Origin of the sequence: Virgibacillus alimentarius (assembly GCF_017874635.1) — a bacterium.
GTDB classification, from domain to species: Bacteria; Bacillota; Bacilli; order Bacillales; family Amphibacillaceae; genus Virgibacillus_B; species Virgibacillus_B alimentarius.
Genome location: NZ_JAGIKX010000016.1, coordinates 1 through 57,671, shown reverse-complemented (window position 1 = coordinate 57,671; position 57,671 = coordinate 1). Strand labels below are relative to the sequence as shown.

The window sequence follows — 57,671 nt, the reverse complement described above, 5'->3', positions numbered from 1 at the left end:
CAATGAAAATCTTCAACTATTTCCCGCATAAAATCTACATCTTGCTTTAGCCCTGCTTCATTGCCATGAAACTCTAAAAATATAGTAGGTACTTCTTGATAATCTGTTTCACTAAACAGGTTTATTTGTTTTATTGATTTTTCGTCAACAAGTTCCACCCTCGCAACTGGTATACCTGCTTGTAAAATCGCAGTAACCGCATCAACTGCATGATTAATACTCTCAAACGAAGCTCTTGCTGCCATAATATACTCTGGAATACCGTATACTTTTAATGTTAGCTCTGTAAAGCATCCAAGCGTTCCTTCGGATCCAACAAATAATCCATTTAAATGATAACCTGAAGATGATTTTGCAGCTAAATTTCCAGTATGAATGATTGAACCATCTGCAAGGACAACTTCTAAATCTCTTACTTGATCCCTCATAACACCATATTTTACCGAAGTAGTGCCACTTGCATTGGTGGCAGTCATTCCTCCGAGTGTTGCATCTGCACCAGGATCAACAGAGAAAAACAATCCATGTTTTTTCAATTCTTTATTTAATTGAAGTCTTGTAACACCTGGCTGTACTCTTACAAGAAAATCTTCCTCCCGTACTTCCAATATTTTATTCATATATGAAAAATCAATGGTAATTCCTTTATGATAAGGAATAATGCTTCCCTCTAGACTCGAACCAAGGCCAAACGGGACAATTACAGTATTATATTTATCCGCTAATTTTACTATTTCACTTACCTCATTCGTATTTATTGGATAGACCACGACATCCGGTACACATGGTTCATGCCATGATTCATCTTTACTGTGCTGTTCTAAAATGGTTTGATTTCTAGTCACGCGGTCTGGTGCTAACAATTGTTGAAGTTCTTCAAAAAGACTCATATAAACATCCCCCCCCTATTTATTGGCTTTTCTTTCCATTATTTTGTTTTCAAGCTTCCCGATACCTTCTACTTCCAAAGAAATGATGTCCCCATCTTGTAGAAATTGCGGAGGCTGCATGGCAACTCCTACACCATCGGGAGTCCCGGTCAATATAATATCTCCAGGGTCTAAAGTAATTAAATGAGAAATGAATTCAATGAGATTTGGTATATCAAAAATAAAATGTCTTGTATTGGAATCTTGACGTTTTTCCCCATTCACAAAAGAGCGAATAGAGAGATTGCATGGATCAACTATATCATCAGAAGTTACTATCCAAGGACCAATTGGTGTACTGCGATCTAATGACTTTCCTTGAAGCCATTGTGGTGTCCTTTTTTGTAAATCGCGGGCTGATATATCATTTGCTATCGTATAACCAGCTATATAATCGTAAACTTCCTCTTTGCAAACGTTAGAAGCCTCTTTTCCAATCACAATAGCTAATTCTGCCTCGTAATCTAATTTATGTGTTAAAGTGGGTTTTTCAATGTAATTTTCAGGACCAATGATGGCATTATTAAATTTTGCAAAAAGTACTGGGAATTCTGGGATATCCCCATCATTCATTTCTGCTACATGTTCCGCATAATTTTTTCCAACACAAATTATTTTTGAAGAAGTTGAAACTGGAACACCGTAACTTACCTCTCCTAAGTCAAGCATATATTTAGATCTGTCTGATTTATTCATTATGTAATGATATCCCATTCTTGCTCGATCTATTGCATTTTCCCCTTGCAGAAAAAAAGAATTTGGATCTGATGGAAAAATACAATCTATTTGTTGTATTAAATCTTTTTTACCTGTGGATACCAAGAATGCACGATAGCTTTCTTGCAGATCGATTATCTTTTGATCTATTCGACACCCAATTCGATATGCACTAGGTTTGTCCTTAAGTTTATAACTAACTAATTTCATCTTGTACACCCCTTCATTGTAGTAATTTAATACTCCTATCGTACCATATTTTCGTTCAATATTCAGAATGTTTCTCCTTGCATCTATTTTTTCATATTTCTATTGACTTTAATATTTTCTGAAATAGCGTCAAGAAGAAGGGGGTGACTATAAATGGAGAAACATTTCTATTCGGAACAGATAAAACATTAAAAGCACATAACCCAGAATACCGGACAAAAGCATAAATAGGAGCAACGATCCCTTATCATAGTGTATCTAAAAATTTAACCGTCACACCTAAAATGGTATGGCGGTTAAATAGATAAAGATCTTTATCTAATATTTTTTATTCTCTAATTTGTCCATTTCCTTGAATAACAAATTTGCTTGAAGTTAATGCCTTTAATCCCATTGGTCCTCTTGCATGCAGCTTTTGTGTGCTGATACCGATCTCTGCACCATATCCAAATTCAAACCCATCGGTAAACCGGGTGGAGGCATTGTGATAAACAGCAGCTGCATCAACTGTTTGCAAGAAAATTGCTGCATTGCGTTCATCCTCTGTAACGATCGACTCCGAATGATGGGTACCGTATGTATTAATATGTTTGATTGCTTCTTCAACGTCTGCTACTAATTTCACGCTGACTGATCGTCCAAGATACTCCTGATGCCAATCTTCTTCTGAGGCATTGTTTGCCTTTGGAAATGATTTACAAATTTTATCATCTGCATAAAGATGCACATTTTTTTGATGAAGTTTGTCGAGTAAATCCACACCATTTTGTTCAAACCATTTTTCATGGACTAAAATTGATTCAATAGCATTACAAACAGATGGCCGCTGCAATTTCGCATTTAGTGCAATTTCTTCTGCCATATTTTTTCCTGCGGATTCATCAATAAAAATATGGCAATTGCCTGCTCCAGTCTCAATTACAGGAACTGTTGATTCACGAATAACCGTTTCAATTAAATTCTTTCCACCTCTTGGAATTAGTACATCCAAATAATCATTCATTTGAAACATCTCTTTTGCTGCGCTTCGGCTTGTATCTTCAATCAGCTGTACTGCATCAACGGAAAGCGCAGTTTGTTCTAAAGCATGATGAATAGAAGCGACAAGTGCCATATTTGAAAATTTGGCAGATGAACTTCCCCTAAGAAGTACTGCATTTCCGGTTTTTAAAGAGAGTGAAGCTGCATCAATGGTTACATTTGGACGTGCTTCATAAATCATACCAATAACACCAATCGGCACCCTTTTCTTCTCGATTTGTAGACCGTTTTCTTTTTCAATTGTTTCTAGTACCTCACCAATTGGATCTTCTAGATCTACTAATTGTTTAACTGCTTGTGCCATACTTGAAATACGATCTTTATTTAACATCATTCGGTCAAGTATAGCGTCAGATAACCCATTTTCCTTTCCTTCTTCAATATCTTTTTTATTCGCTTCCAAAATTTTTCCCTGATCCAACACAATCTGCTCTGCTATTAAACGTAGTGCGTTATTTTTATCCTCTGTTGTAACACCACTTAATAAAAAACTAGCCGCTTTTGCTGCTTTTCCCTTTTGTATTATTTCAGACATTATAAAACCCTCCCCAATAGTTTAAGCTTTAACCCATTTATTTCTATGAATTACTTCAACAGATGAGACAACCGATTGCACTCCTTTCTTTTCATTTCGTTTCTCGATTGCTTGTACTACTTCATCTGAAGAACAGCTAACCTCACCTTTTCCGAGTAAGCCACTTGTTCCGTAAACTTTGACAACCTCTCCTTTTTGGAATGTCCCTTTCACCTTATAGATACCAGCTGACAGCAAACTTCCTCCATGGTACAATATTGCTTCTTCCGCTCCCTGATCAACATATAGCTTTCCCGCAGATTCAGAATGAAGTGCTATCCATTGCCTGCTCGTATTTACTGGCCCGTTGGATCCATTAGAAATATAAGTACCATTTCCTTTTCCATTTAATATATCAATAAATTTTTCTTTTCCTTTTCCATAACCGACAAAGACTGGTACACCAAGAGAAATAGCCCTTTTAGCTGCTAGCAGCTTTGATTTCATCCCGCCAGTTCCGACTTTGGACCCTGCCTCTCCCGCTGATTCGATCATTTCATCTGTTATGTTATCAAGGTAATTGAACTTCTTAGCAAACGGATTTGTCCTTGGATTTTCGTCATATATTCCATTAATATCTGTTAATATAATTAATTGATCCGCATGGATAAAGCCACTTACAAGCGCAGACAACATATCATTGTCACCAAATGTCAATTCATCAATAACAACTGTGTCGTTTTCATTAATGATAGGCAAGATTCCTCGTGATAAAAGCTCCGTAATTGCTGAAAATGCATTTCGATAACGCTCTCTATTAGAAAAGTCATCCCTGGTTAATAAAATTTGAGATGGAATAATCTTAAATTCGTTGAGTTTTTCAAGATAAGACTGAATTAAGAGACTTTGCCCAACAGCTGCAGCCGCTTGCTTTCCTTTAATGGTAACAGGTCTGGAAGAATAACCTAATTTCGTAAAACCTGCAGCTACAGCACCCGAAGATACTAAGATCACTTCATGCTTCGCCCTGTGAAGAGCTACAATAGCATGAATATGATCTATAAATTTTTCTTGATCAATTTCACCCTTGTCATCCGTTAACGAACTGCTTCCTATTTTGACTACAATTCTTTTTTTCCCCATTATGCATTACTCCTACTATCTATTTACAATCATCAATTTCGTACATTAAAAAAACCCTACCATCCCCTTAAAATAAAGGACGAAAGAGCTAGTTTCCGCGGTACCACCATTATTAGATATTAGATATATCCCACTTTTGCTTCCCTAACGCAGAAGTTGACGCCCATGTATTAGCACGGGACTCTGAAGATAGGTTCAGTGGCTGGTTGTGACGAAATCTTTCAGCTCCTAAATCTCGCTCTCTAACACATCCAGAAACACATACTAGTTCTTCGTTTGCGTTCGTTTATTATTTATTATTACTCTTATTATGGGGATAATAAAATGTAAAGTCAATAAAGAAAGCATAAAAGACATAATTTTCAAATGTTACTACACGAACTGTCACCCTTTGTTCAATCCATAGTTATAAATTCGTCATAAAAAATAAGTTCAAGATTGCTTTTTAAGGGTAAAATATATCGTAGAGACTTTTTTTGCCCATCCTTATATCTAAATTCAAAAGGAGGTTATATCCTTGCTAGATGGAGATACAGTTTTTAATAGTCGGTTATTAACCGAGCTTACCCTTTCTTTTCATATTATTTATGCAACCATCGGTGTGGGTGTCCCGCTTATGATCATGATTGCTCAATGGGTAGGAATCAAAAAAAATGATGAACATTATATTTTGCTAGCACGGCGATGGGCCCGCGGTTTTGTTATAACAGTTGCAGTAGGTGTTGTAACAGGAACTGCTATCGGTTTACAGCTTTCATTACTATGGCCAAAGTTTATGGAACTTGCAGGAAATGTAATCGCACTTCCTCTATTTATGGAAGTATTTGCTTTTTTCTTTGAAGCAATTTTCCTTGGAATCTATTTATATACATGGGATCGATTCGAAGATCAGCGTAAGCATTTGGCGCTATTAATTCCTGTAGCGATTGGTGCAGGATTGTCGGCTGTTTTTATTACAATGGTCAACTCATTTATGAATGCACCACAAGGCTTTGACCTTGTAAATGGTGAACTAATTAATGTAAATCCTTTCCTTGCGATGTTTACTCCTGCTATGCCGACAAAAGTATCACATGTTGTTGCAACAGCGTTTATGACTGCAGCATTTCTGCTTGCATCAATAGCAGCGTTTAAGCTAGTAAGGGGTTCGAATCATGCATACCATAAAAAAGCACTCTTTATGACGATGAAAATTGGTCTTATTTTTTCCATAGCAACGGCTTTAATCGGTGATTTTTCCGGTAAATATTTAGCTGAATACCAGCCGGAAAAACTCGCAGCTGCTGAATGGCACTTCGACACAAGCGAACAAGCGCCGCTACTCATGTACGGTATTTTAGATGGTGAAGAAGTTAAATATGCGCTTGAAATCCCATTTGCTCTTAGTATTCTGGCTCATGGTGATCCTTCAGCGGAGGTAATAGGTTTGGATCAATTTCCTGAGGATGAAACCCCTCCAATGGCTGTTCATTATTTATTTGATATCATGGTCACAATTGGCGTATGGATGATTTTGTTATCACTTGTTTATTGGGTTGGAACAAAACGCAAATGGGCATTTATAAATACAAAACCTTTCCTCTGGCTGCTTGCTTTAGGTGGACCTTTATCTATCATCGCAATCGAAGCCGGCTGGTGGATGGCTGAACTAGGACGACAGCCTTGGATACTAAGAGGTATTATGCGAACTTCTGAAGCGGCAACGTCTAGCAGCCATGTTGATACCATGCTGCTGCTTTTTGCAGGAATATATCTTATTTTAGGTATTGGAACTGTTGTTGTGCTCAGACGTATGTTTAAAAAGAATCCGGTAGAAAAAGAACTTATGGAAAAAGGTGGTGAAGAGACATGAGCTTAGAAATTCTGGGGATTATGGTACTCTGGACCTTTCTGTTCGGTTATGTCATCGTCGCATCTATTGATTTTGGTGCCGGATTTTTTAATGCCTACAGTGAATTAACAGGGAAGCAACATATTTTAACCAAAATAATTCAGCGATATTTATCACCTGTCTGGGAAGTTACTAACGTATTTCTCGTTTTCTTTTTCGTTGGGATTGTAGGCTTTTTCCCAAAAACCGCATTTTACTATGGAACTACATTACTTGTCCCAGTTAGTATTGCCATTCTACTTCTCGCTGTTAGGGGATCATACTATGCCTTTGAAACATATGGAACGAAGGGTCATAAAGGATACGCCCTCATGTATGGACTTACTGGGCTGGTCCTGCCTGCATCGCTTTCCATCGTTTTAACCATATCCGAAGGTGGGTTTGTTTCCATGACCGAAGGAAAACCTGTACTGGATTACTGGGCATTGTTCACTAGTCCGTTAACTTGGAGCATTGTTGTACTTAGTATTATTGCTGTACTATATATATCCTCCGTGTTTCTTACATGGTACGCAAGCAAAGCCAAAGATACAAAAGCCACCGATTTAATGCGAAAATATGCTCTAATATGGGCATTGCCTACCATCATTACGGCGTGCGGCATCATCTATGAACTAAGTTTTCATAACCAGGAACATTTTGATCGAATTATCGATTTATGGTGGATGTTCGGTTTATCATTTCTTTTATTTATTGGAACGGTTTGGCTCATTTGGAAACGAAAAAACTATGGTCTTGCCTTTGGTTTATTAGTTGGACAATTTGCTTTTGCTTTTTTCGGATATGGATTATCTCATTATCCTTATTTGTTATATCCGCATCTGACTATCTATGACAGTTTTACGAATGAAGCAATGGCTATCTCTCTCGTTGTTGCATTTGTTTTAGGGCTGGCACTCCTTCTTCCATCACTGTATCTGTTAATGCGACTGTTTTTATTTAATAAGGACTATGTGAAAGGTAGTCAAAAAAATAAAGCTTAAGAGGTGATTCATGTATGCAAGACTTTTTGATCTTTGTCGCACCGTTTATTGTATTATTTGGAGCCATAGCATTAGCATTTTGGGCAGCGTTAAAAGATGGTCCAATGTCGAAAAAAGATTGAATATCAAAAGGCGAGGGATGCAAATCCACTCGCCTTTGTTTTATTCTCATCATGATAAAAATACACTTTGTTCAACTTGTTTCATTCGATAGAAATAACCTTGTTTTTCCATTAATTCATCATATGTTCCTGCCTCAACTACTCTTCCTTTTTCCATGACAATAATTTGATCCATTTTCTCTATTCCTGTTAACCGGTGACTAACAAGAACTACTGTTGCATTTTTTGCCTGCTGAAATAAGTGACGATAGATATGATCCTCTGTCAGCGCATCTACTGAAGAAGTTGGCTCATCTAAAACCCATAGTGGTGCATTTTTTAACATTGCTCTTGCAATGGATAGACGCTGTTTTTCTCCACCAGAGAGATTTTCCCCTTGTTCCAGCACGTGGGTATCTAGAGAAAAGTGATCTAATTTTACCATCTTTAACACCAATTCCATTTCCTCATCACTTAAACCATCTTTAGCTAGCTGAAGATTTTCCCGGATTGTTCCATAGAAAAAATGATTTTTTTGCAAAACAACATTGGATTGCTTCCATATGCTTTCCTGTTCTATACGTTCAATCGGAATCGTGTTTATGTTAATTTCGCCTTGATCTATCGAAGCGACTTTTAATATAAGCTGCAACAGCGTAGATTTTCCGGAACCACTTGGGCCGACGATTGCTGTTTTTGAACCTGGAGGTAAGCACAAGGAAGTGTCTTGTATGGTCATACCCAATTCACCCGGAAATGAGAAAGATACATCACGCATTTCGACCGTAGGCGGCTGGTTCGAAAGATTTTCCATTCCCATTTGCATATCTTCTGTATCCTGCTTATCCACAACTGAAAATAAACGACTTGCTGCTTGCCGACTGTTTTCCAGGTGATTAGGGAAAGCAGCCATTGGTGTAGCGTTTTCGAAAACAGTCAGGGAAATCATTACAAGCATGGCTAGGAAGATCCCATCCAACTCTCCTTCAGTAACGATAAAAGCTCCAACACCTAAAACAAGCCAGGATATAAGTAAGGAGACGAGTAAATTAATGGATTGACTATATATTTGATGTGTACCCTCTTTCCGCTGTTCCTCAATATAAGCATCTGAAACTTTATTTAGATATTCTTCTTTTTCCTGTAGTTGTTGATAAATTTTTAAATCACGAAATCCATAAAGAAATTCAGTAACTTCTGTAGACAGTTTACCACGGTTCTCTCGAAGCCTTTTATCTAATTTCCGCTGTTTCAAAGCAAATAATGCAGGAATGATAAAGGTAGTTAATACAAGTCCTGTAAATAATATTAACGCAATATAAATGGAATAAAAAGATGTAAAAAGAATCGTACTTAAGAAAACCATTATTAATACAATAGGCGGATAAAAAACGCGTAAAAAGAAGTCTTGTAACGTTTCTACATCTCCTACAATTCTTGCCAGAAGATCACCGCTTCGATATTTTTGAAAAATACGAGGAGCTAGTGGTTCTAATTTATTATAAAAAGATACACGTAAATTACTTAGCATCGTAAAGGTGGCTCTATGTGAAAAATAACGTTCTCCATAACGGCTCAAAGCTCTCATAAAACCTAACAGTTTCACTGATGCTGTAAGCAAAATTAAAGCGTATAGAGGCGGGGCTAAAGCAGCTTTGGATATCAAGTAACCACTGGCCGCAAATAAACTAACAGCCGTCAGACCAGTTAAAAACCCGAAAAAGATGGAAAGAAATATGTCTTTTTTCTCTTTTATTGTTAATTTCACGACATATGCTAAATCTTTCATTCTTAACCTCCTCCCTGCTGTATGGTGATCATTTTTTTGTATGAAGCTGAGGACGCCATCAACTCATCATGCGTTCCCTCTGCATGTAGATATCCATCATCAAGGAAATAAATTTTATCAGCAGCTGTGATAGTATGAAGACGATGCGCTACCGTAATAACGGTAGCTACTTTCGATAATTCCTTTAATGAAGACTGCAAAATGTGCTCTGTATGCAAATCAAGTCCAGTGGTTGGTTCATCGAAAAGAATAACAGTAGGTTTTTTCAAAAATGCTCTTGCAATAGCAAGCCGTTGTTTTTCCCCACCAGAGAGCCCGCGCCCTCCTTCGCCAATCAATGTATCATACCCACTCTCAAGAGAGTCAATGAAAGCATCAATTCCAGCTTTTTGTGCTGCTTTCATTATTTCTGTTCTGGATACATCCATATTCGCACCAATAGCAATATTTTCTGCAACTGTTCCGGAAAATAAATACGGATCTTGTGAAATATAGCTTAATTGATCAAACCAATCTTTTTCTTTTATTTTAGAACGTTGACGATCATTGATATAGATATCACCCTCCGAAAACGGAATAAGACCTGCGATGATATGAAGCAGTGTTGTTTTTCCGGCCCCACTCTTTCCAACAATTGCAATTTGTTCGTAAGGTTTAATTTGCATATGAATATTTTTTAATTGGAATCCATCTTCCCCGTAGGAAAAACTGACATCACGCACATCGATAAGAGGGGGAGTTTCTATCGATAAACTGTATCCTCCCCATAAAACATGCTCACTTTCTATTTTAAGTTCATCTTGTATTTTTTGAGCAGCCCCCATGCTCCCCCTTCCCGTATGAAAAGCACTACCTAAATCTTTCAGAGAAATATAAAATTCTGGTACTAAAACTAAAATAAAAAAGGCGGTAAAAAAAGGAATGTTTTCAAAAACGATGAGCCTTAAAGACAACTCAAGTGCAATTAATCCAATGCTAAGCATTGATATTAGCTCGAGCATTAAAGTAGATACGAAAGCTATTTTCAATACTTCCATTGTTGCATCTCGAAAATCAAGACTGCTTTTTTGGATAATCTCTTTTTGTAAATTGGCCCGTCCAAAAAGCTTCAGCGTTGTCAGTCCTTGTAACGTATCAAGAAAGCGTCCGGAAAAAGCAGCCATTTTATCAAGCTGTTTTTCTGATTTTTGCTTCGTTTTCCCGCCAATTATAATCATAAATATAGGAATGAATGGTGCTGTAACAATGATTATAAGACCTGAATAAATATGTTGAGTGAAAACAGTAACAAGAATTACTAGAGGTACAACAGATGCCTGTATTAACTGTGGAATATAACTGCTAAAATAGCTATCAATCTCATCAACAGCATCCAAAATCACACTAACTTTCTTTCCTGATTGCCCTTTTAATGAAGCTTGAACTGGATTAGCGGTATATTTATTTAATAAAGACTTCCTAAGATCTCTTTTTACTTTAGAAGCCATTTTAACTCCTATTTGCCCACTCAAATAATTAAAAACGGATCTGGCAATAAGAACAACCAATAAACCAATCATGGCAGGAACAATTTCATGAAAAGATTGTTTTTGCAAAAAAATGTGATCTACGATTGTAACCAAAAAGTAAGCTTGACCTATTATTGCCAACCCTGATAAAAAAGCAAAAATACAAAGACATATTATTCGTGACTTTTGTTTTATTGCCATGTCCTTTAGTTGAACCATTGTTGAATGCCTCCTAAAAAAGCTACTTTATTTAGTGAGCCTTTCAACTTCAATATACACTATGGCCGGAAATATAGTAAATAATTATGTCCCTTGTTAACATAACTGTCATTTTTAACGATAAACTAATATTTTCAAATCTCACGTCATCCTATATAATAGATACTTAGATTGACAAACGGGAGATGTATGTAAATGGTTGATAAAATAGGAAAAAACAAAGATAATCATGGACGTTTACTAGTAAAATGTCCGGACAGACCAGGGATTGTTGCGGCACTTTCCAATTTTTTATTTGAGCATCATTCAAATATTATTGAATCAAGTCAATATTCAAGTAATCCGGAAAACGGTACATTTTTTATTCGGATTGAATTTCATACCGAAAATTTACAAGAAAATCGCTTAAAAATGGAAGAAGACTTCAAGGAGTTGGCTACTCGTTTTTCAATGAATTATCGCTTTACATACGATAACGATCGAAAACGAACGGCTATTTTTGTTTCCAAAGAACCACATTGTTTAATGGAGCTTTTGTGGGAATGGCAGAATGGAGATTTAGATACAGATATCGTCGTCGTTATAAGTAATCATGAAAATGCGCGTGGCATGGTGGAATCATTTGGAATACCATTTCACTATATTCCGGCAAACAAAGAAATTCGAAAGCAAGTGGAGACAGAGCAAATTCGCTTAATGAAGGAATATCATGTTGATTTGCTCGTACTTGCACGTTATATGCAAATATTAACTCCTGAATTTGTTCGTCATTTTCCAAATCAAATTATTAATATTCACCATTCTTTCCTGCCAGCATTTATCGGGGCACACCCTTACGAACGCGCCTATGACCGAGGCGTCAAACTAATAGGAGCTACTTCCCACTATGTAACGAATGATCTAGATGAAGGTCCCATTATTGAACAGGACATCGAAAGAGTAGATCACCGGGATCATGTTCATGATTTAAAGAAAATTGGCAGAAAAGTAGAGAGACGTGTTCTAACTAAAGCGGTTAGGTGGCATCTAGAAGATCGCATTATTGTAGAAGAAAATAAAACAATCGTTTTTCATTAAAGAAAAGAACAGAGATCATACCAAATGATGTCTGTTCTTTTCTAATTTGTTATTTATTGTCTTGAAGTCAAGATGTACTTTGCAAAGAAAGCATCTAAAATATAGATGCTTTCTTTGCTTTTCTATTATTCATTTTTAAAATTAATCAATAACAGTTACTTTTACAGTTTTTACGCCCCATCCTTGTGCCGCTTCTTTAGATGGCACATGGACATCAATTTTATTACCGTTAATCGCACCACCGGTATCTGCTGCTGTTGCAGTACCATATCCTTCAACATGGACTTTAGATCCTAATGGAATAACATTTGGATCTACCGCAATCACTTTCGCATTCGGGTTTGCATTCAAATCTACCCCAGTTGCAGTATGACCAGAGCAGCCATTACATTTAGCTGTATATGCGGTAGCTGTAACATTGAATGTTTTACCATCTGTATTTTGTTCAGCATCATTTACTTGTTTCACTGTTTTTGTTGCTGCTTCTTTTTCCTTTTTCTCTTCAGCTGCTTTTTGTGCTGCTTCAGCTTCTTCTGCTGCTTGCTCCTCAGCTGCTTTTTGCGCTGCTGCAGCTTCTTCTGCTGCTTGCTCCTCAGCTGCTTTTTGCGCTGCTGCAGCTTCTTCTGCTGCTTGCTCCTCAGCTGCCTTTTGCGCTGCTTCAGCTTCTTCTGCTGCTTGCTCCTCAGCTGCTTTTTGTGCTGCTTCAGCTTCCTCTGCTGCTTGCTCCTCAGCTGCTTTTTGTGCTGCTTCAGCTTCCTCTGCTGCTTGCTCCTCAGCTGCTTTTTGTGCTGCTTCAGCTTCTTCCACAGAAGTATCTTCATATGTAGTTGAAGCAGGTTCTTCTTTTACAACATTTGATTCAGTAGTTGATCCGTTTATAACTAAATTGTCTCCTTCGACAATGAAATCTGATTCTAAATTATTCCAACTTCTTAAATCATCTACTGTAACATCCAATTTTGCAGCAATTTTAGATAAAGTATCTCCTTTTTCTACTATGTATTCTTCAGAAATGACTAGCTTCTGATTTGGGTGAATGATCGTATTCTTCAAATCATTCATTTCCATTAATTTTTCTACTGATATATTATTAGTTTTTGAAATGTCCCACAAAGTTTCTCCTTTATCAATTTGGACCTCTGCTGCTGATACACTCGATACAGTTACCCCAGCTAATAATATTCCTGTAGCGATAGTAGCCGCAATTTTCTTCACTACTAAAAACCCCCTTAGTTTTTCTAAGCTGTGTACATCTTAACATAGTATATTCATTTTTGGATTACAATAATTTTACAAGTCTATTACATTACAGGAACATTTTAACAAAAAAATATAAAAAGCTAGCTCTAGTTAATAAGATAGAGCTAGCTTAAAAGAATCATTTATTTCACAATCAGAACTCGACATTTGGCATTCTGTACAATATGATTACTTACACTGCCAAGTAAAATACTTTTAATATTACCGAGACCACGACTGCCTGCAATAATTAAATCAATACCCTTGTTATCAGCATATTCACAAATTATTTTACCGGGGTTATCTCCTATATCAGCGAACCTGACTTCCGTTACAACTGGTATAGATGCTTCCATAAATTCTTGCTTTATCTTTTCCATTTGTGGAAGCATTTTCTCCGATACCTCTTTCGTAATGTTACGTGAAATAGCGGCATTGGTAGTTGGTCCTGTTGATTCAATAACTGTAAAAATATGAACTTCTGTTTCAGGAAAGAGCGAAGCTTGTTTTTTTGCTTCCTGTATTGCCTCGTTGCTTAATATTGAACCATCATAGGCTGCAAGTACTTTTTTAGTCATCGATGGACCTCCCTGTATACGTTTAAAATACATGATGTTGTTCCTAATTCTATTTTATCATAAATAGTAGATTATTCTATAAAACTGATTATTATCCCCCTATTATTTAAACGTTACTTTTCCATTTGATAGTGATGCAATATTCGCTAATGATTCTACCCGAATCCCTCGTTCACGAAGAAGATTTCCACCATTTTGAAAACCTTTTTCGATAACGATGCCAAACCCTGCCAGAGATGCACCTGCTTGTTCAACAATATCCAAAAGGCCCAGAGCAGCCTGTCCATTTGCTAAGAAGTCATCAATAATTAGGACTGTATCATTACTTGATATATAATCTTTAGAGACCGAGATTTCATTGGTCTCTTTTTTTGTAAAGGAATAAATATTAGCTGAATAAAGGTCGTCAACTAAGGTAAGGGATTTCCGTTTTCTCGCAAAGATTACTGGAACCCTTAGCTTTAAACCTGCCATTGTAGAGGGGGCAATCCCGGAAGACTCTAGGGTTAAAATCTTTGTTATACCTTCACTTGAAAATAAATTTGTAAACGTTTCGCCAATATTCAGCATTAGTTGGGGATCGACTTGATGATTTAAAAAAGAATCAACTTTTAATACAGTATCTGATAAAACTTTTCCTTCATTTAAAATTTTTTGTTTTAATAATTTCATCTACAACTATCTCCTTTTACTTAGCAGAAAGTAATTTTAACAACTCACTAGTATTGAAAACCCCGTTAGATGTACAATCTAACTGCAGTACCTCCATTAAAAATATTGCATAATAGCTTAATATTTTTATAAAACCGATTCATTTAGTAATTAAATGTAGCATAATTCGAATAATATAATTATAAACTAACAACTGATGAGAAGCTACTCAAGCAAATGATTTGTTTGATTTGTAAGCATTAAGAAAATGGCACTATTTATTATTAGTGCCATTTCCATTTTCATTTCAAAACCTTGTTGTAAAATAAGATGCTTTATTTATTTTTATAATATAATCAAGCTGATCCATATCCATAGCTTCTAATGCTTGTTCTCATATTCCTTCAAGTGGGAATTTCATACTTTTTATATGGGTATTTAGAATGTTTTGAAATCATTCAAATATAGGCTTTTCTGCTCTCATATTGTTGGAAACTATATACTCCCATCGTACGTTTAATTTAAAATAATCACAATTGTACATAAATCATTAAAACGAGACTAAAACATGGTTCTCATGGCCTATTGACGCATTTTTAGACCATTGCTAGTATTACTTTATAAAAAGGCGGTTGAATTTTCCTTGGGAAATTATGATTGTAAAGCAAACGGGAAGAAAACGTTAATGAAGATGGCTTTGTAATTCTCCCTATAGAAAACGATAATAATAGTACCGATACTAAAGTTGAATCAGATGAAACTAAATCTGAAAAAGGGCAGAAACATCCAGGTACAGCTACAAATATGTGGACATATGGTTTTGCAGGAGCAGATTAATCCTAATTGGTGCTGCAGCCAAATTAATTGCTCGTTTTAAAGGTACAGTATAATATGTTGTTAAGTCCTTTCTATATTGGAAATAACATTTATCGGGAGGTGAATGGGTTGAAATACATAAGCTATCTTCTTATCATTGTCGGTGTTATATTTTTGTCCGTTTTTGGCTACCAATATTATCAGAACGAACAAAATACAAAAAATTCATTAGCTGAAGCTCAGAATCGGATTGCACAAGGGCAGGAAAATAATGAAAAAGATAAAGGAGCTTCCTCTGATACTTCTGACAATAACAACAACAATTCGGAAAGTCTACAAGTGGATGATGGTGAAGCTTTTGCAACATTAGACATTCCAAAATTGGGTAAAACATTGCCAATTGTTGAAGGAACTGATCCAGACTCCCTTGATAAGGGAATCGGACATTTATCCAATTCCGTACTTCCTGGTGAAAATGAACAAATTGTATTATCCGGTCATCGTGATACAGTATTTCGAAACTTTGATCAAATCGAAGTCGGAGACCAATTTACTGTAAATATGCCCGGGGGCAGTCATACTTATGAAATTAGAGAGACGGAAATTGTACCCGAAGATGATACTAGTGTAATCAGAGAAATGGGTGAAGAAGCTCTGGTTGTTACAACCTGCTATCCATTCTCGTATGTAGGAAGCGCTCCTGACCGTTTTGTTACATACGCCTATCCAGTCGATTAATTATTATATAGTTTCAATATAAGGAGACTAACTATATAAAGTCAATAGTGCTAGCGGCAAAATTTAATACTATTTTTATTGGGAATTTGGACATGGCAAATAAGCTTGATGGTTAATGATTTTAAAATTAATCATCAAGCTGTGTATTTTTGTTAAACTTTAGTATTTTATAACGGTCAAAATATTACGTATAAACAACTTCTTTATATAATTCGCCTGTCCGCATGAAATGGAATATGACTCTAATTAATTTCTTCGCTACATGGCTGAACACCACATTATAATGTTTGCCTTCTAAGAGCTTCTTTTCATAATATGCCTTGAACGTCGGTGAATATATAGAAATCAATCTCGAGGCATGATACATCGCCCATCGGAGGTGTGGTGATCCACGTTTCACCATTTTTCCAGTTCCTTGATATTGGCCGGATTGATAAATGGATGGTTCCATTCCAGCAAAAGCTAATAGCTGACCTAGGTTATTAAAGTTGTGGATGTCACCTATTTCTGCTATGATTTTACTTCCAAGTCGATAGGACATTCCGGGTATAGTTACGATTGGTGAATCGAGTTTATCCATCATTTCCTTCAGCTAGTAATTCTGTAACAGTATTTTTACTAATGCCAGGAATAGAAATAAGGTATTCATAATCTGTTAACCTTTTTTATTACAAGTACCTGAACACTAATCCGACAGGAATGCTCCTGCGGGAACAGCACGAGTCTGAAGACCCCGTAGGAAGTAGTTTTCTTCCGAGGAGGCTGGCGGAAAGCAGCCTCCTGCAGTGCAAGTAGTCAACGGGATTACTAAATAAGTATAAATCGCACAGAAAAGTAAAATAAAGAAGTTCGGGAATTCCATCTAGAGATGGGACTCCCGAACTTCTTTTACATTTACTGGGGTTTTGTCCCAGCTCTTTCGTTTTCTTTATGGACTATTTACATCGAAGGACATCATTTCATCATTATTTTATCAATTTACTAATTTCTTTGAATTTTTCACATTCTGCAGTTTCCATTAATTCAAATAAGATCATCTCAACACTTGTACTTAAGACACCAACCTCTTTCATTTTTTCAAGACCTATTTCCTTGTTCGCTAATGTTCTAGAGGATACTGCGTCTGCAACTACCTGTACATCATATCCTAATTCTTTTAATTCTGCTGACGTTTGATAAACACAAACATGAGCTTCTATTCCTGCAACAACTGCCTGTTTTTTGCCTGAAGCCTTAAGTGCTGTCATAAATTCTTTATTTTTACAAGCACTAAATGTCATTTTTGAGATAGGTTCTAATCCATCTAGATGGTTAGCTACTTCTTTTGTCGTTGGCCCTAAGCCTCTAGGATATTGTTCCAGCCAAAGAATTGGTATATCTAGGGCACGCAATCCATCAATTAAAGTAATAATATTTTCTAATAGTTCTTCACTTTCATGTATGATTTTTGCTAATTTCCCCTGTACATCGACCAACACAAATACCGTTTCATCCTTATTGATCATCCGCCATCCCCTCCTCTTTATTTTTATTATTATTAATTTTTAGATTATACTTAAAATAACACGATATCTTAGAAGGGGCAACTTCATTGTGAAAGCAGTTCATAAAGCAAAAGAAGGAGTTTCTTATGATGAACTCCCTCCTTAACATGGATTGTAGCAGTATATCTGCAGTTTATTTTTTATCACTTACTTTGTAATTATCTTTCTTTCTTCTTATCTTCATGATTATTTTCCGAATGATAGGATAAATAATTGGACCATATTTTATAAGTCTGCGAATTAATCGTCTCATTTTTGTCTCCTTTTATTTTGTTCACTTATTTTTATCGTTCCATTAAGTAGAGAAGTTTAAACAGAAAAAACATTGTTGATATCAATCATCTTTATTTTAATCGAAGGGATCTTAAAACGAAGAAAATCAATGTACCAAAAATGATTATAAGGAATATCGGTAAAAAACAAATTCCTAATGATTCTGCTTGACCTTTTGCTACTTGAATGTCCTTCCAATTTATATAGGAAAAGATCAGCAGTATTTCATTTTTTAGAAAGTTTAACATCAGTCGGGAATTTTTATATTGCTGTTCTGCATTATCTTCCGTTAAATTACTGTAGTTATGAATATGAGGGAATTTTTCAAGGATACTCAACCCTACCCATAACACCAACCCGACAAATGGAACAATCCATAATTCTCCTTTTCTCCCCCAACGATCAACTTCCCCAATAGCATTATAATGCCCTGGAACTTCATTTGGCATCGATGACCATTCAAATAAAATGTAAAGGATACTTCCTAAAAAAATGACAAAGGCAATTATATTTAATATTTTCTCAATAGGTGTTTGTTTAATTTTTAAAACTGGGCGATTTTTCACTGACTTCCCCTTTCCTTTAAGAAGAAATTATATGATTCGGCCACTTGATGCTTACTTTTAAACATCTTTCCATCGAAAAGATAATAAATATAATGATGGGAGGGATTTTTTATGAATAAATACAAAATAATAACATGGATAGCCATATTAGGCGGTATTTTTATTTTAGCCGGTGTAATGTTTAAATGTATAATTTCTTAAAGGTCATAAAATCTTTTCGTATTATTATACAACCTGCCATATACTCCAGAAATCTCCATCTGCTTAATCGCTGCGATTTTTCGAATTGATTCGTGAAGCATTTTAGGATGGGTCATTGTATTCGTGAATGGTCCTTTAAATGGCCAGGGCCCATCTGTCTCTACCATCATTTGCGATAACGGATAAGTTTTAACCAAATATTGAATTTCTTCCTCATACAGGACGTCTGGCGTTATTGAAATATAATACCCGTTTTTTGCCATATGTTGAATTGTTTTTTGATCACCTTTAAACCAGTGAAAATGTGCCTTATGATAAGAATACTTTTCAAGCAGCTCACAAACGATTGGAGCGTCTTCATACACTGCATGTAAAACAATTGGTTTATTTAGCTGAGCTGCTTGTTCAATAAATAGATCTAAAATTTCAATATAAGCTTCAAGTGAAAACGCATGGTTCTTTTTCCTCAGATAATAGGGTAAACCAACTTCCCCAACTGCTATCATTTTGCTTTGATTCTTTTCAATAAATTGTTGCAGTTCAGCAATCTCACTGTCAGCAGGCAATGTTTGTTCCGGATGGAAACCAAATGCGGGTTTAATACTTGTATTCCTCTTAGCCAATGCCAAATTAATTTCTGCAGAGGCCAAGTGCTGCGAAACCGCAATAAGTGCTTCTATTTGATGCTTTTCTAGATCTTGTAAAATATTTTCCTGATCTTTTTCAGGATAAACATCAAGATGGATATGTGAATCAATAATGGTATGGTGCATATGAACACCCCTTCAGTTTTCTCATTCTTCAGGATTTGCTCTCTTTTCTACTATTACTAATAGTAATGTTGCTATTGGACCTAGGAATAGTGACAGCAAAAACCAATTTAAGCCACTCCTATTTTTCCCTTGAGCCAGACCTGCATTAATTAAAGCCAATGTCCCCCATCCAACAACATATTCTTCATTCATCAGACTTGCCCCTCTCTCTTTGATTTCTAACAAAAAAGTTTTTTAAAAAATAAACAGTGCAGCAAAACTCCAATATAAATATTTAAGTTATGGATATGGAACTTTTTATGGACAACTTTAAATCAATCAATTTTCCATTCATCATTCCTTTCCTCACTAATACAAACGCTTACTAGGTGTCCTCCGGCCCGAAATTGCTTTCGTTCCATTTACAAAATCAATTTCTATTCCTCTATCCATTCTTCTTGCACTTACCATAGTAAAAATTATTGCGACTCCAGAAGATATGATGAGCATAACGATAATGCAAAGTATTCCTACTATAAAAGGACTGCTTGCTTTCCACGCTAATAATGTTGCAACAATGCCGATAATTGCTCCGAAAAATCCCGAAATATCATGGCTTACTTCTGCTGCAATAGACGCCGTTTCTGCTGGAATTATTAAGATCACGTATGGAATCAACGCAAAAAATATATAGACATAAGATAACACCATTAAAATAATAGATGTACCAAATTTCAACCGTGCTTGCGGGTTTTCCGGGTTATACTTTGCTCCCGTTGTCCCAAGCCACAATCCTATTGAACTAATACCTATTGAGATAACTGCTTTTATTACAATACCTGTAATAAACTGAAAAAACGTCCAGCCTAAGATAACCCCGACAATTATTTCAAAAAAAGTCAGCAATACAAAGGGCGTAAGCCAGCTAATCCATAATTTTCCAATTGCAATGTATTTTCCCGGCAACGGCAATACACGAAGTATCCAGGCAGAAGACCCTTCACGACCAATGGAGGAAGCTGCGAGTGTTCCGTTTAAAATGGCATGTAAAAATAATATTGCGCCTTGGGCAATTGGCCATGATACCTCATTGAAAACTCGTATATCATTAAGTTTAGCGTCGCCGTTTAAAAAACCAATTAACGGAAATATCATAAAGAAAAGCATTGGCATAAAAGCAAGCCATTCACGCATATCCCGTTTAATTGCATACCATTCTTTTATTCCAACGGCAATTACCGGATGAGAGAGGGGATGTGACGTCTGTCGTTTTTTTATTTTTTTCTTTTGGCTACTTCCTTCATTTAATCGAATCCAGCCAGTACGGAATCCCTTTTCAACCAAAGATGTAGATAAAACCATACAAATTACAGTTAATAGCAGCAGCATTAAAGTTGGCAGAAGTAAGTGAATTGATCCATGGGAAGCATGAATTATTGCCTCACTGCCCCAATTAACAGGAAACCAGTCCGGAAATAATGGCAGTCCAGATAAAAGAAGTTCATTCATTGATTGGTTATTCATCCAATTTGGAAGCATAAGCAATAAATAAACAAATAAACCAGATAAAACACTCATCATTGTCATAAACTCATTTGCTTTACTCGCTGGTATGATTTGAATCAGAATGAGATTAAATAAATAAGCAAGCGACAATCCGATAATCGTAAATGCAAGCAACACAATAAAGGCGACTGGGTAATACAGAAAATGAGCTTCAACGACAATACCGTACATTATTAAAGGGATAAGACAAAACACAAAAGTGAAGAATGGGATACCAATGAAACTTTGAAAATACTTCATCCAAAAAATATACTGCGTTGGGATCGGTAAAGTAAATAACAAGTTTAAATCAGTTGCAGAATACAAATGTTTAAACACTTGAGGTAAACCTAATAACAGTATAAATCCAATAATCATTAAAAAACCATATGATAAAATGCCGGATAAAACTGGTTGTGTAATCGCATCACTAATTTCCCATATACCTCTGCAAATTAAAAATAGAAAGAACGCAACAAATCCAAAGGCTATTACATAACTTATATAATTTTTCAAACTCTGCGTCTGTAATGTATTTGTTATAATTTTCCATTGGTTTTTCAAAAGAGGTTTCATCATTATTTATCACCTTGATCTGTTTTGGAAATTTCACTAATCAAGGCTTGCTGATCCTCGCCTCCGGTCAGTTCAAGAAAAATATCTTCCAAACTCCTATTTGTGCTGCCCTTATGTTCCCTTAACTCACCCATAGTACCTAATGCGATAATTCTTCCTTCTAATATAATCCCTATACGGTCACACATTTGTTCGGCAATTTCCAGTATATGTGTCGAAACAAACGCTGTCATACCATGATCACACAATTCCCTTAATAATTTTTTTAAACTGCGGGCACTATTTGGATCTAATCCTACAGTTGGTTCATCTAAAAATAACACATCTGGTTCATGAATAAGTGCACCGCAAATCGCAATTTTTTGTTTCATCCCATGAGAATAGCTTTCTATTAATTCATCTACTCTATTTGTCAAACTGAATATATGTAATAACTCTTCCGCTTTAACTTGAAATTTCTTATTAGGAATACGAAACACAGACGCGATAAACTGCAGATACTCCCATCCAGTTAATTTCGGATACAAATTCGGCTGATCCGGTACATAGGCAATCCGCTTTTTAGCTTCAAGAGGATCTTGCCATATATTGATACCAGCAACTTTCACCGTCCCCTTCGTTGGCTCAAGCAAACCGGTCATCATTTTAATCGTGCTCGTTTTCCCTGCACCATTGGGTCCTAAAAATCCAAATAATTCTCCCCGCGGTACTTCCAGCTGCAAATTTTTAACTGCTTCGTATTTTCCGTAAACCTTTGATAAATCAGTTAGTTTAATAGATGTTGTGTTCATGGTTTTCCCCCTAGGCAAATTCACTTTATACTTCATTGTAATGGTTTAAAGAGGAAAGGGTCAAAACATGATTAAACAAATGAATCATTTAGCAATGATTACGCAATACTTATTCAGCGCCAACCGCATTACAACTCAGTTAAATAAAAAAGATGTCCAGGAAAATCGGACACCTAAAACCTGTATCACATATTAAGTTTTAGTTTTTGCCATTTTAAGACTTGGTCGGTCAATCTTAAAAAGGGATATATCATGATCTGTTTCCCCTGATATAGCCAATTGTGACAAAATTTCACCTACAACACTTGCAAATTTATATCCATGACCAGCAAATCCAGCTGCGATGGAAATATGTGGGTATTCTGGGTGTTTATCAATAATAAAATGACCATCCGGGGTTCTAGTATACATGCAAATCACCCCTTTTTTCAGGGCTCCTGAAGCTTTTGGCATGAATTCGTCCAAGAATTCTCGCAGATGACCTTCATCGTTTGCATCAGAACCAAATTCCCGATTCATTGTATCTGGATCAACTGCATCTACATACTCATGTCTGCCTATTTTTAGTCCACATCCATTAAAAGTTGGAAAACCATAATAAATTGCTCGCTTATCCCTTCTTGGAACCTCCACCATAAATGTAGGAAATACATTCACATTAAACAATTTTTCATCGGCCTCAAACCAGGCAACTGGTTGACGAGAAGGAATAAGTGCAAGATCAAGATTGAGTTTGGCTGCTATTTTCTTGTTCCAAGCACCACCGCTGATAATTAATTTATCGCCAATAAAAGTTTCCTTTTTCGTAATTACCTTAACAGAACCCTCATAAGCTTCAATGTTTTCAACCGGGTTATTTACAGATAAATCAGCCCCATGGTATTCAGCAAGCTCCCTGTATGCTTTAATATTATTTTCACTAAACAAAAATCCCGAATGAGGCTCAAAAAAGGCACTATAATCATCCGGTACATTCAAACCTGGAAATCGTTCTTTCATTTCCGCACCTGTAAGATAATCCACCTCTAAATGATGTTCTTTTCCGCTAGCTATTGCCTCATCAATGAATGGAGCATCACCTTTAGGGCCAAATCCCATCGCTCCTGATTGTGTAAACATTTTTAGATGACTTTTCTTCTCAAGTTCATTCCATAATTCCTGAGCTCTAAGTGCAAGCGGAACATATTCTCTTCCTTCCCCATAAGCATGCCGAATAATACGTGTTTCACCGAAATGACTTCCCTGATCATGTGGTGGGTCAAAAGCATCTATTAATAGCGTCCTAACTCCTTGACGTGCCAAATAATACCCAGCAGCCATCCCCATAGAACCCGCCCCTACTACAATTACATCATAATGCTTCGTCATTTATGTTCCTCCTTTTAGATGAATTTCCTATAAAACAGTTTTTTTATAATTCTGATTTTATTTATGTTAATTATACAATGCATACTACTTCGCGTATAATGATAGTTAATGATGGTTGGTATCTTACATACTGATAGCTTATCTTCTAACTAAGTTGAATTCTTTGTCGTATTCGCTTTATTTCTCCTATGTTTATCAATCCCTTATATCCAAATATTGCCCGTTATCAAAAAATATATTTGAATCAATTATACGATGTGCGATTAAATATTACTAATATAGATTAGATTACTCGATGATATATATAGTATTAGAATTTTAAATTTTAATACTTTATATATATCAAAATCGAAAGCGATTCTCATACAAACCTTTTAAAGCCGTGACTGTTTTCCCGCTTTTCTTACTTGTTAATATTTTCAATTTATTATAATATAGTGCATAGATGTACCTATTATTTATAAAGATGACAAGAAAAGATAGCTATCGGTATTTAAGAAATTAAAATTGGAGGTGGTGGTTTCAATTGGAAATAAAAGATTTGCTGATCTTTCAAAGCGTTGCTAAAAATGGAAGTATCAGTAAAGCTGCAGATGAACTAAGCTACGTTCAATCACATGTAACTGCCAGAATAAAATCTTTAGAAACAAAATTAAACACACAATTATTTCACAGGCACAGTCGAGGAACAACGCTAAATTCAGAAGGAAAGATGCTTTTAAACTACTCTGAAAAGATCATTCACATGGTAAACGAAATGGAAAAAGCAATTAAAGATCCCGATATCCCCTCAGGAATACTGGAAATTGGTACAGTAGAAACCGTTATTAAATTACCAATTATCTTATCCAACTACCACAGAAACTACCCCAATGTTGATTTATCGCTTATCACTGGCGTGACTAAAGAACTTATCGATCAACTCCTCAAACGGAAATTGGACGGTGCTTTTGTCACTGGGTTCGAATCTCACCCTAATATTGATAAGGTGGACGTCTTCCAGGAAAATTTAGTCCTAATATCCAGCAATGAAAAAACCTCATTTGATGACCTAAAACAGAAACCTCTTCTTGTTTTTAATTTAGGCTGTAATTATCGTGCCCGGTTGGAAGACTGGCTTAAACATGAAGGAGTCATTAATACAAAAGTATTGGAATTCGGTACGTTAGAAACCATTCTGGGAAGTGTCATCTCAGGCCTTGGAATCAGCCTTGTACCCCAGTCTACCGTTCGACAATTAGAATTGGATGGTATTATTCAATGCCATGAAATTCCTGATAAATATAGTCGAATATCCACTTCTTTTATACGGCGTTCTGATGCATATATGACAAACACCATGAATAAGTTTATCGAGACAATCAATAAATTTACAGATGTTGTTTATCCTCCCTTAGTTAAACCAATTTACAGAGCTTACCACGAGCAATGAATAAAATTAATCAATAAAAAATTATGCTATCTGTTCAAGTGATAGCAACTATCAATATTAGCTATTTTACCTGATAACTAAAGCAGCTTATGATAGGGGTAAGTAAATAGCACATCCTAGAATACTTAATCAAATGGAAAAAGGGGGAAATAAATAAATCTGTAAAATGATTGTATTTACTACAAGTTAAAAATGATAGGAGGCAGTTGAATGGCAACTAATAAAGGTGTCGTATACACAAAACCTGGAGAAGTCGAGGTTCGTGAAATTGGCTTTCCCGATCTTGTATTAAAAGATGGTCCTGGAGTTAACCCATTAAACGTTGGAAGAAAATGTGAGCACGGGGTAATCTTGAAGGTTATTGTTACAAACATATGTGGAAGTGACCAGCATATGGTTCGAGGCAGAACAACCGCCCCTTCAGGACTTGTTCTTGGACATGAAATCACTGGTGAAGTGATTGAGGTTGGACGGGATGTCGAATTCATAAAAAAAGGAGATCTTGTATCTGTTCCATTTAATATTGCATGTGGAAGGTGCAGAAATTGTAAGCAGCAAGATACACATATTTGTGAGAATGTTAATCCAGATAGACCTGGATCTGCTTATGGCTACGTAGATATGGGCGGATGGGTCGGTGGCCAATCCGAATATGTGATGGTTCCATACGCAGATTTTCAACTTTTAAAGTTCCCGGATAAAGATCAGGCGATGGAGAAAATACTTGATTTAACAATGTTGTCTGATATTTTCCCTACTGGTTATCATGGTGCTGTTAGTGCAGGTGTAAAACCAGGTTCAACGGTATATGTAGCAGGTGCTGGACCTGTTGGATTAGCTGCTGCTCATGCTGCACAAATCTTGGGTGCCTCCGTAGTTATTGTTGGAGATTTGATTGAAGAAAGACTAGCTCAGGCAAGAAGCTTTGGATGTGAAACGGTAAATTTAAGACAACATGATAAACTGGAAGAACAAATCGAACAAATCCTCGGAATTCCTGAAGTGGATTGTGCTATCGATGCTGTTGGCTTTGAAGCAAGCGAACACGGAGAAGGAGCAGGAGAAGCTCCGGCCACCGTTCTAAATTCTATCATGGGAGCTACTCGAGCTGGCGGACGTTTAGGTATTCCAGGTCTGTACGTAACGGGGGATCCTGGTGCTGAGGATGCAGAGGCCAAAGAAGGAACGTTAAAAATACGCTTCGGATTAGGTTTTGCAAAAGCACACACGTTTGTGACTGGTCAAACGCCTGTAATGAAGTATCATAGAGATTTAATGCAAGCTATTTTAAGCGGAAAAGCTCAAATTGCTAAAGCTGTTAATGCAACAGTTATTTCGCTAGATGATGCACCTGCCGGGTATAAGGAATTTGATGGCGGTGTTGCAAAAAAATTCGTCATTGACCCGCACGGAATGTTAAAGTAGTAAATTTTTATAATGAATTTACCAAATATTTAAAATTAGGAGGTAATTTTTATGAGTAAAATGAATTTAGCGACAGCCAAACAATTAATTGAAGGTGCTGAAAAAGAAGCTGAAAAAATTGGAGTTTCCATGGTTATTTCTATTATGGATGAAGGCGGAAATTTAATTGCAACCCATCGTATGGACGATGCTTGGCTTGCGAGCATTGATATTGCCCAAAATAAAGCTTGGACTTCTGTTGCACTAAAAATGCCTACGAGCAATTTAGAAGCAGCTACTGTTCCAAATGCTGAACTATACGGCCTTAACACAACAAATAATGGACGCATTGTAGTTTTTGGCGGCGGAATTCCACTTATTAAAGATAACAAAGTGGTAGGAGCGATCGGTGTGAGTGGAAGTTCTGTTGACCATGATGTTCAGGTTGCAGAGGCTGGAGCTAAGGTTTTCAATGGTTTAGGTGTAGGTACTCGTTAAAAAATAGGGAAGGCTTTGCCATCAAGCAAAGCCTTCCCTATTTGATTATAATTTCTCTTCAAACGCTCCTTCAGAAATAAACATTTCTATTTCGTTTCTGTTTGAAGGTTGTTCTCTGTCCTGGAATTTCTCCGGCAATGTTTGTTTGTCACCTCGATAACCAACCGCTATAATCGCATGTACCGTATAATCTTCTGGAATATTTAAAATTTCTTTTGCCTTATCTTTATGAAATCCACCCATTGCATGTGAAGCTAATCCTTTTCGAGCAGCTTCTAATGCTAAATAGCCCCAGGCTGTTCCTGTATCAAAGGCATGTGATGGATTATACCCTTTTGTAAATTCAGATACTGTCTTGGAGACAACTGCCACTAAAACAGGTGCCTTATCACACCAAATGGCATTTCCATCGAACATAAAATCTAAAAACTTTTTCCGGTCCTCTTCTGTTCGAGCGATTATAAATCTCCATGGCTGAATATTTGCTGCTGAAGGTGCCCAGCGTGCAGCTTCAAATATACTGTGCAACACATCCTCTGGAACTGACTTATTTAAAAAAGAACGCGGTGACCAACGCTTGGTATAAATCGGATCAATATCGTAGGATGCTTTCCTAAATTCTTGTACATCTTGCATATATGTTACCTCCTGTTATAATCAATTTCGAAATAAAACATACATATTTTATCATACTACTTCTACCCCGACATGAAAATAATTCTACTCGGATTTGACAAATTCACTTTTTCCTTTTTTATTTTTTTCAGGTATAATTATCCAAAATGAAAAAATGAAAAGAGATACTGGTGATTTCTTCATTGAATGCTTAAAAGGGAAGTTGGTGAAAATCCAACACGGTCCCGCCACTGTATGTGCGAGCCTACTGTCAGTGCCACTGTCTATTGGATGGGAAGGAACAGTATAGCGATGACCATAAGTCAGGAGACCTGCCTGTATCTTAATACACCACACCTGCGAGGAACAGGATGGTTTAGAAGGACAACCCTTTTTCTATTAGGGTTGTTAACTTTTACATGTCCGTTTCCCGTTCTATGTGGAGACGTTTTTTTCATTTAAACATAATAATAGGAGGTTTTTTATAATGAAAAGGGTTCTATCGCTTTTATTGATGCTCTTTCTATCTTTTGGCCTATTCATTGGCTGCTCATCAGAAGATACGAATAACGCATCTGAACAAAATAATGTGAATAGCAATCAAAAGCAGATGGCAGACGCAGACACTGATTTTCCGATAACTGTCAAAGATGCGCTTGATAACGAAATCACCATGGAAGAAGAACCTGAGAAAATTGTTTCTTTAATGCCAAGTAATACAGAAATCTCTTTTGCACTCGGCTTGGGAGATAAGATTGTTGGTGTATCTGATCATGATAATTACCCCGAAGAAGTTGATGAGATCAATAAAATTGGCGGAATGGAATTAAACGTCGAAAAAATCATTAGCCTACAACCTGACCTTGTTTTAGCACATGAATCAGGCGCAGAATATTCTAAAAAAGCATTGCAACAACTTCGTGATGCAGATATTACAGTATTTGTTGTTACAGACGCACAAAGCATTGAATCTGCCTACACATCTATTAAAAACATTGGCACCATTACAGGAACAGAGGATAAATCAGATGATATGATTAAAGATATGAAAGAGGGATTTGCTGAAATTCAAGAAAAGACAGAGGCAATCCAAGACAAAGATCGTCAATCCGTATTTATGGAATCCTCGCCTGAACCAGAAATATTCACGGCAGGGAAGAATACTTTTTGGCAAGAATTATTAACCATTATTCATGCAGATAATGCGGCTAAAGAACAAGAGGGTTGGGTCCAGTTGGATCCTGAGGCGATTGTTGAGTTAAATCCCGATGTTATTCTTACGACATACGGCGACTATATAGATAACCCGGTTGATCAAGTATTAGACCGTGATGGCTGGAGTAACGTAACTGCGATTAAAGAGAAGCAAGTATTTGATATTGATGCAGATTTAGTCAGCCGACCAGGTCCGCGTTTAGTCGATGGTGCGAAGGAGATGGCAAAGGTTGTCTATCCTGAAATTTTTGAAGAGTAAATATGTTATAGCTTACCTTGCTAGCTTTCTTATGTTCATTGTATCCATTTTATTTGGGATTGCTGTTGGCAGTGTTGCGGTGCCGGTTACTGATATTTTTCCTATTATTTTATCACCATTGCTACATTTATCTTTTACTCATGATATAGATCCAATGTATATTGATATCGTTTACCAAATACGACTGCCCAGAGTACTGTTGGCAGGATTTGTTGGAGCCTCTCTCGCTATTGCTGGAGCGGCTTTCCAAGGATTGTTGAGAAATCCATTAGCAGACCCATATATTCTAGGAGTATCGTCTGGAGCATCTGTCGGAGCGGTTTCCACTTTGTTTTTTAATATTACCCTCCCGCTTCTTAGCCTTTATACGTTGCCAATATTAAGTATTAGCGCAGCTTTTATCACGATAATGCTCGTTCTCTTTTTTGCCCGCCAAGTAGAGAGTACAATGCGTGTGGAGACAATTATTTTAACAGGGATTATTTTCAATTCATTTCTAGGTGCATTTATTTCTTTAATTATCGCATTATCTGGTGATCAGCTTTCTGATATTATTGGTTGGTTGTTAGGCAGTGTTTCCATGCGGGGATGGAAATACATTGCCATTATTCTTCCATTTTTTATGGTTGGCTCTTTATTACTTTTGGCAAACAGCAAAGAGTTAAATGCGATGTCATTTGGTGAAGAACGTGCGCATTATCTGGGTGTTGATGTTCAACGACGAAAACTAATCGTTTTAACTGCAGGATCAACGCTGACTGGTGCAGCAGTTGCAGTATCTGGTGCGATTGGATTTGTCGGATTGGTGATTCCCCATTTAACAAGACTTTTATGGGGACCTGATCATACGCACCTTTTACCTTTATCCATTTTAACAGGTTCTAGCTTTTTAATTTTAGCGGATCTTGTTTCAAGAACAATTATTTCACCACAACTGCTGCCGATTGGAGTGATCACTGCATTAATTGGAGCGCCCGTTTTTGCATTAATTTTGATGAGAAAAAGAAAAACAAGTAAAGGCGGTGCATCATGTTAACAGTAGATCATGTATCAGGAGGATACGCGGATCACCCTATTATTAAAGATGTTACCTTTTCTGTTAAAAAGGGCGAATTCTTTGGTATCGTAGGTCCAAATGGAAGTGGAAAAACAACATTATTAAAAATGATCAGTGGACTGATTCCTGTCGCGCAAGGCTCTATTCTAGTAAATGATAAAAACATAACCCGTTTTTCAAAAAAGGAATTAGCTCGGACAATGGCCGTCTTGCCACAATTAACATCACAAACATTTCCTTACACGGTTAAAGACACTATTGCACTTGGGAGGTATGCGCATCATAACGGACTTTTCCAAACTTGGACGGAAACCGATGAATCAATCCTCCAAAAGATATTGAAACAAACAAATGTTGAGAGATTCGCTGAAGCTTCTCTACATGAATTATCAGGTGGAGAGCAACAGCGTGTCTTTCTAGCTCAAGCATTAGTACAACAACCACAATTTTTATTGCTTGACGAGCCCACGAACCATCTTGATCTGGCACACCAAAAAGAACTACTTGATTTACTAAAAAAGTCGACTGCCGAACAAAAAATGACAGTCATTTCTATTTTCCATGATTTAAATTTGGCAAGTCTTTATTGTGACAGACTCTTATTATTACGCCGTGGACAAACGAAAATGTTGGATACACCTATTCAAGTATTAACTGAACCAATAATCGAAGAGGTATACCAAACAACCGTTAAAACTCACCCTCACCCGGAAGTTGCTAAGCCACAATTACATATGATGCCGCGATCGGAATTAAAGCTTGAAAATAATATAAAAATAGATGAATCTTACTTAGTGGTGAAAAAGGAACATATTCTCCTTAAATCCCCTATCCCGCTTCGCACTCTTTCAACAGGCATATGCGGATCTGGGGTTGGCTGGCATTCTTATTTTGTAATTTGTGATATAAATAAGGCGGAAAACTGTAATGATCCTGCTCACGATATAATGCAGCGGCACCTAATAACACATAACTTTCATCCGAAAGCAACTGTCGGCATGATGACTGCAATTAAACGTGATAACGTAGCATTTCAATTTTGGAGGGAAAATCAGTTTTCTTTGTTCATTGTAGTAATAGCTGGGGCCGAAAATGCGATAAATACATGGATATTTGTGAATGGAAAGCTAAAAGAAACAGCATTTATTCAAGCGGTAATGTCGGCCATGGAAGCAAAAGTGGAAGCATTAAAGGATATGAATATAGCAACTTCTAAAACAAACAAAACTGCAGATACAGCTTCAACAGACAATATATTGATTGCAGCTACGCAACAAGGTAAGTTTCTATCTAATGCCAGTTCCACCTCTGTTTTAGTTACAGCAATTAGAGGAGGTGTTTACACGCTTATTAAAAAAGTGATAAGGAACACCCAATAAGCACCACCCTTAAAGACATTTCATAAGAAATATGACTAATGTCCATTTGAAATGTGATAACATGAAGTAAATCTTCGTGATAAAAAGGAGGAAAAACGAATGCGACTATATACAAAATCCGGAGACAAGGGGTTTACAAGTGTAATTGGAGGACGAGTGAGTAAAGATGATATCCGTATTGAAGCATATGGGACATTGGATGAGGCGAATTCGTTTGTAGGAAAAGCAGTTGCAGAATTAGATAAAGAACTTTTTAAAGACATATTGGATGACTTGGAAAAAATCCAACATGAATTATTTGATTGCGGATCTGACCTAGCTTATATAACAGATAAACATCAATACAAAGTGAGTGAAGAAATGGTTGCATATTTAGAAGAAAAAATGGATGAATACATTAACGAAGCACCAAAATTAGAGCGTTTTATTCTACCAGGTGGTTCCAGCCCTGCCGCTTCTATACATATCGCACGTACAGTTACAAGAAGAGCAGAACGGCTAATTGTATCTTTAATGAAAGCACAAGATGGTATTCCTGAGATTGTCTTAAGATATGTGAATCGTGTTTCCGATTATTTTTTTGCTATTGCCCGGGTAATAAATGCTCGATTACATGTTTCGGATGTAGAATATATCCGCAGTGCAAAGGTTTTTAGAGGAACGAATAAAAAAGGTGAACATAAAAATGGATAATGCTGTTAAAGGCCATGTGCCCTCTTTACAAAACAAAAAAGCGTATGAAGTCCATGTAAACATTCATACGCTTTTTCTACTCTATTAAAATGTTATTTGACTCTTTTTACTAAACCAGAAAAATTATCTTTCCAATAACCATTTGACATGTCAGCAACTGCTACACCAGTAGAGGTTTGAGAACCGATAAATTTACCGTTGCCTATATAAATGCCTACGTGACCATTTGTTCCATTGGTATTAAAGAATACTAGGTCACCTGGTTGCATATTATCCGGTGAGACTGTTGTACCTACTCCTGTTAAAGCTCCAGTGCTTGCAGGTATTGAAATTCCAGCCTCTGAATAAGCCCAAGAAACAAAGCCGGAGCAATCAAATCTTCCTTTTTGAATATCTGCTTCCGTACGCCCACCGCCGAAAACATAAGTTGAATTTCCAATGTATTTATTTCCAGCATTAATCACTGTACCTATATTTCCATTTGGTTTTGGTTCCGGTGATGTATTTTCCTTTTTAGCAGGTTTCTTTTCACTTTTTGAATTGCTTTTTTGATCGGTAGAATTATTATTAGAACTAGCATCTGTAGAATTAGGGTTTGAATTTTCATTGGATTCACTTGAACTTGAATCGTTCTCGTCTGTGCTAGCGTTATTTTCATCTGAACGAGATTCTGATGAGCTAGATTCTGATTCATTATCGGAACTTGAATCGGAATCTGTATTCGTTTCGTTTTCGTCCGCATCAGATTCTTCTGATTCTGTATTGCTGGTTTCTTCCGGAGTATTAGCTGCTTCGATCTCATCTTTAATTTCTGATTCTAGAGCTGCTAGACTGCTATCCTCTGTTTGTAAATTTTCCTTCATGTCAGTAAGCTTTGTTTCTTTATCCTTTAAATCTTGTTGATTCTTTTCTTTTTGTTCCTTTTGTTCTGTAATGATGTATTTCATTTCATTTAAATCTACTTTTTTCTCTTTTTGTTCGTCAAGCTTTCCTTCTACAATTGCCTGCTTTTCTTCTACCTTAGCCTTATCTTTTTGCTGTTGCTCCATCAGCCTTTTATCGGAATCAGTAATCCTAGATACTGCTGAAGATCGGCTAATAAAATCTCCAAAATCTTCAGCCCCAGTTAATACCTCCAGGTACTGGATATCTCCACCACTTTTTTGGTAAGAGGCTATACGGTCTTTTAGAATTTCATAGCGTTCTTCTATTTTGTCTTGTAATTTTTTTATTTCTTTATCGAGTTTATTGATTTCTTTTTTTGTTTTAGAAATATCTTCTTCTGTTTCTGCCATTTTTGCTTGGTTTTCATCTAATGCACTATTAATGCGATTCAGTTCATCATTTAATTCTTTTAGATCAAATAAAACATCTGCAACCTCGGCCTCCGCTTTTGACAAATCTGCTTTAATTTCTGCACGTTCATTCTGGATCTGTGATTGTTTATTTTCTAGATTGCTTACAGATTCTGCATGAGCGAAACCACTAAATATTGTGCTCCCTAAGCCTACTACAGCAACAGTTGTCGCTGTCATTATCATTTTTCTCAATTGACTTTCCCCTTTTTTCTAGCATTTCAATACCGCATCTTTTGTTCTATGTATGTATCTATTAAATTTGTCATAAAGCAGTAATGATTATTTTCTCCTAAAATACTAGGCAATTCGAATTATACCACTCCATAATGACAATAATGTATTAAAAACATTACAATACTATTTCAAAATATGACATTTTTCCTTGTTACCTACCATCAATTTACCTTTTATAATAAACATTGTTACTGCAACTTCTACAACACATTGTTCTACTATTTCCAATTTTGATTAAAATTCGCCTTTACCCAAGAGACCAAATTAAATAAGGCCGGGGCAAAAACCCAGTAAATGTAAAAAAGGTTCGGGAGTCCCGTCTCTAGATGGAACTCCCGAACTTCTTTATTTTACTTTTCCGTACGATTTTTAGTAAACAAAAAGGACACCTTCTGATAAAATTAAAGTCACTACACAACAATTTATCCTTATTTACTAAATTGAGCTTCCTCTGTTGATCCTTTTAGAGCACCAGTTGAAGATGTTCCACCTGAAATGACTTGTGATACTTCATCAAAATAACCTGTTCCAACCTCACGCTGGTGACGTGTAGCAGTATACCCATTCTCTTCACTAGCAAATTCAGCTTGCTGAAGCTCTGAATACGCAGCCATGCCAGTTGTTTTATATTTACGGGCAAGCTCAAACATACTGTGATTAAGCGCGTGGAACCCAGCCAGTGTTACGAACTGGAATTTATAACCCATTTTTCCAATTTCTTTTTGGAAATTCGCAATTTCTGAATCCGTTAGTTTACTCTTCCAATTAAAGGATGGTGAACAATTATATGCTAATAGTTTATTAGGAAACTTCTCGTGGATGGCATCTGCAAATTTTTGTGCTTCTTTTAGGTCCGGTTCGGATGTTTCGCACCAGATAAGGTCTGCATATGGAGCATAAGCCAAACCACGTGCAATTGCCTGATCAATTCCTGATTTCGTCTTAAAAAATCCTTCTGTAGTTCGGTCACCTGTAATAAATTCTGCATCATACGGATCCACATCGCTTGTAATCATATCAGCAGCATTCGCATCCGTACGAGCGATAATAACAGTTGGCGTTCCCATCACATCTGCTGCAAAACGAGCTGCGATTAGGTTCCTAACAGCATTTTGGGTCGGCAGTAATACTTTTCCTCCCAAGTGTCCGCATTTTTTCTCAGAAGCTAACTGATCCTCAAAATGAACACCTGAAGCACCAGCCTCAATCATTGATTTCATTAATTCGAAGACATTTAATTGACCACCAAAACCTGCCTCAGCATCCGCAACAATGGGAGCGAACCAATCGATAGAGTCATCCCCTTCGGCATAGTGAACTTGATCCGCGCGCTGTAATGCCTGATTAATCCGTTTTGCTACATTAGGTACACTATTTACCGGATATAGACTTTGGTCTGGATACATTTGTCCAGCTAGGTTTGCATCTGCAGCCACCTGCCAGCCGCTTAAGTAAATTGCTTTTAGGCCTGCTTTTACTTGTTGAACTGCTTGGTTACCAGTTAACGCCCCTAATGCATTTACATAATCTTCATTATTAATTAAATCCCATAACTTTTTAGAACCTTTTTCAGCAAGGGTATACTCGATATCCATTGATCCACGTAAACGTATCACATCTTCTGCTGTATACGGACGCTCAATACCTACCCATCTTAAGTCCTTTTCCCATTCATTTCTTAATTGCTCAGCACGTTTTTCAATCATTTATAAGTCCTCCTTTAATTAATTCCTTATATGCCGGAATTGTTAAAAATTCCTCAAATTCTTCTTTGTGGATTAACATAGTAAATATTTCTGCCGCTCTTGGATAACCTCCATCTAAAAATGAACTTTCTCCCATTTGATCAAGCATTTTATCTAACTCTTCAGCAATCATTTCATCTACCATATCAAAGGTTATCTTCCTCCCATCATCAAGCATCCCCTCCTGATGACGGATCCATTGCCATACTTGAGCACGTGAAATTTCCGCGGTTGCTACGTCTTCCATTAGATGGTTAATCGGTACAGCTCCCTCCCCCTTTAGCCAAGCTCCTATATAACGAATCCCCACACTAATATTTGTTCGCAGCCCTTTTTCCGTAATGTTTCCTTTAGGTGTTTGTAATAAGTCCTTTTGTGAAATATCTATTTCAATTTTGTTATTTATTTGGTTTGGGGCAGACATTCTTTTATCAAAAATATTTTTCACAAAATGAACCATTCTTGGATGAGCAACCCATGTTCCATCATGTCCGTCCGTCACTTCTCTTTTTTTATCTGCACGAACTTTATTAAATGCTTCTTCATCTGCATATTCATCCTCTTTTATCGGAATTTGTGCAGCCATCCCCCCGATAGCTAAAGCTCCACGTTTATGACAAGTTTGAATCGCCAGTAAAGAATATGCACGCATAAACGGCGTTGCCATCGTAATGGAAGAACGATCTGGTAATAGCACATCAGAATTTTCACGGAATTTTTTAATAAAACTGAATATATAATCCCAGCGTCCACAATTTAGCCCAGCTGCATGATCTTTTAATTCATATAATATTTCATCCATCTCAAATGCAGCAGTTATTGTCTCAATGAGTACAGTAGCTTTTATTGTCCCTTGTGGTATTCCAAGCTCTTCTTGCGCAAATATAAAAACATCATTCCATAGTCGTGCTTCCAGATGATTTTCTATTTTTGGCAAATAAAAATATGGGCCTGTTCCACGATTTAGTAATTCATTTGCATTATGATAAAAATAAAGTCCAAAGTCGATTAAGCTAGCTGAAATTGGTTTATTGTTTACGGTAATGTTTTTTTCATATAAGTGCCAACCACGGGGTCTTACAATAAGTACAGCTGGATCATCGTTTAATTGGTACATTTTTTGGTTTTCTGCCTGAAAATCGATTTGTTTTCGTATGGCATCTTTTAAGTTAATCTGACCATTCATTATATTTTCCCAGCTCGGTGATGTCGCATCTTCAAAGTCAGCCATATATGTTTTTGCCCCTGAATTAAGAGCATTAATGACCATTTTACGATCAACTGATCCGGTAATCTCTACACGTCTATCTTGTAAATCATCTGGTAAAGGTGCTACGGTCCAATCTCCCTCGCGAATATGTTTTGTCTCAGACAGGAAATCAAGTTTTTTCCCTTCGTTTATTTTTTGCTGCATCTGCTCTCGAATCGACATTAAATATTGACGTCTCTCATCAAATTTATGATGGAGATTTTTTATAAATTGCAAAGCATCTTCTGTTAATATTTCCTCATATCTAGGTCTGACTTGATTTTTAATTTGTAATTCCCTCCTGATCGTTGGCATCCACATCACTCCTTTCGAGGTTAAAATTAGTACAGTTATAGTACAAAAGGGAATTTTCTTCTTTTGTACTATAACAATAGGTTCAAAAAAAATTAATCCTCTTTTTTAGATAGACAATATTCACATTCTAGTATCATGCTTCTTTCATCAACCGATCTTCCACACTCCGGACAAGTTGCCTTTTTCATTGTATATTCCATCATTCTTCAACTCCCTTTTGTATAACAGGTTTATTTTTATTTAATTTGTTATATTACAGTCTATGCGCTTTTTTCTAAAAAATCAACCCCTTTTTTAGAAAAATTTTATTTATCTGTCAATTAAAACTACTTAAATCCTTCTGTGACAAGGTTTAAGGCTGATAAATTTTTCCAATATTTCCTTTACATTTATTGGATTATTTGAAAGAATAATTGTTTTTATTATAAAGAGACTGTTTTAAGTACAGAAAATAAATTTATTGTTATAATAAGTTGTTGAGGATAACGAAATTTTAGAGGTGAATGGAGTTTTGAAACGATTTCAATTTGCAGGGGGGCGTGTTTTAAAAACAGGTGTAGCAGTATTTGTCACTGCCTGGATATGTGAATTATTAAACTGGCCCCCTGTTTTTGCTGTTATAACAGCTATTGTTACGATAGAGCCTACTGTTTCAGATTCGATTAGAAAAGGGGTTATTCGGTTTCCGGCATCTGCAATAGGCTCTGCTTACGCTGTTTTTTTCATTTCAATTTTTGGAAACTCTCCAATAACATATACGCTTGCTGCAGTATTTACAATTGCTACTTGTTTCAGATTAAAATTACATGCTGGACTCTTAGTTGCAACACTAACTGCTGTTGCAATGGTAGAAGTAATTCATAGTAATTATTTAATTTCTTTTTTTATTCGATTAGGAACAACAACTACCGGTTTACTTGTATCCACTGTTGTAAATATGTTCATTTTACCACCAGATTATACAAAAGATATTGTTAAAAATGTTCAAAGTATAGGGAAAAAAACGGGGATTGTTGTGATGAAGGTATTTCAAGATATTATCAAAAATAAACATGAAGTGGATATTGCAGATAGAAAAATGATAGCAGAACTAGATAAAAAGATACAGCAAACAGAAACGCTTATCCGGTTCCAAAAAGATGAGGCGCAATATCATCCCTTAATCGGAAATGAAAAATATTTATTTCACACTGCTCAAAATCAGTTAGTAACGCTAAGACTAATCAATTATCATCTAGATAATTTGATCAACACCCCTTTAACATCAATATCATGGCTGGAAGAAGATAAACGAATCATTCTGGAAGCAGTTCATGAACTGTCAAATAGCATGAAAAATGCTTCAAATTATGATGCGCGAAAACACCAGAAGCAATTTAAACAGTTAACAGAATTATTTTGGGAAGACAATGAAGAAATCACAAAAAATAATGAACAGCATCCAACTCACTTCCCCCCTGAATTGATCATCATGTACGAGCTGCTATCGATCTACAACTTAGTAACAAAGTTTTATCAACACCATGAGGGAAAAAAGCAAAAGAAAAAGAGGAACTAAAACCGTTTCCTCTTTTTCTTTAACCATCCAATATCTTGTTTGCTACTAATTCATATGATTTTTTCCTCGCTTCATAGCTATGTGTAATGGTAACCATCATAAATTCATCAACATCGTACTGTTTTTGTAAATCAAAAAGCTGCTCTGCGACTTCTTTCGGATTGCCGATTACCATTCTTTGTTTCATTCTTTCCATCTTATTTTTTTCTTTGTCACTAAAAGAATAAGCCTTCGCTTCCTCGACAGATGGAACGCCATCATTTCCTTCTCCTTTATCCTGAAGCACTTTCCAAAATTGATTACTTAAAGCCAGATTTTCTGCCTCTTCTGTTGTATCCGCACAAATTACTGAAATCGTTGCGATAACTTTTGGCGTTTTTGCAGGATGTATTTGAACAAATTTTTCTTTATAATTTCGGATAATTTTTGGTCCATCCTCTTTACTCATAAATTGGCCAAATGTATATGGCATTCCTTTTTCGGCAGCTAAAATTGCACTTTTTTCACTTGTTCCAAGCAACCAAGGTTGTGGAGCTGTCTCTGGAACAGGCGAGGCTACTATTTTTGAAAACATATGCGCTCTCGGAAAACTTTGATTTAAAAACTGAGATAATTCATCCAGTAAATCAGGGTACTCGCGGACCTTTTCTAAATAGTTATCCGAGAGTGCCATTGTAGCTTCTGCGGATCCGCCCGGTGCCCGTCCGATTCCTAGATCAATACGTCCTGGAAACAATGTTGCCAGTAGATTATACGTTTCCGCTACTCGATAGGCTTTATAATGCGGCAATAATACAGCTCCTGCTCCAATACGAATGCTGTCTGTTTGTGCTCCGATTATACCTAACATCACATCTGGATTTGGACATGCTAATCCTCCTATGTCATGATGTTCCGCGATCCAGTAGCGGGTATAACCAAATTTTTCGCCTGATCGGGCTAGATTTACAGAAGCTGTTAGTGCTTCCTGCGCTGTTTTCCCAGCTGAAATCGGTGCCTGATCAAGAATACTTAATTTCATGTCTTTCACACGCTCCTTCTCTACTGATAGTACTTAATCTATAAGATTATGTTTAAATGCATAAATAACAGCCTGGGTTCTGTCCTGTACTTCAAGCTTTCCTAAAATATTACTCACATGAACTTTCACCGTTTTTATTGTAATATACAGTCGTTCAGCAATCTCCTGATTCGTTTTACCTTCTGTAATCAGTAGTAAAATTTCCATTTCACGACCTGTTAATTGATGGTGCAAATAATCAACTTGTTTTTCTCTCATCCGGTTCATTATTTTCCCTGTTACCTCAGGTTCTAAAATCGATTGTCCATCAAATGTAGCCCGAATTGCACTGGCGATTTCACTAGCCTTTGATGTTTTTAACATATAGCTTGTAGCACCAGCTTCTAGTGCAGGATATACTTTTTCATCATCAAGAAAGCTTGTAACGATAATTATTTTCGCTTCCGGCCATTCTTTTATAATTTGGTTTGTTGCCTCGACACCATCCATTTCGTTCATAACAAGGTCCATCAATATTACATCTGGTTTTAATTCCAAGGCTTTTTGTACAGCTTCTCCACCATCAGCCGCTTCTGCTATTACTTCCATATCTGTCTGTGCTGAAAGATAGGATGAAACACCAATCCGTACCATTTCATGATCATCAGCAAATAATATTTTAATCATTACCATCATCCTCATATCTTAATCGTGGCACTTTGACTTCCAGTTGTGTGCCCTGGTTTGGTAAACTAACAATTTTAAAGGTTCCCCCGACTTCATGTGCACGCTCTTTCATATTTTGCAGTCCATAAGAACTGGTATGGGTTTTCTCCATATCAAATCCAACACCATCATCAACAACACGTAAAATAACAATATTATCCCGTTCGATTAACATAACATGGATGGTTAATGCTTTTGCATGCCGAAGTGTATTTGAAATGGACTCTTGTAAGATTCTAAATAAATGATCTTCAATTCCCTTATCTAGATGTAACGTTTCCACCTTCCATTCAACTTCGATTGGAACCTTTTGGGTAAGTTCACCTAACAATTCATTGATGCCGTCGATTAATGATTTTCCTTTTAAGGCTACAGGTCGTAAATGCAGTAATAAAGCCCGCATTTCAAGCTGTGATTGATTAATCATTTTCTCAACCATCGTAAGCTGTTGTTGGATAGCATGATCTTCGGGTGGGGTCGATTCATTAATTGCTGACATCATCATGGAAGCAGCAAATAATTGCTGACTGACAGAGTCATGTAACTCCCGGGCAAGACGATTTCTCTCCTGTATCACTACTTCCTGTAACGTTCTTTCTCGCTCATGGGCACGCTCAGTCGCTTGACGCTGTTTAAGCTCTGTTTGCTTATTCAGCTTCTCTCTTAGCTGCCTTATATTTGTTTGTATTTGTATGAATTCTTTTTCTGGTGCATCATAAATGGTCACTTTTTGTCCTTTTACTAGCTCATCTAGCTGTCGATCGATACGGTGAAGTCGCTTGTGCCAATACAAGCCAACGGATATTCCGGTAATAGCACCAATCATGACAGGAATGATTAATGCAAATAAGAGAAAAGGCATATCCCAGACATCTCGTTCCATTAGGACCGACCACTCTTCTGGTGGAAATGTAAGAAATGTAAAGCCCATCATGATAAGAGAAAGTAAGACACTAAAAACAATTCCTATCATGGCATGACGTAAAACAACATTCATATGCGCTTCACCTCGATGTCACCAGATAACAAAGACGTCATAATTTTAACACGGCGATCCGTATGAACATAATTTTCCGTTTGATAGGAAATGGTTTGGTTCATTAATTTACCGTGGTAATTTCCCAAAATGGTAACACGTCCAAAAATGGAACTATGATGAATACATATTTCAACTTCATAAGGTACATAAATTACAATATTACCTATCATATGCCTTATGGAAATGACTGAAGTGTCATCAGGTAAAACAGTACTGCTAAGATCAATGACCCGATCACCAAAGAATCCATGAATATTGATATCTCTCCAAGCAAATGCTTTTTCACTTGTTTCTTTATCACCAAATAACCCAGCATCCAATACTGGTGTGATTTTTATTTCCCTTATATTTTCTTTTGTTTCATCTAATTCAATTATCGGTTCAATCCGCTCTGGTTCATTTTTAGATTTCGCATAATGAATAATCAGTATAATAAGACCAACTACAATTAAAAATCGTATGGCAATTATGTTTAGCACACTAAAAATTAGGGTAATTGTACCAATCCAAAAACAGATTTTCCCCCATAATTGTGTAAATTTTTTCCAACCTATGTATACGAGCGCACCTGAAAATAACGTAGAAAAAATAAACCCTCCATGAAAAAAGGACACTTCAATAACAAACAGAATCATCCCAATAATAATAATCCAATTCAAAGTGTCTGTTGTTAATCGTTTAAACATGTAGGGAACTCCTTTCTGGTTATTTAGCTTGGAATTTAAAAGACGCAGTATGCCTGCGTCTTAGTAGTATACCATGTTTCTAATTTCGTCTGCATGACAAAGACATTGGACTTACTTCGCTGATGCGTTTTCTTGCATTTCCTTCTCAAGTTGTGCAATCTTACGGTCAAACGTGCTTCTATAGTACGAACTATTCACTTTATATTCCAATCCTTCAATGTATTGCTCCATTTCGGCAAAACGTGCGTATGGACGATCCGCTTCCTCACTCACTACAAGATTTATTTGGTGGTTAGCGTGCGCTATATTTTCACGTCCCATTAATTCCATCCGGCGCAAATGCATATCTTTTAATTTATGCTTCATTTCTTCATACTTTTGTTCTAGTATTTCCAGTTGTGTTATTGCTTCTTCCCGGGAGTTTTTCATTCTCTCTGCTCGTCCCTGATATTCTTCATGTTCTTTCATTGCAAAATTGTACATTTCTTCTTCGCTAGCTTTTTCGGCAATATTTGCCTGTTTTAATCGTTTATCAGCGAAATCTTTCGCTTTAAGGTACTCTTTGGAAAATTCACCTTTTAGTCGATACTGGCGTTCAACTAACTTTCTGACCTTTTCTTTTTCCTGTTCACTTTGACGTAAATACTGATTCAACGCCGCAATCGGAATTTTTTGTTCCTTTTGATCCATCATGTGATGTAAATCTGCTGCAATTGAATCTTTTATACGAGTAAATATATTTGTCATTTGAGCACTCCTTTTAATGGTTATGTAACTCTGCCCACTGTCTTTCAAAATTTTTAAATGGGTCATCTGCATCCAAAACTTGTCCAGTCCCTAATTCTTTTTCATCACTTTTCCAGCTTGTAAAGATCACATATAATACATATGCTGCAACAATGCCTAATACTGCATATATATTAGATAAAGCAACTCCAAAAATGACTAATCCAGCAATAACCCAGCCAATCTTTCCTGCTGTAGAATTACTTTTAAGAAATTGTTTAAAAACAATATAAAGCAGCCAAATGCTGACACCTAATAAAACCATTGGTCCAATATTCATTAGCAAAATAAACAAGGCTGCTAATCCTGCGACAAAAAGCAAAAACTTTTTCAACTATTTCGCCTCCTTTTTCTTTACTTGATCTAGTTTATTTGAAAATCATACAAACCGTAATGAGCCGGAGCTATATTTTGTTCTAAGACTTAAGATGTATATTGTTCTATATCCGACGAAAAAATAAAAATCTACTGTCAAAAAATTGTTTATATACTTGACTTTCCTAAAAAATTAGTTATACTATTCTCAAAATGAATATTTAACTAGGGGAGTCCAATGAGCTGGGCTGAGAAAGAAACGCTATGAGGTTTCTTGACTCTTGGGACCTGATCTGGTTCATACCAGCGTAGGAAAGTTAAGCAATTACAGATAATGCCATCGTACATTCAGCCGGGTCCATCCATTTGGAACCGGCTTTTCATTTCTCAAAAAATCTACGCTTGTATATCTAGAATCTCGTCCTTCAAAAACAAAAAAAGGAGAGGTTTTTTTATGTCCAAATCGTCATTGAATGAAAAAAATATCTCGATTATGTCCAGTTTTTCTGGTAGTAAAAAGGTGTATATCCAAGGTTCAAGACCGGATATAAAAGTACCAATGCGAGAAATTGCTTTAAGTCCTACAACTGGTACCTTCGGAGAAGAGAGAAATCCGCCGCTGCGTGTGTACGACACAAGTGGCCCTTACACAGATCAAGATTATGATATCGATATTAGAAAAGGAGTTTCTCCACTTCGCAGTAAATGGATAGATGAACGAGGTGATATCGAAGAATATGAACAAAGAAAAATAAAACCAGAAGACAATGGTTTTAAAATGGAAAATGATCCAAGAGCAGACCGCAATATTTTTCCAAGAATAAATCCAAATGTTTTAAGAGCAAAAAAAGGACAAAATGTCACCCAATTGCATTATGCAAAGAATGGAAAGATAACACCGGAAATGGAGTTTATAGCTATTAGAGAAAATATGGATCCGGCTTTTGTACGTGATGAGGTGGCTAGTGGACGAGCTATTATTCCGTCTAATATAAACCATCCAGAAACAGAACCAATGATCATTGGGCGAAATTTTCATGTAAAAATAAATGCGAATATTGGGAATTCAGCTGTTTCTTCCTCTATCGAACAAGAAGTTGAAAAAATGACATGGGCTACCCGATGGGGTGCTGATACGATCATGGATTTATCTACAGGAAAAAACATTCATACAACCCGGGAGTGGATCATTCGAAATTCACCCGTTCCTGTTGGTACTGTTCCTATTTATCAAGCGTTGGAAAAAGTTAACGGTGTAGCAGAGGACCTTACGTGGGAAATTTACAGAGATACTTTAATTGAACAAGCAGAACAGGGAGTTGATTATTTTACGATTCATGCAGGGGTTTTACTCCGATATATTCCATTAACAGCAAAAAGAAAGACAGGCATTGTTTCTCGGGGCGGATCCATTATGGCTCAATGGTGTCTATACCATCATAAAGAGAGTTTTCTATATACACATTTTGAAGAAATTTGTGAAATTATGAAAACTTACGATGTTGCATTTTCTCTAGGAGATGGCTTACGTCCTGGGTCGATAGCTGATGCAAACGATGAAGCACAATTTGCAGAGCTAGAAACACTGGGGGAATTAACTAAACTAGCATGGAAACACGACGTTCAAGTCATGGTAGAAGGTCCTGGACATGTACCAATGCACTTGATTAAAGAAAATATGGATAAGCAACTTGAAATTTGCCGTGAAGCTCCATTTTATACACTTGGTCCGCTAACAACTGACATTGCACCAGGATATGATCATATTACTTCTGCAATCGGAGCAGCGATGATTGGCTGGTATGGAACAGCTATGCTGTGTTATGTCACACCTAAAGAACATCTGGGGCTTCCTAATAAAGACGATGTTCGTGAAGGTGTTATTACGTATAAAATCGCTGCACATGCAGCAGATTTAGCTAAAGGCCATCCTAATGCACAAAAGCGTGATGATGCCCTTTCAAAAGCGCGTTTTGAATTTCGTTGGAGAGATCAATTTAATCTTTCGTTAGACCCAGAACGTGCAATGGAATATCATGATGAAACACTCCCTGCCGAGAATGCAAAAACAGCTCATTTTTGCTCCATGTGTGGACCAAAATTTTGCAGTATGCGAATTTCTCAAGATATACGCAACTATGCAAAAGAAAATAAATTATTCACTAAAGAAGATATTGAAAAAGGGATGCAAGAAAAAGCTGAAGAATTCAAAAAGTCAGGTGGAACAATTTATCAATAAATACTGGGGGAATGAATGACATGGAAGTGCAACAGATTGAAGAAGAAATTGAGCTTGCATTAAAGCATATTTCCCGTTTAGAAAACCGATTAAAAAACATCCAGAAAAATTGTAATCATCAATTTAAATACCATCCCAACTTTAATAAATGTAAAAAATGCCACAAGGTAGAAGTATTTTATTACTAAAACAAAGATTCTATTGAAGATGGTTATAATAATCCAGTACGCTTTTTATATTTGCCCCGCCAGCACGCTTTCGCTTAATACTCAAAAATAAAACGCAGATACCTGCGTTTTATTTTTGGCATAAACCTTACCATTAAGGTTCTTTATCATTGAATAGCTTTAACGTGAGAGGATATGTTCCTATTATAACGATAATCATAGCAGTCAGAAATATAAAAAATTTTGACCAAGTTAAATCTAATAGTGCGTTAACTGGCAATACAATCAGTAACGGAGCGAGCAAATGGGACTCCTTTTCCTTGATGATGCCGTTTCATGTTGTTTTGACCCACAATATGGACACTTCAGCCGTACTATTGTTTTAATTGTTTGCACCCATGTCCATTTCTTTCCAGAATTTTGACAAACTGGTATGTTAACACACCGCTTTCTATATTTGATTAATTAATAACTTTGTCGGATGTAATCAATTGGCAGATAATTTGGATATAATTCGTTGCCATATTTATCTTTTCCATATAGTTTTAGTGCCGGTAATTTTCCTGATTCCACAACTTTGTCAGAGAGTGTTAACTTAATATCAAAGTCACTCCACCCCTCATCCATTTGCTTAAAATCCAGTTCCGTTTCATCTACCAGGACAGAATCATGTTCCACACGATAAAAAGCTGAAGCATTTTTTGCCTTTATTTTCCCTTCGATCGTTACATTTTTCTGATCTACAATCGTTATGATAACTTCTTTAAAATCAATAGAAGCATTCTGATCTACTTTAGTTGGTTCACTTTGTTCCGCATCAGTTTTATCGGCTTGCTTGTTTTCCTCAGAATCGCTGTTACTACACCCAACCAATAGAAGAATACCTAAAATTATCATGATATACTTTAGTTTCATAGTCATCCACCTCTAATCAACATTCATCTGCTTTAGCAACTCCATTTCATATGTGAGCTTATTTATTATATCCGTGATCCGTGCTCAAAAGATTTAGGAATAGCAATTGTGTAATGGAATGTAAAACAGTATAGTTATTATATTTTGAGCGATCTGAAATTTATTGTAGCATATTTTATAAAACGGAAATATAAAAAAAGGAATTTATTTATATTGTGAGGGATATATTAAAGAAAATCGGCAAACCGTTCTTCTGTAGATTTCATTGTGTAATAAAAGTAAACATCTTTTCTACCCTTTTAGCAGTTTTTTAGTTTTTTACATGTGACGTAAAGCATATAATTTCCTAGCAATAAAGCATATAGTTTCCAACCCTAGAGCCACAAGGCCTTTCACCATTTCATTTAGGTTTTATCTCCAATAAATTAAATTACTTTCCGAATAAAGTCGTGTTTTACTACATATTTAGATTTTTAGGAAGCTTTATGCTTTACATTTTTATTTTAGGAAATTTTATGGTTTATTGTTATTTGATTATGGCTATAAGTATGTACCACTCGTTGCCAACATATTTACCATTGGGATAATATCAAGAAAACAAGGATTGCAACTTTGAGGAACTTGAAAGATAAAAAAATCTAATACATCCGTACCGAAGAATTAGACAAATGATTTTCAACAATCGCGATACTATTAATGAAAGTCTGGGAAAAGATTGCTGCCTTTAGCTTGTTAGATTTGCTCCCCTTCATCTAACCTGTTCTTTAATTCATTGTGAAAGCCTTCAATCCTGACAGCAAAGATCTTAATTTTGTACAAGAAATTAGAACTCGTTAATAACAAAATCAATCAAATTAATGTCATCACCTGACAGATTAAACTTCCTTTGTACCTCTTCATATGTGCTTCCTTTTTTAACTAGTTCAATTGCTTCTTCCAAGATTTCATCATCACTATATTCATATTTCTCCTCTTTTCCATTCATATATACATCACCTCTATCTAATAATATAGAATTTAATCAATTAAGTTAAACAGGTCCTTAGAATCAGATAATTCATACCAAGTTATAAACACTAGTTAATTATAGTAGTCTTTTTTTAATCCGTACACCATTATTAGTCCTATTAGGGATTAACACTTCTTAGAGTCTATGTTGCTATTCACACATCAATTGTTAAAGGTGAACCCCCACCCTTTGATCCACTAAAGTCAAAATAAGAGTGAGGGTTCGATACTGTACAAAGCAAAGTACATTTTCTTTATTCAGAAGGAACGCCATCTGAACATCTTTATCATGCTATCCAAGAATGTTGCTTGCGCATTCTCAGTATTTATTCTCAACAAACTTTCTTATTTTTATAATACATTTTAAATCGAACTATGAATAAATATAATAACTCCAAAATAAATTAGCTTTAGCCTTCAAATTTTATAACTAACGATTCTAACATTTCCTTTCTAAAGGTTCTAAAATGTCTTTCCATAAATATGTTTGGATCTGAAATCACTTTATTAATCTGACTAAAACTTGGATATATACCTTTTTGATGCAAATCAAACATAATAGTTTTTATTTCATTTTCAATAACTTTGATTCTTTTCTCTTTCTCTACCTTTATATACTGTTGATTTCTTTCAATAATCTTTTTACACAATTTGGGGTGATATTTTTGTGCTGTCCTTATGGATAATCCATAATCCTCTAGACTTTTCTTTAAGCTCTTTGGTCTTTCATGGGTCAATATTTTTTTTAAAATAATTTCAATATCTTTTTGTCGCTGGATAAAGGAATTCTTACGATGTAAAGCGAAATTATCTAAAATCAATTGACTTAAATGAGGGAAATTATTTTTAGCTGCCGTTCTACTAAAACCTCCTACTCTGCAAACTTCAGCAAGACTTTTAGGAGTAGATTTTGTATAAGCGGCATCTCTTAAATAGCTTTCCATTTCTACTATTGTAATCTTACTGACTTTTCTACTCTTATCAAAGCCATCTACTTTCACCTTTAAATACAAATTTTCATCCGAAATCATTTCGTAAATGGTACAATTTAATTTATTTGCTATATGAAGTAACTTTTCTGGAGATGGAATCCTTTTATTCTTCACCCAATAAAACATTCCTGAATAATTAACTCCTAGAAATTTCGAAAACTGCAACAAACTTTCAAACTCCAATTGCTTTTCTAGTTTTTGTAGAACATTACTAATACAGTTTTTATTTGGGAATGACCTTAAACTAGGAGAGACCTCAAATAATTGCTTATAATTTTTTAAAATATTTTTATGTTCTTCTGAAAGTATCTTATTTTCATTTGAATTACTTTCTCCCAACCACTTTAAACAATACTGACAGTGACCAACTACTAAATTCCTGTGAATATAAGACATTTTTTTCCCGCAGTAAGGGCATAATTCCTTTAGACTTATTTGATGCCTATCACACACCTTAATTTCTGAAATCGCCCAAAGAAGTGGCTCATAAACTATACCTAATTCCTGTTGAAACATTTCCAAGCATAAAGGACACCACCTTCTGTTTCGATTGACTATATTTTCATTAAATAAACCACCCCAGTTAATCATTGTGGTATATTGTATATCCTTTCTCCCAGTTAGTTTCTCAATGCTACTAATAAGCTCTAAGCTAAAGGTAGATATACCATTTGCAAGATATTCTCTATAGGTATTACCTCGTTGAGATACATCGTTTTTGATATTTTCATTTTCCATAACTGGTGCAAATACTTCTTTTAGCATAACTGTTTCACTAATATTATGTTTTTCTGCTAATCTAGCAATATAACTTAATAGGCTTTCTACATAAGGTGTGCCAATTCCAATCGGTTCAATATTATATAACTCTGTTCTGGTGGATAAAAAATTATCTACTATCCTTTGTTCATCTGTTAAACTGCTTATATATAAATTCATTACTGATTCCTCCTGATGTATGATAATGCGTTAACAAGTAAATCTAAGAAATAAAAAATTGAGCAGGAAATACCCACTCAATTTTTTCTAATATATTATAGCCCCTAAGCTTAGGCTAACCCTACAGTATCCCTTTCTGGTTTTCTAATTCCCGGCTTAGGATTATTTTTTCTTTTTGGTTTTTCATTATCTTTCTCATTTTTAATTCCCAGCAAAGTTTGAAGCTCTTTTTTGTCTTTTGTATTATCACTGAAATAGGATTCACCTGTGATTGCCTCATTCGCTAGTGTTAAAAGCTTTTTCGTTTGTAAAACATTTCTTTTCAAATTTTGATAGGTGATAGTTTTCTCCTCTCTTTCTAGAGCATCTGAAAGGCATCTTTGTAACCAATTCTTTAAAATACCTGCACACCCAATAGAATTCTCATATATATATTCCGAGTACTTCTTTAAATCAGGTTCCTTCTCCACAGGTAACAATTTCTGAAAGGTCAATAATAAAGCTTGAAAGTACCTTCTATCTTCAGCATTGGTATAATCATATCTCGGAAAGTGAATTTCCTTAACCCTTCTAGATAACTGACCATCTAAATTGAAAACAGCATTTAAATCATAAGTCCCAAATAAAACAATTTTTGTGGTACTCATGTTTGCTAATGATTTAATAGAATTAAATTGTCTCTGGTTCTGTTCACTGCTACCCCTTTTTTCTGAATTAATTTTAAAAAAGTGCTGTGCTTCATCAATTAGAAGTGCTTTTGTTTTCCTGTTAAAAAATGCACTCTCTATTGATCTACGTAGCTCTGGCGCAGTATTTGCATTAAGGGGGTTGTTACTGTTACTTTTCTTATTTTTCCTATTTTTCTTTTCAATATCAGTAACATCAATCTTATAGTCAATTAATGGATCCTTTAATGATGAAAGAACTCTATAATAGAAATCTTTCCAATTGAACTTACCTAAATCTGGATTTGGAAGCTCAATGCCAGAGATAGGGATAATGCTTCTATCTTTCTCAGTTTCTTCTTTCATATCTTTAAGAACAGATAACGTCGTTGCAGAAAAAAGTCTGGATTTCCCAACTCCTGATGGGCCAACAACCATAATGATGTTTTGTGATCCTTTATAAATTTCATTTTTTAATTCATCTGAAACTTGTTTCATTTTTGTATGACTAACAGTAAAATCATTAAAAAATTTTTCTCGTTCTTTCTTAGATTTTGTTAAAAGCTCTTCTTCAAATAATCTTTGTTTTTTTGTCACCTAAACTAACTCCTCTCAGTCCCACGATCATCATATACGGTCTCTGAACAATTGAATCCCCCATAGTTACTTTATTTAATTAGGTGTTTCTTCATTATTAATAATCTTTAAGTCAGGCCTTACAGCTTATAATTTTGTCCATTCTCCGTCTTACCATTTAAATACTTGTAACACTAAGTTGGCATCGAATCCATTGATTATTAACATACGCATATAATATTCCAGTATTGAGCGGATCAAATTTAACCTCAACCTTAGTATACTCAAGCATTGGATTGTTAAATTGTTTGCACCAATAATATAAATAGTTTAATTTAATCCCCCGTCTTGGATGAACTTTTCTAGTTTTACCTTTTGGAGAAGGTAGTGTCATCAAAATAAATGTTTCGTCATAAGGAATATAGATATTCGGATGTCCAGATACCTCAAAAGAATTAAGAAATGCTTCTTTGGGACTTTGTTGAAGTGATGGATTTATATAATTGTCATATACATAATTAATCCAATTTTCAAGTCGTTTATTTAAGGTCTCAAGTGTCCATACTACATGGTTTTTAGGGTTCACAGAATTATTAACCTGCTGTACATTTCTTGTGTTTCCCATAAGGTTATGGATAAGGCATTTATTTGTTAATCCAAATAATCTTTCTACCACATTATTAGACCCCGCCTTTGCAGGTGGTCTTTGTTGCATATGAATTCCATAAGTTTCAAGAAAAACTTCAAAATCAACACTATTAAATTCCTTTCCACCATCTAATACTAAAGTTTTTGGAAGTCGGTTATATTTTTTTACACACTTCCTAATAACCATCATACAACTATTGTAAGAGGGTTCTTCAAAGGTTAGATAAAAAGCAAGAACCCTTCTTGAATAATCATCAATCATTAGTGTTAACCAAAGTTGCTTAGAATGCCTACCATCAATATCTACTTCTATATCTAATTTAGTATGGTCAATGTATACTAATTCGAAAATACCTTCAGCATGTTTCAAATTAGTAAATTCTAGTTCTTTATAAAATCCCTCATATTTATATAAGGTTCTTCTTTCCTTTCCAAGCCCATACTTTTGCTCATTTGTAATTCCATTTAATGAATCTTCTCGTTTATTCTTAGATTTTGATGAAGGGTATTGTTCAAGTAATCTTTTTCCTTTTGTCACCTATATCAACTCCCCAAATATCTCAAGATCGTCATCATCATAAATATCATCTGTTTCATTAGAATTACTGTCATTCACATTTTCATCATTTGAACTATCGTTGCTTCCATAAACCTTTAATTCTGGATTAGTTGAAGATAAATTTTCGTATACTAATTCCTCTTCTTTTAATTCAGATTCAATAATATATTGTGCAATCATTTTTGCTGTCACTGTATTGTTTTGTGAATATAATTTATTCTTTTGCCTGATTTCTTCTGTAATAATTTTCATTTGTTTTTCACTTTTACCATATAAATATTTGTAACCTTCAGATTGGCATTCTACCCATTGATCTCCTACATATGCATATGCAATTCCAATATTGAAAGGATCATATTTTACTTCAACTTGGAAATTTTCAATTTTTGGATTTCTGAATTGGTCACACCAATAATATGAATATGATAATTTAATACCTTTACCCGGATGTACTTTTCTAGTTTTCCCTTTTGGAGATGGTAATGTCATTAAAATAAAAGTATCATCATAAGAAATATAGGTTTTCGGACGACTTCCAGAAACATTAATTGATTCTTCATATGCCTCTTTTGGACTTTGATGAAGTGATGGATTTATTTTATTGTCATAAACTCTATTAAACCAGTTCTCAAGGGATTCATTTAAAGTTTCTAGTGTCCAAATTGCATGGTTTTTCGGATTTACTGATTTAGTAACTTGTCTTACATTTTTTGTTAATTGCGTGTTTCCAGCAAGGTTATGAATAAACAGTTTATTAGCTATTCCGAATAATCTTTCCACATCATTTCCATATCTTGATTTTGCAGCAGGTCTCTGCTTCTTGTGAACACCATAAAAGGCCAGTAAAGACTCAAAATATACACTATGAAATTCTTTTCCCCCATCCAGAACAAGGAAGTTAGGAAGTCGGTTATAATTCTTTACACATTCTCTAACAATCATCATACAACTGCGATATGAAGGTGGTTCAAATGTTAAATAAAAGGCAAGTACCCTTCTAGAAAAGGCATCAATCATCACGGTAAGCCACGGCCGCATGGTCTTATGACTAGTAAGTTTTAATTCAATATCCAGCTCAGTATGATCAATATGCGCCAGTTCGAAAACACGCTCCCCATGCTTTGGAGTAGTAAATTCTAATTCAGTATAAAATTCCTCAAACTTATATGCTGCTCGTCTTCCTTTTCTAGATTCTTCTACCTCATATTTAGATAGATTATTAATCGCGGTACACAATGTTTGGTATGATGGTGGATCAATATTAAGTTCTTCACATTTAACTAACAATTCTCGATAAACTTGTTTCGCTGTTTTAGACTTTATGTTTTTATAACTTTGATTAATTACATCATTCATTATTTCTTCTGTTTCCGGTGGCAATTTCGAATTTTTATTTCCTTTTTTTTTTGTTTTGGGAAGAAGTCCGACAAAACCATTTCCATATAATTCTTCTGCATCATTGTATTTTTTTACCCAATTTCTGAGACTTCTTCTAGTAACATTTAAATCAACATTTTCTCCGTTTAGATATTTTGTAACAATTTCATATTTCTTATTTGCCTCTTCTAAGTCCTTTTCACTAGCTTCTGCAATCATCTTGTTTAATTTATTACTTTTTTTATTGTTATTACTTTCCACAGCCTTTATATAACCTTCTGATATATAGGATTCAAACAAGTGGATTGGTAATTCAGCATGTTCATTTGTACTTTTTGAATATAAAAACACTTTTTTATTGCCACTGTCGTAATTTAAGATAGTCCAAGCACTATCTCCCCATAAAATACTGTTCCCGTTTTTTATTTCAATCATCTTAGGTGAAATTCTTTTTCTACTTGATTTTTCAATTATCGAAAAACCCTTATGCTGTTCTTTATTTAAATATACCTTTACACTCTCTGGTTCGGTTATTAAATCGTTGTACAAATCAATATAGATGATGTTATTTGCTATTAAGTCATATATATCATCAGAGGTATATTGTTCCTCTGCATTTTGAATAAGCTCTAGTATGGTTATACCAGGCGCTGATATTATTGCCTCCTTAATCTTTGCAATAATTTGTTCTTCGGGTATATGCCCATTGGTAATATAATCTTCCAGAAATTCAAGGTTACGTTGAAGTATCCAATTAATCTCAGATGACGAACGTACAAGAAAATCCAAACCAAACTGTATTGCATAATTTTTTCCGAGTGCGAATTCCCATCTTCCATTATTTCTAAAATATCTATCAGGTTTTTCCTGAGACTTCTTAATAAGATGTTCTTCTGTCTTGCACTCTACCCAATAGGCTCTTTTCTTTTCGATCACAAAAAAATCTGCTGTATACCAATAAGCCATTTTTCTATTTTTATCTTTCTTACTTTGAAAATAATTCATTTTTATTTTGGGTGGTTGATCATAATACTCCAAAACATCATCATTAAATTCCATCATATAGATAGTTGGTAATTCAACCTTATGGCTCTCAAATTGAATGGTTACTCCCATCTTTTTACTACTATACCTTCCGCTAACGTTATTTCTACCTCCCCCGACCCGTCTTGCTGGTGGAGACTGTCTTATCCGTTGAATTTCCTTCTTTGCTTCTTCCGTTAAGTCCATTCTTGCTGCCCAATCTTCAAACTCACTGGAACTCATCATTGAAATATATCCTCCTATTCTTATACTCATAACCACTTTGTACTAATAAAAATTTCCAATAATCTTGCAAAACCTTTTCTTTTAAAACTCCAATCTTGTTAACCTTTTCTTCAATTTTTCTACGACTAGGATATAATCCTTCATTTTCCAACTCATTAAAGGCTAGCTTAATTTGTTCTTTTAACTTTTTAATTCTCAGCTCTGACTTTTCTTTTATATAGTCGTAATATCTCCTCGATATTTGTTTACAAAGATCCGGAAAGTTTCTGTACAATACCCTCTTATCCCGACCAATTACTTTTGCAACTGAATTCATCGAGATAGGAGTTTCTGTACTCAAATGTTCTATCAGTTTTTTCTCAATTACATCGTAATTAAGTGGTTTCCGAGTTTGTTTTGTTTCATTATTAATGACCTGCCTGTCATTAATTTGAAATATATTAACATCTAGTCTTTGAGATTCTAAGAGGAAATCTAAAATTTTTTTATTTAATCTAAAACATATTTTAAGTATGTTATCTAAAGAGGGAAAGTTTTGACCATTTAGCCAATATCGGAGAGTGCTTTTTGGGATACTTAGGTATCTTGAAAAACCTGCAACATTATTTGAAAAACATTCTTCATTTATTTCGTTCAATTTACTTATAAATGTATGCTTAAAACTTTGAACGTCTATCTTGTTATGATTTATTGATAAAATATCTTTCAAATTTTCATAAACATAAAGTTCCCACCTAAATTTTTCTAGATTGATCCTTTTGCTTTCGCTATCTTGGGCTAATATAGAGAAACAATTTGGACAATAGCCGGGAACCATTTGTCTACGTATGATATCAACTTTCTTTTTACATATAGGACATCTATCAATCAAAAAACGACTATGCTTTTTGCAAATCTCTACAGGTTTTAAATGCCATATCAGTGGATAATAAATAACCTCTCCATTTTTCTCCCAAGTTCTAATACAGTCAGGACACCAAGTAAGTGTATCCTTCAACAAATTTCTCAATGGAATGAATTCTTTTAGGTTGTACAAGGTTAAATTAATTAGGTCATCTCTGGATGTTAACTTTTCAACTGTCCATGCAAGTTCAACAGCATTTTCCATGTATCCATTTACAGTTTTTGCCTTTTCATAAAAACGGTTCCCCCCCATAAGCTGAAGCCCGTTCTAAATAACCTTTATTCATTTCAGGAAAAATCATCTTATTAAATAAATGACCAACAGATATGTTATGTTCATATGCTACCCTAATTAAATAACTGCTCAGGCTTTCAACTAACTCAGTTTGTAAACCAATTGGTTCAATACTGTATAAATCACTTCTAGAATCTAAATTTATTTCTATCATTCTATTACACCCCATATATTTAATAGACTAATAGTTATTATTGCCATATAGAATATTTAAATATGCACCTTTTCCTTATCAGGTCGTTTCACGGGCATAAACGGTCTGTTTAGGGCTTTATTTGGATTAAAGTAAGGTATTTTTGTATTTATTCACACATGAAAATAAGGTCTAAATATACGATTAAAGTACATTTAGACCTTATTTTTAAAATTATAATTAGCTATTCGAATAGCTTTTTTAATAGAGTATAATACTTAAAATTATCTTAGGAGGTTGAATAAATGCTATCATTTAGAGCTGTTTTTACTATGGAAGAGGAAAAAAATAATTATAATCGTGTAGATGTAACTTGGTACGATTGTCCAATTGACGAACCGTTTAACTATGAATACTTCGAAAATGAATCAAATAGCTACATTGCATGGACAGAGGACCTTATTAATTTTCACCGATGGATTTTTAAATATTTTTATCAAGGTTATGTACTCCAACAATTTGAGTTGATCATATACCAAGACCATAATCAGACTGAAGATGAAGTCCTATTCTCGATTCCATATTTTAATATTAAATATAAGGATTGTTTAAATATAATTCACGATGGATTAGTTAATTATAAAAGAGAAATAGTAGAAATTAACTTTATTAAATCGGTACAAAATTATGAGCATATTTTAAATAGAATCATTCTATTTAAAAATCATTGGTTAAGATTGGCAAATATAAGTAGTAACAAAGAAAATGAATTAATTGAGAATGACCTTATATTTGACTTACCATTCCTGATATATTTTGCAAATAGCATAGAAGAATTTAAAGAAATAATTAATAAGGTAATCAAGCATTTCAATGGTATATTTAAACTATTAAACAAGAATAGTAATGACCGAAACGTAAGAAAGGTCAAAAATATATTGGTACTACTATTAGATGATTTAAGAAATGAGGAAAGAAATATAAATGAATTTAGTTGGATGTTTAAAATCAATGGGAATAAAATTTATAAAGAAAATAAAGAGGATATTGAACTACATCTTCCACTCGAAGAAGAATTCGATGATAATTTACCCCTCTAATTTATATTAAACTATATTGGCTGTCCAAACTGAACTTAACGGCTCTTTGGGCAGCCTATTTTTATGATAAAAATGATTAATTACCTACCCTTAATGACCTCTTTGCTGTTCTAAAACATATCGCATGATTATTGCGGATGAATTGAGCCACTTGTGCGGAGTTTTGAGCCAGTGATTGCGGAAGATAGAGCCACCGTTTGCGGACGGGAGAGCCAGCAATATAAATAAGAACAACCTCTTGTATAATAAAAGTTGCATGCAATCAAGCAGGACACTATTGTGGATTTAAAATAAAGTCACGACGTTTATAAAAAAGTTGCGAAACTTTACACTTAATTAAGTAGTTCAGTGTAAACTGAATTTATAGAAATAAATGAAATGATATATGTAAATTGTGAATGAATTCACTTAAACTAATTGGCAGTTTAGTTCAATAAGTATTTTCACATAAGCCCCTAAATGAATTTGGACACTAAGAGTTAATTATAATATACTATTTAGTGTCAAGGAGGCTAACATCATGAAACGAACAAAATATTCAAAGGAATTTAAAATACAGGTTA

52 protein-coding genes and 2 riboswitches (1 of these 54 running past the window's edge) are annotated in these 57,671 nt (G+C 35.3%); of the genes, 16 read left to right on the top strand and 36 right to left on the bottom strand.

All coding sequences use genetic code 11. The annotated features are described in order from the left end of the window. From J2Z81_RS09480 to proB, 4 genes are all read right to left on the bottom strand, one after another. A protein-coding gene (locus J2Z81_RS09480) for an FAD-binding oxidoreductase (RefSeq protein WP_226371233.1) crosses the window boundary here: on the bottom strand, positions 1-890 show its 5' portion. 493 nt of this gene lie to the left of the window's left edge; the window shows 890 of its 1,383 coding nt (coding positions 1-890); it begins with the start codon at positions 888-890; its stop codon lies beyond the left edge, outside the window. A gap of 15 nt (positions 891-905) precedes the next feature. Continuing rightward, positions 906-1,856 carry a fumarylacetoacetate hydrolase family protein gene (locus J2Z81_RS09475; RefSeq protein ID WP_029270930.1) on the bottom strand — a complete coding sequence of 317 codons (951 nt, stop codon included), beginning with the start codon at positions 1,854-1,856 and terminating at the stop codon, positions 906-908. 328 nt (positions 1,857-2,184) lie between these two features. Continuing rightward, complete coding sequence (locus tag J2Z81_RS09470) at positions 2,185-3,432, bottom strand: glutamate-5-semialdehyde dehydrogenase (protein ID WP_029270928.1); 1,248 nt, start codon at positions 3,430-3,432, stop codon at positions 2,185-2,187. Between the two features lie 21 nt (positions 3,433-3,453). Beyond that, on the bottom strand, positions 3,454-4,554 hold the full coding sequence (gene proB / locus J2Z81_RS09465) for a glutamate 5-kinase (RefSeq protein ID WP_226371232.1): 1,101 nt from the start codon (positions 4,552-4,554) through the stop codon (positions 3,454-3,456). A 517-nt stretch (positions 4,555-5,071) separates the two neighbouring features. On the opposite strand from proB, the gene J2Z81_RS09460 reads away from it, so the two are divergent. Genes J2Z81_RS09460 through cydS form a run of 3 tightly spaced genes read left to right on the top strand, consistent with a single transcriptional unit; the run spans position 5,072 to position 7,550 of the window. After that, the gene (locus J2Z81_RS09460) at positions 5,072-6,406 is read left to right on the top strand and encodes a cytochrome ubiquinol oxidase subunit I (RefSeq protein ID WP_029270924.1); all 1,335 of its coding nucleotides are present in this window, start codon (positions 5,072-5,074) and stop codon (positions 6,404-6,406) included. Further along, positions 6,403-7,428, top strand: a complete 1,026-nt coding sequence (locus J2Z81_RS09455; protein ID WP_029270922.1) for a cytochrome d ubiquinol oxidase subunit II — start codon at positions 6,403-6,405, stop codon at positions 7,426-7,428. The genes J2Z81_RS09460 and J2Z81_RS09455 overlap by 4 nt, the downstream gene beginning before the upstream one ends. Positions 7,429-7,442: 14 nt before the next feature. Further along, positions 7,443-7,550: a cytochrome bd oxidase small subunit CydS gene (gene cydS / locus J2Z81_RS16225; protein ID WP_390337524.1), complete on the top strand. Its 108-nt coding sequence runs from the start codon at positions 7,443-7,445 to the stop codon at positions 7,548-7,550. A gap of 49 nt (positions 7,551-7,599) precedes the next feature. Here the strand turns inward: cydS and cydC are convergent, their stop codons facing one another. Both cydC and cydD read right to left on the bottom strand, forming a co-directional pair. Further along, the gene (gene cydC / locus J2Z81_RS09450; RefSeq protein ID WP_226371231.1) at positions 7,600-9,318 is read right to left on the bottom strand and encodes a thiol reductant ABC exporter subunit CydC; all 1,719 of its coding nucleotides are present in this window, start codon (positions 9,316-9,318) and stop codon (positions 7,600-7,602) included. Between the two features lie 2 nt (positions 9,319-9,320). After that, positions 9,321-11,045: a thiol reductant ABC exporter subunit CydD gene (gene cydD / locus J2Z81_RS09445; RefSeq protein WP_226371230.1), complete on the bottom strand. Its 1,725-nt coding sequence runs from the start codon at positions 11,043-11,045 to the stop codon at positions 9,321-9,323. A gap of 195 nt (positions 11,046-11,240) precedes the next feature. Here cydD and purU point away from each other — a divergent pair, with 195 nt between their 5' ends. Next, positions 11,241-12,122 (top strand): formyltetrahydrofolate deformylase, encoded by an 882-nt coding sequence (purU, locus tag J2Z81_RS09440; RefSeq protein ID WP_029270681.1) that lies wholly within the window; start codon positions 11,241-11,243, stop codon positions 12,120-12,122. 141 nt (positions 12,123-12,263) lie between these two features. On the opposite strand, the gene J2Z81_RS16070 is transcribed toward purU, so the two are convergent. From J2Z81_RS16070 to J2Z81_RS09425, 3 genes are all read right to left on the bottom strand, one after another. After that, positions 12,264-13,337: a LysM peptidoglycan-binding and 3D domain-containing protein gene (locus tag J2Z81_RS16070; protein WP_226371229.1), complete on the bottom strand. Its 1,074-nt coding sequence runs from the start codon at positions 13,335-13,337 to the stop codon at positions 12,264-12,266. A gap of 167 nt (positions 13,338-13,504) precedes the next feature. Next, positions 13,505-13,939 (bottom strand): universal stress protein, encoded by a 435-nt coding sequence (locus J2Z81_RS09430; RefSeq protein ID WP_029271356.1) that lies wholly within the window; start codon positions 13,937-13,939, stop codon positions 13,505-13,507. A 102-nt stretch (positions 13,940-14,041) separates the two neighbouring features. Continuing rightward, positions 14,042-14,611: a xanthine phosphoribosyltransferase gene (locus J2Z81_RS09425; protein ID WP_226371228.1), complete on the bottom strand. Its 570-nt coding sequence runs from the start codon at positions 14,609-14,611 to the stop codon at positions 14,042-14,044. Positions 14,612-15,535: 924 nt separating this feature from the next. Between J2Z81_RS09425 and J2Z81_RS09420 the strand changes: the two genes are divergently transcribed. Further along, positions 15,536-16,144, top strand: a complete 609-nt coding sequence (locus J2Z81_RS09420; RefSeq protein WP_029271352.1) for a class D sortase — start codon at positions 15,536-15,538, stop codon at positions 16,142-16,144. 184 nt (positions 16,145-16,328) lie between these two features. On the opposite strand, the gene J2Z81_RS09415 is transcribed toward J2Z81_RS09420, so the two are convergent. The 8 genes from J2Z81_RS09415 to solA form a co-directional block, all read right to left on the bottom strand. Next, positions 16,329-16,724: a transposase gene (locus J2Z81_RS09415; RefSeq protein WP_226371227.1), complete on the bottom strand. Its 396-nt coding sequence runs from the start codon at positions 16,722-16,724 to the stop codon at positions 16,329-16,331. A 385-nt stretch (positions 16,725-17,109) separates the two neighbouring features. Next, positions 17,110-17,649 carry a hydrolase gene (locus J2Z81_RS09410; RefSeq protein WP_226371226.1) on the bottom strand — a complete coding sequence of 180 codons (540 nt, stop codon included), beginning with the start codon at positions 17,647-17,649 and terminating at the stop codon, positions 17,110-17,112. Between the two features lie 383 nt (positions 17,650-18,032). Beyond that, positions 18,033-18,527 carry a DUF1648 domain-containing protein gene (locus J2Z81_RS09405; RefSeq protein WP_226371225.1) on the bottom strand — a complete coding sequence of 165 codons (495 nt, stop codon included), beginning with the start codon at positions 18,525-18,527 and terminating at the stop codon, positions 18,033-18,035. Between the two features lie 197 nt (positions 18,528-18,724). Beyond that, a complete protein-coding gene (locus J2Z81_RS09400; RefSeq protein WP_029268200.1) occupies positions 18,725-19,501 on the bottom strand; it encodes a TatD family hydrolase in 777 nt (258 codons plus the stop codon). 21 nt (positions 19,502-19,522) lie between these two features. After that, positions 19,523-19,693, bottom strand: a complete 171-nt coding sequence (locus tag J2Z81_RS09395) for a hypothetical protein (protein WP_198020915.1) — start codon at positions 19,691-19,693, stop codon at positions 19,523-19,525. Positions 19,694-19,849: 156 nt separating this feature from the next. After that, positions 19,850-21,604, bottom strand: coding sequence for a putative ABC transporter permease subunit (locus tag J2Z81_RS09390; protein WP_226371224.1), 1,755 nt, complete (start codon positions 21,602-21,604; stop codon positions 19,850-19,852). Continuing rightward, positions 21,604-22,392 carry an ABC transporter ATP-binding protein gene (locus J2Z81_RS09385; RefSeq protein ID WP_029268198.1) on the bottom strand — a complete coding sequence of 263 codons (789 nt, stop codon included), beginning with the start codon at positions 22,390-22,392 and terminating at the stop codon, positions 21,604-21,606. Before J2Z81_RS09385 ends, J2Z81_RS09390 begins: the two co-directional genes overlap by 1 nt. Positions 22,393-22,584: 192 nt before the next feature. Next, entirely contained in the window at positions 22,585-23,760 is a 1,176-nt protein-coding gene (solA, locus tag J2Z81_RS09380; protein ID WP_226371223.1) for an N-methyl-L-tryptophan oxidase, read from the bottom strand. A gap of 526 nt (positions 23,761-24,286) precedes the next feature. Here solA and J2Z81_RS09375 point away from each other — a divergent pair. The 3 genes from J2Z81_RS09375 (at position 24,287) to J2Z81_RS09365 (ending at position 27,094) form a co-directional block, all read left to right on the top strand. Next, positions 24,287-25,192, top strand: a complete 906-nt coding sequence (locus J2Z81_RS09375) for a LysR family transcriptional regulator (RefSeq protein WP_226371222.1) — start codon at positions 24,287-24,289, stop codon at positions 25,190-25,192. Positions 25,193-25,402: 210 nt separating this feature from the next. Continuing rightward, positions 25,403-26,617 (top strand): formaldehyde dehydrogenase, glutathione-independent, encoded by a 1,215-nt coding sequence (fdhA, locus tag J2Z81_RS09370; RefSeq protein WP_226371221.1) that lies wholly within the window; start codon positions 25,403-25,405, stop codon positions 26,615-26,617. A 51-nt stretch (positions 26,618-26,668) separates the two neighbouring features. Next, the gene (locus J2Z81_RS09365) at positions 26,669-27,094 is read left to right on the top strand and encodes a GlcG/HbpS family heme-binding protein (protein WP_038221032.1); all 426 of its coding nucleotides are present in this window, start codon (positions 26,669-26,671) and stop codon (positions 27,092-27,094) included. A gap of 45 nt (positions 27,095-27,139) precedes the next feature. On the opposite strand, the gene J2Z81_RS09360 is transcribed toward J2Z81_RS09365, so the two are convergent. Continuing rightward, complete coding sequence (locus J2Z81_RS09360; protein ID WP_029268192.1) at positions 27,140-27,730, bottom strand: nitroreductase family protein; 591 nt, start codon at positions 27,728-27,730, stop codon at positions 27,140-27,142. A 151-nt stretch (positions 27,731-27,881) separates the two neighbouring features. Next, positions 27,882-28,063: riboswitch (cobalamin riboswitch) on the top strand. A gap of 133 nt (positions 28,064-28,196) precedes the next feature. Here J2Z81_RS09360 and J2Z81_RS09355 point away from each other — a divergent pair. The 4 genes from J2Z81_RS09355 (at position 28,197) to J2Z81_RS09340 (ending at position 32,312) form a co-directional block, all read left to right on the top strand. Continuing rightward, entirely contained in the window at positions 28,197-29,183 is a 987-nt protein-coding gene (locus tag J2Z81_RS09355) for an ABC transporter substrate-binding protein (protein WP_029268190.1), read from the top strand. Further along, positions 29,134-30,219 (top strand): FecCD family ABC transporter permease, encoded by a 1,086-nt coding sequence (locus J2Z81_RS09350; RefSeq protein ID WP_390337528.1) that lies wholly within the window; start codon positions 29,134-29,136, stop codon positions 30,217-30,219. Before J2Z81_RS09355 ends, J2Z81_RS09350 begins: the two co-directional genes overlap by 50 nt. Beyond that, the gene (locus tag J2Z81_RS09345) at positions 30,213-31,619 is read left to right on the top strand and encodes an ABC transporter ATP-binding protein (protein WP_226371219.1); all 1,407 of its coding nucleotides are present in this window, start codon (positions 30,213-30,215) and stop codon (positions 31,617-31,619) included. The genes J2Z81_RS09350 and J2Z81_RS09345 overlap by 7 nt, the downstream gene beginning before the upstream one ends. Positions 31,620-31,718: 99 nt before the next feature. After that, complete coding sequence (locus J2Z81_RS09340) at positions 31,719-32,312, top strand: cob(I)yrinic acid a,c-diamide adenosyltransferase (protein ID WP_226371218.1); 594 nt, start codon at positions 31,719-31,721, stop codon at positions 32,310-32,312. Positions 32,313-32,404: 92 nt separating this feature from the next. Here the strand turns inward: J2Z81_RS09340 and J2Z81_RS09335 are convergent, their stop codons facing one another. From J2Z81_RS09335 to J2Z81_RS09320, 4 genes are all read right to left on the bottom strand, one after another. Next, a complete protein-coding gene (locus J2Z81_RS09335) occupies positions 32,405-33,853 on the bottom strand; it encodes a C40 family peptidase (RefSeq protein ID WP_226981312.1) in 1,449 nt (482 codons plus the stop codon). Between the two features lie 479 nt (positions 33,854-34,332). Further along, the gene (gene aceA / locus J2Z81_RS09330; RefSeq protein WP_029268181.1) at positions 34,333-35,610 is read right to left on the bottom strand and encodes an isocitrate lyase; all 1,278 of its coding nucleotides are present in this window, start codon (positions 35,608-35,610) and stop codon (positions 34,333-34,335) included. Beyond that, on the bottom strand, positions 35,603-37,213 hold the full coding sequence (aceB, locus tag J2Z81_RS09325; protein ID WP_226981309.1) for a malate synthase A: 1,611 nt from the start codon (positions 37,211-37,213) through the stop codon (positions 35,603-35,605). The genes aceA and aceB overlap by 8 nt, the downstream gene beginning before the upstream one ends. Before the next feature lie 92 nt (positions 37,214-37,305). Next, positions 37,306-37,416, bottom strand: coding sequence for a YhfH family protein (locus J2Z81_RS09320; RefSeq protein ID WP_198020914.1), 111 nt, complete (start codon positions 37,414-37,416; stop codon positions 37,306-37,308). Between the two features lie 308 nt (positions 37,417-37,724). Here J2Z81_RS09320 and J2Z81_RS09315 point away from each other — a divergent pair, with 308 nt between their 5' ends. Beyond that, positions 37,725-38,771: an aromatic acid exporter family protein gene (locus J2Z81_RS09315; protein ID WP_029268177.1), complete on the top strand. Its 1,047-nt coding sequence runs from the start codon at positions 37,725-37,727 to the stop codon at positions 38,769-38,771. A gap of 19 nt (positions 38,772-38,790) precedes the next feature. Here the strand turns inward: J2Z81_RS09315 and J2Z81_RS09310 are convergent, their stop codons facing one another. From J2Z81_RS09310 to J2Z81_RS09285, 6 genes are all read right to left on the bottom strand, one after another. Beyond that, a complete protein-coding gene (locus tag J2Z81_RS09310) occupies positions 38,791-39,792 on the bottom strand; it encodes an LLM class flavin-dependent oxidoreductase (RefSeq protein WP_226371215.1) in 1,002 nt (333 codons plus the stop codon). 33 nt (positions 39,793-39,825) lie between these two features. After that, positions 39,826-40,458 (bottom strand): response regulator transcription factor, encoded by a 633-nt coding sequence (locus tag J2Z81_RS09305; protein ID WP_029268173.1) that lies wholly within the window; start codon positions 40,456-40,458, stop codon positions 39,826-39,828. Then, the gene (locus J2Z81_RS09300) at positions 40,451-41,494 is read right to left on the bottom strand and encodes a sensor histidine kinase (RefSeq protein WP_029268171.1); all 1,044 of its coding nucleotides are present in this window, start codon (positions 41,492-41,494) and stop codon (positions 40,451-40,453) included. Before J2Z81_RS09300 ends, J2Z81_RS09305 begins: the two co-directional genes overlap by 8 nt. Further along, complete coding sequence (gene liaF, locus J2Z81_RS09295) at positions 41,491-42,222, bottom strand: cell wall-active antibiotics response protein LiaF (RefSeq protein WP_029268169.1); 732 nt, start codon at positions 42,220-42,222, stop codon at positions 41,491-41,493. The genes J2Z81_RS09300 and liaF overlap by 4 nt, the downstream gene beginning before the upstream one ends. A gap of 111 nt (positions 42,223-42,333) precedes the next feature. Then, positions 42,334-42,969: a PspA/IM30 family protein gene (locus tag J2Z81_RS09290; RefSeq protein ID WP_226371214.1), complete on the bottom strand. Its 636-nt coding sequence runs from the start codon at positions 42,967-42,969 to the stop codon at positions 42,334-42,336. A gap of 13 nt (positions 42,970-42,982) precedes the next feature. Next, positions 42,983-43,342 carry a lmo0954 family membrane protein gene (locus J2Z81_RS09285; RefSeq protein WP_029268165.1) on the bottom strand — a complete coding sequence of 120 codons (360 nt, stop codon included), beginning with the start codon at positions 43,340-43,342 and terminating at the stop codon, positions 42,983-42,985. A 198-nt stretch (positions 43,343-43,540) separates the two neighbouring features. Further along, positions 43,541-43,655, top strand: a riboswitch (TPP riboswitch). A gap of 122 nt (positions 43,656-43,777) precedes the next feature. Here J2Z81_RS09285 and thiC point away from each other — a divergent pair. Beyond that, positions 43,778-45,562, top strand: coding sequence for a phosphomethylpyrimidine synthase ThiC (gene thiC, locus J2Z81_RS09280; protein ID WP_029268163.1), 1,785 nt, complete (start codon positions 43,778-43,780; stop codon positions 45,560-45,562). A gap of 20 nt (positions 45,563-45,582) precedes the next feature. Then, complete coding sequence (locus J2Z81_RS09275) at positions 45,583-45,750, top strand: serine protease (RefSeq protein WP_156947692.1); 168 nt, start codon at positions 45,583-45,585, stop codon at positions 45,748-45,750. 444 nt (positions 45,751-46,194) lie between these two features. Here the strand turns inward: J2Z81_RS09275 and J2Z81_RS09270 are convergent, their stop codons facing one another. The 8 genes from J2Z81_RS09270 to J2Z81_RS09235 form a co-directional block, all read right to left on the bottom strand. Beyond that, positions 46,195-46,644 (bottom strand): hypothetical protein, encoded by a 450-nt coding sequence (locus tag J2Z81_RS09270; protein WP_029268161.1) that lies wholly within the window; start codon positions 46,642-46,644, stop codon positions 46,195-46,197. Positions 46,645-47,467: 823 nt separating this feature from the next. Beyond that, entirely contained in the window at positions 47,468-47,629 is a 162-nt protein-coding gene (locus J2Z81_RS09265) for a hypothetical protein (protein ID WP_226371213.1), read from the bottom strand. 433 nt (positions 47,630-48,062) lie between these two features. Beyond that, on the bottom strand, positions 48,063-49,583 hold the full coding sequence (locus J2Z81_RS09260; RefSeq protein ID WP_226371212.1) for a helix-turn-helix domain-containing protein: 1,521 nt from the start codon (positions 49,581-49,583) through the stop codon (positions 48,063-48,065). 110 nt (positions 49,584-49,693) lie between these two features. Beyond that, positions 49,694-50,845: a TniB family NTP-binding protein gene (locus J2Z81_RS09255; RefSeq protein WP_226371211.1), complete on the bottom strand. Its 1,152-nt coding sequence runs from the start codon at positions 50,843-50,845 to the stop codon at positions 49,694-49,696. A 157-nt stretch (positions 50,846-51,002) separates the two neighbouring features. Continuing rightward, entirely contained in the window at positions 51,003-52,010 is a 1,008-nt protein-coding gene (locus tag J2Z81_RS09250) for an integrase catalytic domain-containing protein (RefSeq protein ID WP_226371210.1), read from the bottom strand. Further along, the gene (locus J2Z81_RS09245) at positions 52,011-54,677 is read right to left on the bottom strand and encodes a TnsA endonuclease N-terminal domain-containing protein (RefSeq protein WP_226981308.1); all 2,667 of its coding nucleotides are present in this window, start codon (positions 54,675-54,677) and stop codon (positions 52,011-52,013) included. Further along, positions 54,661-55,833 carry a TniQ family protein gene (locus J2Z81_RS09240; protein WP_226371209.1) on the bottom strand — a complete coding sequence of 391 codons (1,173 nt, stop codon included), beginning with the start codon at positions 55,831-55,833 and terminating at the stop codon, positions 54,661-54,663. The genes J2Z81_RS09245 and J2Z81_RS09240 overlap by 17 nt, the downstream gene beginning before the upstream one ends. Further along, complete coding sequence (locus J2Z81_RS09235) at positions 55,811-56,029, bottom strand: TniQ family protein (protein ID WP_226371208.1); 219 nt, start codon at positions 56,027-56,029, stop codon at positions 55,811-55,813. Before J2Z81_RS09235 ends, J2Z81_RS09240 begins: the two co-directional genes overlap by 23 nt. A gap of 284 nt (positions 56,030-56,313) precedes the next feature. Between J2Z81_RS09235 and J2Z81_RS09230 the strand changes: the two genes are divergently transcribed. After that, complete coding sequence (locus J2Z81_RS09230) at positions 56,314-57,108, top strand: hypothetical protein (protein ID WP_155554325.1); 795 nt, start codon at positions 56,314-56,316, stop codon at positions 57,106-57,108. Positions 57,109-57,671: the final 563 nt, after the last annotated feature.

What these genes read in the sequence shown, in the direction of transcription:
- thiC (WP_029268163.1), top strand. Translation starts at nt 43,778, where the DNA reads ATGTCCAAATCGTCATTGAATGAAAAAAATATCTCGATTATGTCCAGT.
- J2Z81_RS09360 (WP_029268192.1), bottom strand. Translation starts at nt 27,730, where the DNA reads ATGCAAGATGTACAAGAATTTAGGAAAGCATCCTACGATATTGATCCG.
- proB (WP_226371232.1), bottom strand. Translation starts at nt 4,554, where the DNA reads ATGGGGAAAAAAAGAATTGTAGTCAAAATAGGAAGCAGTTCGTTAACG.
- J2Z81_RS09395 (WP_198020915.1), bottom strand. Translation starts at nt 19,693, where the DNA reads ATGAATGAAGAATATGTTGTTGGATGGGGGACATTGGCTTTAATTAAT.
- J2Z81_RS09385 (WP_029268198.1), bottom strand. Translation starts at nt 22,392, where the DNA reads ATGAACACAACATCTATTAAACTAACTGATTTATCAAAGGTTTACGGA.
- J2Z81_RS09355 (WP_029268190.1), top strand. Translation starts at nt 28,197, where the DNA reads ATGAAAAGGGTTCTATCGCTTTTATTGATGCTCTTTCTATCTTTTGGC.
- J2Z81_RS09300 (WP_029268171.1), bottom strand. Translation starts at nt 41,494, where the DNA reads ATGAATGTTGTTTTACGTCATGCCATGATAGGAATTGTTTTTAGTGTC.
- purU (WP_029270681.1), top strand. Translation starts at nt 11,241, where the DNA reads ATGGTTGATAAAATAGGAAAAAACAAAGATAATCATGGACGTTTACTA.
- J2Z81_RS09400 (WP_029268200.1), bottom strand. Translation starts at nt 19,501, where the DNA reads ATGCACCATACCATTATTGATTCACATATCCATCTTGATGTTTATCCT.
- J2Z81_RS09310 (WP_226371215.1), bottom strand. Translation starts at nt 39,792, where the DNA reads ATGAAATTAAGTATTCTTGATCAGGCACCGATTTCAGCTGGGAAAACA.
- cydS (WP_390337524.1), top strand. Translation starts at nt 7,443, where the DNA reads ATGCAAGACTTTTTGATCTTTGTCGCACCGTTTATTGTATTATTTGGA.
- J2Z81_RS09245 (WP_226981308.1), bottom strand. Translation starts at nt 54,677, where the DNA reads ATGATGAGTTCCAGTGAGTTTGAAGATTGGGCAGCAAGAATGGACTTA.
- J2Z81_RS09335 (WP_226981312.1), bottom strand. Translation starts at nt 33,853, where the DNA reads ATGATAATGACAGCGACAACTGTTGCTGTAGTAGGCTTAGGGAGCACA.
- aceA (WP_029268181.1), bottom strand. Translation starts at nt 35,610, where the DNA reads ATGATTGAAAAACGTGCTGAGCAATTAAGAAATGAATGGGAAAAGGAC.
- J2Z81_RS09260 (WP_226371212.1), bottom strand. Translation starts at nt 49,583, where the DNA reads ATGAATTTATATATAAGCAGTTTAACAGATGAACAAAGGATAGTAGAT.
- J2Z81_RS09345 (WP_226371219.1), top strand. Translation starts at nt 30,213, where the DNA reads ATGTTAACAGTAGATCATGTATCAGGAGGATACGCGGATCACCCTATT.
- cydC (WP_226371231.1), bottom strand. Translation starts at nt 9,318, where the DNA reads ATGAAAGATTTAGCATATGTCGTGAAATTAACAATAAAAGAGAAAAAA.
- J2Z81_RS09365 (WP_038221032.1), top strand. Translation starts at nt 26,669, where the DNA reads ATGAGTAAAATGAATTTAGCGACAGCCAAACAATTAATTGAAGGTGCT.
- solA (WP_226371223.1), bottom strand. Translation starts at nt 23,760, where the DNA reads ATGACGAAGCATTATGATGTAATTGTAGTAGGGGCGGGTTCTATGGGG.
- fdhA (WP_226371221.1), top strand. Translation starts at nt 25,403, where the DNA reads ATGGCAACTAATAAAGGTGTCGTATACACAAAACCTGGAGAAGTCGAG.
- J2Z81_RS09235 (WP_226371208.1), bottom strand. Translation starts at nt 56,029, where the DNA reads ATGATAGAAATAAATTTAGATTCTAGAAGTGATTTATACAGTATTGAA.
- J2Z81_RS09425 (WP_226371228.1), bottom strand. Translation starts at nt 14,611, where the DNA reads ATGAAATTATTAAAACAAAAAATTTTAAATGAAGGAAAAGTTTTATCA.
- J2Z81_RS09290 (WP_226371214.1), bottom strand. Translation starts at nt 42,969, where the DNA reads ATGACAAATATATTTACTCGTATAAAAGATTCAATTGCAGCAGATTTA.
- J2Z81_RS09390 (WP_226371224.1), bottom strand. Translation starts at nt 21,604, where the DNA reads ATGATGAAACCTCTTTTGAAAAACCAATGGAAAATTATAACAAATACA.
- J2Z81_RS09270 (WP_029268161.1), bottom strand. Translation starts at nt 46,644, where the DNA reads ATGAAACTAAAGTATATCATGATAATTTTAGGTATTCTTCTATTGGTT.
- J2Z81_RS09240 (WP_226371209.1), bottom strand. Translation starts at nt 55,833, where the DNA reads ATGGGGGGGAACCGTTTTTATGAAAAGGCAAAAACTGTAAATGGATAC.
- J2Z81_RS09415 (WP_226371227.1), bottom strand. Translation starts at nt 16,724, where the DNA reads ATGGATAAACTCGATTCACCAATCGTAACTATACCCGGAATGTCCTAT.
- J2Z81_RS09475 (WP_029270930.1), bottom strand. Translation starts at nt 1,856, where the DNA reads ATGAAATTAGTTAGTTATAAACTTAAGGACAAACCTAGTGCATATCGA.
- aceB (WP_226981309.1), bottom strand. Translation starts at nt 37,213, where the DNA reads ATGCCAACGATCAGGAGGGAATTACAAATTAAAAATCAAGTCAGACCT.
- J2Z81_RS09470 (WP_029270928.1), bottom strand. Translation starts at nt 3,432, where the DNA reads ATGTCTGAAATAATACAAAAGGGAAAAGCAGCAAAAGCGGCTAGTTTT.
- J2Z81_RS09230 (WP_155554325.1), top strand. Translation starts at nt 56,314, where the DNA reads ATGCTATCATTTAGAGCTGTTTTTACTATGGAAGAGGAAAAAAATAAT.
- cydD (WP_226371230.1), bottom strand. Translation starts at nt 11,045, where the DNA reads ATGGTTCAACTAAAGGACATGGCAATAAAACAAAAGTCACGAATAATA.
- J2Z81_RS09305 (WP_029268173.1), bottom strand. Translation starts at nt 40,458, where the DNA reads ATGATTAAAATATTATTTGCTGATGATCATGAAATGGTACGGATTGGT.
- liaF (WP_029268169.1), bottom strand. Translation starts at nt 42,222, where the DNA reads ATGTTTAAACGATTAACAACAGACACTTTGAATTGGATTATTATTATT.
- J2Z81_RS09340 (WP_226371218.1), top strand. Translation starts at nt 31,719, where the DNA reads ATGCGACTATATACAAAATCCGGAGACAAGGGGTTTACAAGTGTAATT.
- J2Z81_RS09410 (WP_226371226.1), bottom strand. Translation starts at nt 17,649, where the DNA reads ATGATCAATAAGGATGAAACGGTATTTGTGTTGGTCGATGTACAGGGG.
- J2Z81_RS09455 (WP_029270922.1), top strand. Translation starts at nt 6,403, where the DNA reads ATGAGCTTAGAAATTCTGGGGATTATGGTACTCTGGACCTTTCTGTTC.
- J2Z81_RS09430 (WP_029271356.1), bottom strand. Translation starts at nt 13,939, where the DNA reads ATGACTAAAAAAGTACTTGCAGCCTATGATGGTTCAATATTAAGCAAC.
- J2Z81_RS09275 (WP_156947692.1), top strand. Translation starts at nt 45,583, where the DNA reads ATGGAAGTGCAACAGATTGAAGAAGAAATTGAGCTTGCATTAAAGCAT.
- J2Z81_RS09320 (WP_198020914.1), bottom strand. Translation starts at nt 37,416, where the DNA reads ATGATGGAATATACAATGAAAAAGGCAACTTGTCCGGAGTGTGGAAGA.
- J2Z81_RS09265 (WP_226371213.1), bottom strand. Translation starts at nt 47,629, where the DNA reads ATGAATGGAAAAGAGGAGAAATATGAATATAGTGATGATGAAATCTTG.